This window comes from Streptomyces olivoverticillatus, assembly GCF_014203555.1.
Taxonomy (GTDB): Bacteria; Actinomycetota; Actinomycetes; order Streptomycetales; family Streptomycetaceae; genus Streptomyces; species Streptomyces olivoverticillatus.
The window spans coordinates 172377-223773 of the sequence record NZ_JACHJH010000008.1 but is presented as its reverse complement, the minus strand read 5'-3'; the positions used below and the strand labels follow the sequence as shown (position 1 = coordinate 223773).

Annotated in this window: 45 protein-coding genes (1 of these 45 running past the window's edge); 26 read left to right on the top strand and 19 right to left on the bottom strand. The window is 72.9% G+C overall.

Annotated features, from left to right (window positions below; translation table 11 throughout):
- Positions 1-146 precede the first annotated feature (146 nt).
- The 6 genes from FHS39_RS23690 to FHS39_RS23665 all read right to left on the bottom strand — a co-directional run bounded on the left by FHS39_RS23690 (position 147) and on the right by FHS39_RS23665 (position 8601).
- Positions 147-1961, bottom strand: coding sequence for an FG-GAP-like repeat-containing protein (locus FHS39_RS23690; protein ID WP_184351460.1), 1815 nt, complete (start codon positions 1959-1961; stop codon positions 147-149).
- 30 nt (positions 1962-1991) lie between these two features.
- On the bottom strand, positions 1992-3188 hold the full coding sequence (locus FHS39_RS23685) for an XdhC family protein (RefSeq protein WP_184351459.1): 1197 nt from the start codon (positions 3186-3188) through the stop codon (positions 1992-1994).
- A gap of 11 nt (positions 3189-3199) precedes the next feature.
- The gene (locus tag FHS39_RS23680) at positions 3200-4660 is read right to left on the bottom strand and encodes an NCS2 family permease (protein ID WP_184351458.1); all 1461 of its coding nucleotides are present in this window, start codon (positions 4658-4660) and stop codon (positions 3200-3202) included.
- Positions 4661-4791: 131 nt separating this feature from the next.
- Complete coding sequence (pucD, locus tag FHS39_RS23675; protein ID WP_184351457.1) at positions 4792-7173, bottom strand: xanthine dehydrogenase subunit D; 2382 nt, start codon at positions 7171-7173, stop codon at positions 4792-4794.
- Between the two features lie 4 nt (positions 7174-7177).
- On the bottom strand, positions 7178-7720 hold the full coding sequence (locus FHS39_RS23670) for a 2Fe-2S iron-sulfur cluster-binding protein (RefSeq protein ID WP_184351456.1): 543 nt from the start codon (positions 7718-7720) through the stop codon (positions 7178-7180).
- Entirely contained in the window at positions 7711-8601 is an 891-nt protein-coding gene (locus tag FHS39_RS23665; protein WP_184351455.1) for an FAD binding domain-containing protein, read from the bottom strand. Before FHS39_RS23665 ends, FHS39_RS23670 begins: the two co-directional genes overlap by 10 nt.
- A 244-nt stretch (positions 8602-8845) precedes the next feature.
- Here FHS39_RS23665 and FHS39_RS23660 point away from each other — a divergent pair, with 244 nt between their 5' ends.
- The 3 genes from FHS39_RS23660 to FHS39_RS23650 all read left to right on the top strand — a co-directional run bounded on the left by FHS39_RS23660 (position 8846) and on the right by FHS39_RS23650 (position 13159).
- A complete protein-coding gene (locus tag FHS39_RS23660; RefSeq protein ID WP_184351454.1) occupies positions 8846-10525 on the top strand; it encodes a PucR family transcriptional regulator in 1680 nt (559 codons plus the stop codon).
- A gap of 59 nt (positions 10526-10584) precedes the next feature.
- On the top strand, positions 10585-12153 hold the full coding sequence (locus tag FHS39_RS23655; protein ID WP_184351453.1) for a serine/threonine-protein kinase: 1569 nt from the start codon (positions 10585-10587) through the stop codon (positions 12151-12153).
- A gap of 301 nt (positions 12154-12454) precedes the next feature.
- Positions 12455-13159 carry a hypothetical protein gene (locus FHS39_RS23650; protein WP_184351452.1) on the top strand — a complete coding sequence of 235 codons (705 nt, stop codon included), beginning with the start codon at positions 12455-12457 and terminating at the stop codon, positions 13157-13159.
- Between the two features lie 31 nt (positions 13160-13190).
- On the opposite strand, the gene FHS39_RS23645 is transcribed toward FHS39_RS23650, so the two are convergent.
- Positions 13191-13922 carry a GntR family transcriptional regulator gene (locus tag FHS39_RS23645; RefSeq protein WP_184351451.1) on the bottom strand — a complete coding sequence of 244 codons (732 nt, stop codon included), beginning with the start codon at positions 13920-13922 and terminating at the stop codon, positions 13191-13193.
- A 115-nt stretch (positions 13923-14037) separates the two neighbouring features.
- On the opposite strand from FHS39_RS23645, the gene FHS39_RS23640 reads away from it, so the two are divergent.
- Both FHS39_RS23640 and FHS39_RS23635 read left to right on the top strand, forming a co-directional pair.
- Positions 14038-14850 (top strand): (2Fe-2S)-binding protein, encoded by an 813-nt coding sequence (locus tag FHS39_RS23640; protein ID WP_184351450.1) that lies wholly within the window; start codon positions 14038-14040, stop codon positions 14848-14850.
- A gap of 196 nt (positions 14851-15046) precedes the next feature.
- Positions 15047-16090, top strand: a complete 1044-nt coding sequence (locus FHS39_RS23635) for a DUF2637 domain-containing protein (RefSeq protein WP_184351449.1) — start codon at positions 15047-15049, stop codon at positions 16088-16090.
- Between the two features lie 33 nt (positions 16091-16123).
- Here FHS39_RS23635 and FHS39_RS23630 read toward each other — a convergent pair whose 3' ends face one another.
- Both FHS39_RS23630 and FHS39_RS23625 read right to left on the bottom strand, forming a co-directional pair.
- Complete coding sequence (locus FHS39_RS23630; RefSeq protein WP_184351448.1) at positions 16124-16663, bottom strand: ATP-binding protein; 540 nt, start codon at positions 16661-16663, stop codon at positions 16124-16126.
- Between the two features lie 164 nt (positions 16664-16827).
- Positions 16828-18666: a protein phosphatase 2C domain-containing protein gene (locus FHS39_RS23625; RefSeq protein WP_184351447.1), complete on the bottom strand. Its 1839-nt coding sequence runs from the start codon at positions 18664-18666 to the stop codon at positions 16828-16830.
- Between the two features lie 275 nt (positions 18667-18941).
- On the opposite strand from FHS39_RS23625, the gene FHS39_RS23620 reads away from it, so the two are divergent.
- On the top strand, positions 18942-19457 hold the full coding sequence (locus FHS39_RS23620) for a helix-turn-helix transcriptional regulator (RefSeq protein ID WP_184351446.1): 516 nt from the start codon (positions 18942-18944) through the stop codon (positions 19455-19457).
- 79 nt (positions 19458-19536) lie between these two features.
- Entirely contained in the window at positions 19537-20019 is a 483-nt protein-coding gene (locus FHS39_RS23615) for a DUF456 domain-containing protein (RefSeq protein WP_184351445.1), read from the top strand.
- Between the two features lie 4 nt (positions 20020-20023).
- Here the strand turns inward: FHS39_RS23615 and FHS39_RS23610 are convergent, their stop codons facing one another.
- The 4 genes from FHS39_RS23610 to FHS39_RS23595 all read right to left on the bottom strand — a co-directional run bounded on the left by FHS39_RS23610 (position 20024) and on the right by FHS39_RS23595 (position 24534).
- Positions 20024-20521: a methylated-DNA--[protein]-cysteine S-methyltransferase gene (locus FHS39_RS23610; protein ID WP_184351444.1), complete on the bottom strand. Its 498-nt coding sequence runs from the start codon at positions 20519-20521 to the stop codon at positions 20024-20026.
- 2 nt (positions 20522-20523) lie between these two features.
- Positions 20524-22005 carry an AlkA N-terminal domain-containing protein gene (locus tag FHS39_RS23605; RefSeq protein ID WP_281396900.1) on the bottom strand — a complete coding sequence of 494 codons (1482 nt, stop codon included), beginning with the start codon at positions 22003-22005 and terminating at the stop codon, positions 20524-20526.
- A 90-nt stretch (positions 22006-22095) separates the two neighbouring features.
- Positions 22096-23196, bottom strand: a complete 1101-nt coding sequence (gene rsgA, locus FHS39_RS23600; protein ID WP_221463139.1) for a ribosome small subunit-dependent GTPase A — start codon at positions 23194-23196, stop codon at positions 22096-22098.
- 150 nt (positions 23197-23346) lie between these two features.
- Positions 23347-24534: a YhjD/YihY/BrkB family envelope integrity protein gene (locus FHS39_RS23595; RefSeq protein ID WP_184351443.1), complete on the bottom strand. Its 1188-nt coding sequence runs from the start codon at positions 24532-24534 to the stop codon at positions 23347-23349.
- A 223-nt stretch (positions 24535-24757) separates the two neighbouring features.
- Between FHS39_RS23595 and FHS39_RS23590 the strand changes: the two genes are divergently transcribed.
- The 13 genes from FHS39_RS23590 (at position 24758) to FHS39_RS23535 (ending at position 36213) form a co-directional block, all read left to right on the top strand.
- A complete protein-coding gene (locus tag FHS39_RS23590; RefSeq protein WP_184351442.1) occupies positions 24758-26011 on the top strand; it encodes a GAF domain-containing protein in 1254 nt (417 codons plus the stop codon).
- A 26-nt stretch (positions 26012-26037) separates the two neighbouring features.
- Positions 26038-26664, top strand: a complete 627-nt coding sequence (locus FHS39_RS23585; RefSeq protein ID WP_184351441.1) for a GNAT family N-acetyltransferase — start codon at positions 26038-26040, stop codon at positions 26662-26664.
- Positions 26665-26785: 121 nt separating this feature from the next.
- Positions 26786-26869, top strand: coding sequence for a putative leader peptide (locus FHS39_RS25905; protein WP_343069715.1), 84 nt, complete (start codon positions 26786-26788; stop codon positions 26867-26869).
- Positions 26870-27055: 186 nt separating this feature from the next.
- Entirely contained in the window at positions 27056-28753 is a 1698-nt protein-coding gene (locus tag FHS39_RS23580) for a nitrite/sulfite reductase (protein WP_184351440.1), read from the top strand.
- The gene (locus FHS39_RS23575; RefSeq protein ID WP_045932767.1) at positions 28750-28929 is read left to right on the top strand and encodes a hypothetical protein; all 180 of its coding nucleotides are present in this window, start codon (positions 28750-28752) and stop codon (positions 28927-28929) included. Before FHS39_RS23580 ends, FHS39_RS23575 begins: the two co-directional genes overlap by 4 nt.
- Positions 28913-29599, top strand: coding sequence for a phosphoadenylyl-sulfate reductase (locus tag FHS39_RS23570; protein ID WP_184351439.1), 687 nt, complete (start codon positions 28913-28915; stop codon positions 29597-29599). The genes FHS39_RS23575 and FHS39_RS23570 overlap by 17 nt, the downstream gene beginning before the upstream one ends.
- A gap of 26 nt (positions 29600-29625) precedes the next feature.
- Complete coding sequence (cysC, locus tag FHS39_RS23565; protein WP_246470431.1) at positions 29626-30159, top strand: adenylyl-sulfate kinase; 534 nt, start codon at positions 29626-29628, stop codon at positions 30157-30159.
- Positions 30156-31079 (top strand): sulfate adenylyltransferase subunit CysD, encoded by a 924-nt coding sequence (gene cysD, locus FHS39_RS23560; RefSeq protein ID WP_184351437.1) that lies wholly within the window; start codon positions 30156-30158, stop codon positions 31077-31079. The genes cysC and cysD overlap by 4 nt, the downstream gene beginning before the upstream one ends.
- Before the next feature lie 2 nt (positions 31080-31081).
- On the top strand, positions 31082-32404 hold the full coding sequence (locus FHS39_RS23555) for a sulfate adenylyltransferase subunit 1 (RefSeq protein ID WP_184351436.1): 1323 nt from the start codon (positions 31082-31084) through the stop codon (positions 32402-32404).
- A 195-nt stretch (positions 32405-32599) separates the two neighbouring features.
- Positions 32600-33715, top strand: a complete 1116-nt coding sequence (locus FHS39_RS23550; protein WP_184351435.1) for an aliphatic sulfonate ABC transporter substrate-binding protein — start codon at positions 32600-32602, stop codon at positions 33713-33715.
- A 56-nt stretch (positions 33716-33771) separates the two neighbouring features.
- Positions 33772-34584, top strand: coding sequence for an ABC transporter ATP-binding protein (locus FHS39_RS23545; RefSeq protein ID WP_184351434.1), 813 nt, complete (start codon positions 33772-33774; stop codon positions 34582-34584).
- Positions 34571-35467, top strand: coding sequence for an ABC transporter permease (locus FHS39_RS23540; protein ID WP_184351433.1), 897 nt, complete (start codon positions 34571-34573; stop codon positions 35465-35467). Before FHS39_RS23545 ends, FHS39_RS23540 begins: the two co-directional genes overlap by 14 nt.
- On the top strand, positions 35464-36213 hold the full coding sequence (locus FHS39_RS23535) for a sirohydrochlorin chelatase (protein ID WP_184351432.1): 750 nt from the start codon (positions 35464-35466) through the stop codon (positions 36211-36213). Before FHS39_RS23540 ends, FHS39_RS23535 begins: the two co-directional genes overlap by 4 nt.
- 37 nt (positions 36214-36250) lie before the next feature.
- On the opposite strand, the gene FHS39_RS23530 is transcribed toward FHS39_RS23535, so the two are convergent.
- A complete protein-coding gene (locus FHS39_RS23530; protein WP_343069711.1) occupies positions 36251-36730 on the bottom strand; it encodes a MarR family winged helix-turn-helix transcriptional regulator in 480 nt (159 codons plus the stop codon).
- A gap of 126 nt (positions 36731-36856) precedes the next feature.
- Here FHS39_RS23530 and FHS39_RS23525 point away from each other — a divergent pair, with 126 nt between their 5' ends.
- Both FHS39_RS23525 and FHS39_RS23520 read left to right on the top strand, forming a co-directional pair.
- Entirely contained in the window at positions 36857-37702 is an 846-nt protein-coding gene (locus FHS39_RS23525) for an NAD(P)H-binding protein (RefSeq protein ID WP_184351430.1), read from the top strand.
- Between the two features lie 194 nt (positions 37703-37896).
- Positions 37897-40731, top strand: a complete 2835-nt coding sequence (locus FHS39_RS23520) for an NACHT domain-containing protein (RefSeq protein ID WP_184351429.1) — start codon at positions 37897-37899, stop codon at positions 40729-40731.
- 76 nt (positions 40732-40807) lie between these two features.
- Here the strand turns inward: FHS39_RS23520 and FHS39_RS23515 are convergent, their stop codons facing one another.
- Both FHS39_RS23515 and mgt read right to left on the bottom strand, forming a co-directional pair.
- Complete coding sequence (locus tag FHS39_RS23515) at positions 40808-42034, bottom strand: S8 family peptidase (RefSeq protein WP_184351428.1); 1227 nt, start codon at positions 42032-42034, stop codon at positions 40808-40810.
- A 297-nt stretch (positions 42035-42331) separates the two neighbouring features.
- Positions 42332-43537: a macrolide-inactivating glycosyltransferase gene (gene mgt / locus FHS39_RS23510; RefSeq protein ID WP_184351427.1), complete on the bottom strand. Its 1206-nt coding sequence runs from the start codon at positions 43535-43537 to the stop codon at positions 42332-42334.
- Between the two features lie 139 nt (positions 43538-43676).
- On the opposite strand from mgt, the gene FHS39_RS23505 reads away from it, so the two are divergent.
- Positions 43677-44552 carry a phosphotransferase gene (locus FHS39_RS23505; RefSeq protein ID WP_184351426.1) on the top strand — a complete coding sequence of 292 codons (876 nt, stop codon included), beginning with the start codon at positions 43677-43679 and terminating at the stop codon, positions 44550-44552.
- On the opposite strand, the gene FHS39_RS23500 is transcribed toward FHS39_RS23505, so the two are convergent.
- Complete coding sequence (locus FHS39_RS23500) at positions 44553-45428, bottom strand: zinc metalloprotease (protein WP_184351425.1); 876 nt, start codon at positions 45426-45428, stop codon at positions 44553-44555. It abuts the gene before it with no gap.
- Between the two features lie 250 nt (positions 45429-45678).
- Between FHS39_RS23500 and FHS39_RS23495 the strand changes: the two genes are divergently transcribed.
- The gene (locus FHS39_RS23495; protein ID WP_184351424.1) at positions 45679-45993 is read left to right on the top strand and encodes a hypothetical protein; all 315 of its coding nucleotides are present in this window, start codon (positions 45679-45681) and stop codon (positions 45991-45993) included.
- A gap of 20 nt (positions 45994-46013) precedes the next feature.
- Here FHS39_RS23495 and FHS39_RS23490 read toward each other — a convergent pair whose 3' ends face one another.
- Both FHS39_RS23490 and FHS39_RS23485 read right to left on the bottom strand, forming a co-directional pair.
- Positions 46014-46715, bottom strand: coding sequence for a 3'-5' exonuclease (locus tag FHS39_RS23490; RefSeq protein ID WP_184351423.1), 702 nt, complete (start codon positions 46713-46715; stop codon positions 46014-46016).
- Between the two features lie 107 nt (positions 46716-46822).
- The gene (locus FHS39_RS23485; protein ID WP_184351422.1) at positions 46823-48076 is read right to left on the bottom strand and encodes an SAV2148 family HEPN domain-containing protein; all 1254 of its coding nucleotides are present in this window, start codon (positions 48074-48076) and stop codon (positions 46823-46825) included.
- A gap of 261 nt (positions 48077-48337) precedes the next feature.
- On the opposite strand from FHS39_RS23485, the gene glgX reads away from it, so the two are divergent.
- Positions 48338-50461 carry a glycogen debranching protein GlgX gene (gene glgX / locus FHS39_RS23480; RefSeq protein WP_184351421.1) on the top strand — a complete coding sequence of 708 codons (2124 nt, stop codon included), beginning with the start codon at positions 48338-48340 and terminating at the stop codon, positions 50459-50461.
- Between the two features lie 56 nt (positions 50462-50517).
- A protein-coding gene (gene treY / locus FHS39_RS23475) for a malto-oligosyltrehalose synthase (protein WP_184351420.1) crosses the window boundary here: on the top strand, positions 50518-51397 show its 5' end (the start). Its footprint extends 1496 nt past the window's final position; the window shows 880 of its 2376 coding nt (coding positions 1-880); its start codon is at positions 50518-50520; the stop codon falls past the right edge of the window.

Below are 51397 nucleotides of genomic sequence, written 5' to 3'. Positions count from 1 at the left end.
CCTCCCCACCCCCCTCGCCGTGCTCACTCCCTCTTTCTCGGGGCGGCGGGGGGCGGGGCCCCCCCCCGGGGCGGGGGGGGGCCGGGGGGGGGGGGGGGCGCCGCCCCGGCCCCCCCCCCGCCCCTAAAGCGTGTGACGTGCCCGGGTCAGGGCTGGACGAGCGGCGTCCAGGTGCCGAGCGCGCCCTGCGCCGTGCCGTCGTAGAGCGAGGTCTCGCCGTTGGACCAGCGCACGACCAGGTCGTCGCGGCGGCCGCTGGAGGAGAAGTCGCCGGCGGTCATCACGGTCTGCGTCCACGAGGCGTTGGGTGCCTGCAGACGGGTGCCCGACAGCCCGCTGCCGGAGAGGGCGAAGCTGCCCAGGGAGCCGTCGGACCAGCGCACCACCACATTGGAGCGGTCCTGTCCGGACGGCTGGAGGGCGGTGAGCGAGGCGGAGTTGCGCCAGAAGGACCCGGAGTCGGCCAGCTTGCGCTCGGTGCCCAGGCCCGAGGCGCTCACGCCGCTTTCGAGGGTGACCTTGCCGTCGGCCCAGCGGACGATCAAGTCGTTCGCCTTCTGCGCCGAGTTGAAGCGGCCCGCCGTGATCTGCACGGCGCCCTTCCACGCGGAGCCGGCGCTCGCGAGCGTGTACTCCTTGGCGAACCCGGCGGCGGTCACGTCCTCGTAGTAGCTGACCTTGCCGGTGTCCCAGCGGACCAGCACATCCGGCAGGCCGGAGCCGCTGAAGTCCCCGGAGGTCACCGCGCGGGCGCGCGTCCAGTAGCTCTTGGGCTTGGCCAGCTGCTTCTCGCCCGAGAAGCCGCCCGCGCCGTCGCCGGCGTACAGGCTGACCTCGCCGTCGCTCCAGACGGTCATCAGGTCCTCGCGCCCGTCGCCGGTGAAGTCGCCGGGGACGGTGTAGGAGGCGTGGCTCCAGGTCGAGGCGGCGCCGGGCAGCCGGCCCGCGTCCGAGGGCTGCTGGTAGGCGGCGGCGCGCACGGGAGTGCGGTCGGCGACGGCGTCCTGGTACAGGTCCTGGATCTCGTGGTCGTAGACCGGCGAGTAGCTCACCCAGTCGTCGTTGGCGGCGTCGCCGCCGCCGTACCAGCCGCCGACGTTGCCGACGACGTCGCCCGTGCCGGACTTGGCGTCGTAGTTGGTGATCCACGGGCTGCCGGAGACACCGCCGTAGTAGCCGCCGCACTTCATCTGCATCTGGCGGTAGCCGGGCAGCCGGGTGGTCGGCACGGTGCAGCCTATGGCGCGCTGGTCGGGGTTGTGCGAGCCGGGGTAGCCGAGGACGTTGACGGTGCTGGTCCAGCGGGGCGTGCTGGTCAGCCGGAGCCCGCCGGTCCTGTCCTCGACCTTGGCGCCCTGGGCGTTGACGCCGACGCGGGCGAAGGCGAAGTCGAGGTTGGAGTCGGGGCCCGTGCTGTTCTTGGTGTAGCGCGGGTCGACGAAGACCTTGTCCACGGGGAAGACGCCGTACGGCTGGTTTGCCGCGTCCTTGCCCTTGCGGTACTGCGGTACGAAGATGCGCTGTCCGCCGTCGGCCATCGACTTGGCGCAGTGCCCGGCGGTCAGCACCAGGTTGCGTCCGGCGCTCTGCACGACGCTGGCGGTGCAGTAGGTGGCGCCGGCCGGCCCGGCGCTGCTGAAGAAGGTGCCGACCATGGGTATGCCGTCGCCGTAAACGCCCTGGGGCGTGCCGGCCGGCGCGGCTATCCGGGAGCGGGGGGACTGCACGAGGCCGGAGGCGGGCTTGCCGGCGGGCTTCGCCGTGGGGCCGGCCTCGACGGGCTTGGCCGCGGCCATGCGCTCGGCGGTCCAGTAGTCCTCAGCGGCGCGGGCGAGGCTCTTGGGCGAGGGCGAGGGGGCGGCGACGGCCACGGTGGCAGTGGCGGTCGTACCGCAGGCGGCCATGGCGAGGGCGATGGCCAGGGTGCGGGTCCGGGGCCACCCGGGTCTGAAAGGTGACAAAGCGGCTCTCTGGGTCGGAGGATCAACGTGTCATGCGCTGTGCATGCTTGCACAGGGCGTCAGCGCGTGATCTTCCGGCCTCCGCGACGGCTGACAGGGCACCAGGGCGTGGTGGATGGGCCGGTGTCCGCCGGTCAGCGGGGTTCCGGAGCCGCCGCGCCGCAGCGCGACGATCTCGGCGGCGATCGACAGGGCCGTCTCCTGCGGGGTGCGCGCGCCGAGGTCGAGGCCTATCGGCGAGCGCAGCCGGGCCAGTTCCCGCTCCCCCAGCCCCGTCGCCCGCAGCCGGGCCAGCCGGTCGGCGTGCGTCCGACGGCTGCCCATCGCTCCGACGTAGGCAACGGGCAGCCGGAGCGCGCGCTCCAGCAGCGGCACGTCGAACTTCGCGTCGTGGGTCAGTACGCACAGCACCGTACGGCCGTCGAGGCGGCCGGCCGCAGCCTGCGCGTCGAGGTAGCGGTGCGGCCAGTCGGTCACCACCTCATCGGCGCCGGGGAAGCGGCCGGGCGTGGCGAAGACCGGGCGGGCGTCGCAGACGGTGACGTGATAGCCGAGGAACTTGCCCGCGCCGACGAGCGCCGCCGCGAAGTCGACGGCCCCGAAGACGATCATGCGGGGCGGGGGCACGCTGGTCTCCACGAGCAGGACCACCGGCTCTCCGCAGCGCGCGCCCTCCGTCCCCGTCCGCACCGTGCCGGTGCGCCCGGCCTCCAGCAGGGCGGTGGCCTCCCGGGCCGCCGCGGCGTCCAGCTCCGGCGGCCCGCCCAGCGTGCCCGTCCAGCTGCCGCCGGGGCGGACGGCGAGGGCGCGGCCGGCCGTTCCGGGCGGGCCGCTGACCACGCGGGCGAGGGCCACCGCCTCGCCGCGCGCGGCAGCGGACAGCGCTTCGGCCAGCACGGGCCGTACGCGCTCTGCGGCCCGTACCGGTGCGACGAGGACGTCGAGCACGCCGCCGCAGGTCAGGCCTACGGCGAAGGCGTCCTCGTCGGAGAAGCCGAAGCGTTCGACCACCGGCTCCCCGCTCTCCAGGGCCTGGGCGCACAGTTCGTAGACCGCGCCCTCCACGCAGCCGCCGGAGACGGAGCCGATCGCCGTGCCGTCCTTGTCGACGGCCAGCGCGGCGCCCGGCTGCCGGGGGGCGCTGCCGGTGACCGCGACGACCGTGGCGACGGCGAAGTCGCGGCCTTCGGCGCACCACCGGCCGAGTTCCTCGGCGATGTCCAGCACGACGCTCTCCTTTACTTCACGCCCAGCCACTGCTCGATCGGGTGCAGGGCGAAGTAGCCGGCGAAGACCAGGCTCAACGCCCACATGAAGGCGCCGGGTTCGCGCCATTTGCCCTGCCCGGCCCTGATGGCCGTGTAGGCGATGACGCCGCCGCCGACGCCCACGGTGATGGAGTACGTGAACGGCATCAGCACCACGGTCAGGAAGACGGGGATGGCCACCGCCCGGTCCGTCCAGTCGACGTGGCGGGCGTGGCTCATCATCATGGCGCCGATGACGACCAGCGCCGCCGCGGCGATCTCGCCGGGCACGATCCGGGTGAGCGGGGTGAAGAACAGGCAGGCCGCGAAGATCAGGCCGGTCACCACGGAGGACAGGCCGGTGCGGGCGCCCTCGCCGACGCCGGTCGCCGACTCGATGAAGACGGTCTGGCCCGAGGCGCCCGCCGCGCCGCCGATCGCCCCGCCCGCGCCGTCGACGAGCAGCGCCCGGCTCAGGCCGGGCATCCGGCCGCGCTCGTCGGCCAGGCCCGCCTCGGTGCCCACGCCGATGATGGTGGCCATGGCGTCGAAGAAGCCTGCCAGCACCAGGGTGAAGACGATCATTGTCACGGTCGCGCCGCCGACCTGGGACCAGCCGCCGAACTCGACGTGGCCGAAGAGCGAGAAGTCGGGCATGGAGACCGCGCTGCCGTCGAGTTCGGGTGCGCCGTTCTGCCAGGTGCGGGGGCCGAGGTCGCCGGTCGCGTTGACGACGACGGCGAGGACGGTGCCGACGACGATGCCGATGAGGATGGCGCCGGGCACCTCGCGGGCCTGGAGCATGAAGATCAGCAGCAGGGTGACGCAGAACAGCAGCACGGGCCAGCCGGACAGTTCGCCCGCCGGGCCCAGGGTGACCGGCCCACCCGCCTTCGCCGCGTGCACGAACCCGGCCTTCACCAGCCCGATCAGGGCGATGAACATCCCGATGCCCATGGTGATCGCGTGCTTGAGCGCCAGCGGAATGGCGTTCATGACGCGCTCGCGCAGTCCGGTGAGCACCAGCAGCATGATGACCACGCCGTAGATCACGCACATGCCCATCGCCTGCGGCCAGGTCATGTGCGGGGCGACCTGGGTGGAGAGCACGCCGGAGACGCCGAGTCCGGCCGCGAGCGCCAGCGGCACCTTGCCGATCAGGCCCATCAGCAGGGTGGACACCGCCGCGGCGAAGGCGGTGGCGGTGATCAGGGCGCCGCGGGCGAGGGTGTGCCGGCCGGCGTCCGGGCCGGACAGGATCAGGGGGTTGAGCAGCAGGATGTAGCTCATCGCCATGAACGTCGTGATGCCGCCGCGCACTTCGCGGGCGAGCGTGGAGCCCCGTTCGGAGATGTGGAAGCAGCGGTCGAGCCAGGACCGTCCGGCGGGCGGGCGCGAGCCCGCGCCCGCGTCCTCGGCCGTGGTCTCCGGCTGCACGGAAGCATGGGTCATGGTGCCTACTCCAGGAATCACAGGTGGCTGCACTGACCCGGGGGACGGCCCGAGACGGTCGGGGGGCGCGGGTGCACCGGCTGCCGGGGGGGGCGCGCGGCCGGTGCTCGCGCCTGCCGCGCGGGCCCGGTTCAGGTGCCCGTCAGGTGCTCGGGCCGGACCGGTACGCGGCGCAGGGGCAGGCCGGTGGCCTGCCTGATGGCCGCGACGACGGCCGGGGTGGAGGAGAGGGTGGGCGCCTCGCCGATGCCGCGCAGCCCGTAGGGGGCGTGCTCGTCGGCGAGTTCGAGGATGTCGACGGGGATGGCGGGGGTGTCGAGGATGGTGGGGATGAGGTAGTCGGTGAAGGAGGGGTTGCGGACCTTGGCGGTCGCCGGGTCGACGACGATCTCTTCCATGACCGCGAGGCCGAGGCCCTGGGTGGTGCCGCCCTGGATCTGGCCGGTCACCGAGAGCGGGTTGAGCGCCTTGCCGACGTCCTGGGCGCAGGCCAGCTCGACGACCTTGACCAGGCCGAGTTCGGTGTCGACCTCGACGACGGCCCGGTGGGCGGCGAAGGAGTACTGCACGTGGCCAAAGCCCTGCCCGGTGCGCAGGTCGAAGGGTTCCGTGGGGCGGTGGCGCCACTCCAGCTCGGCCTCGACGCTCTCGCCGTCGAGGACGTCGGCGAGGGAGGCGAGCACCTCGCCGCCGTCGGTGGTGACCTTGCCGCCCTCCAGCAGCAGTTCGGCCGTCGCCCAGGCCGGGTGGTGGCTGCCGAACCGCTCCCGGCCCAGCCCGAACACCTTCTCCCGCACCGCCTCGCAGGCGTGTTTGACGGCGCCGCCGGTGACGTAGGTCTGCCGGGAGGCGGAGGTGGAGCCCGCCGAGCCGACGCGGGTGTCGGCCGGCTGGATGGTCACCCGGGCGACGCCGAGCTCGGTGCGGGCGATCTGGGCGTGTACGGTCACCCCGCCCTGGCCCACCTCGGCCATCGCGGTGTGCACGGTGGCGACCGGCTCGCCCGCGACGGTCTCCAGCCGGACCCGGGCGGTGGAGTAGTCGTCGAACCCTTCGGAGAAGCCGACGTTCTTGATGCCGACCGCGTAGCCGACGCCCCGGACGACGCCCTCGCCGTGGGTGGTGTTCGACAGTCCGCCGGGCAGCGCCCGGACGTCCGGGGAACCGCCCGCCGTCTCCCACTGCCGCTCCGGGGGCAGCGGCATCGCCTTGACGCAGCGCAGCAGTTCGGCGACGGGGGCCGGCGAGTCGACGACTTGGCCGGTGGGCATGACCGCGCCCTGCGACATGGCGTTGCGGCGGCGGAACTCCACCGGGTCCAGGTCCAGTTCGGCCGCCAGCTTGTCCATTTGCGCCTCATAGGCGAAGCAGGCCTGCACCGCGCCGAAGCCGCGCATGGCGCCGCAGGGCGGGTTGTTGGTGTAGAGGGCGACGGCCTCGATGTCGACGTCGTCGACGACGTACGGGCCGACGGACAGCGAGGCGGCGTTGCCGACGACGGCCGGGGAGGAGGAGGCGTAGGCGCCGCCGTCGAGCACGATGCGCGCCTTGACGTAGCTGAGCTTGCCGTCGCGGGTGGCGCCGTGCTCGTAGCGGAGCTTGGCGGGGTGGCGGTGGACGTGCCCGAAGAAGGACTCGAAGCGGTTGTAGACGATCTTCACGGGCTTGCCGGTGTGCAGGGCGAGCAGGCAGGCGTGGGCCTGCATGGACAGGTCCTCGCGGCCGCCGAAGGCGCCGCCGACGCCGGAGAGCGTCATGCGCACCTTCTCCTCGGGCAGGCCGAGGACGGGGGCGATCTGGCGCAGGTCGGCGTGCAGCCACTGGGTGGCGATGTAGAGGTCGACGCCGCCGTCGTCGGCGGGGACGGCGAGGCCGGATTCCGGGCCGAGGAAGGCCTGGTCCTGCATGCCCATCTCGTACTCGCCGGTGACGATCACGTCCGTGCGGGCCTTCGCGGCCGCCGCGTCGCCGCGCACGATGGGCTGGCGGTGGACGATGTTGGGGTGCGGGACGTGGCCCGCATGATGGTCGGACCGGCCGGGGTGGAGAACGGGCGCGCCGGGGGCCGTGGCGCTCTCCTCGTCGGTGACGACCGGCAGTTGCTCGTAGTCGACCAGGATCTTCGCGGCGGCGCGGCGAGCGGTCTCGGGGTGGTCGGCGGCGACGAGGGCGACGGGCTCGCCGTGGTGGCGCACGACGCCGTCGGCGAGGACGGGGGTGTCCTGGATCTCGAGCCCGTAGCGGGTGGCGGCCGGGAGGTCGTCATGGGTCATGACGGCGTGCACGCCGGGCGTGGCCAGCGCCTGGGAGACGTCGACGGAGCGGATGCGGGCGTGGGCGTGCGGGCTGCGCAGGGTGAAGCCCCACAGCATGTCCTCGTGCCACAGGTCGGAGGCGTAGGCGAACTCTCCGGTGACCTTCAGAGTGCCGTCGGGGCGGAGGGTGGACTCGCCGATGCCGCCCTTGGTGCGGCTGCCCTGGGTGAGGCCGGCGGGGGTGCGGGTGATGCGCATGGCTTTAGTCCCCTTCCGCCGCGCGGGCCGCCGCCAGGCGGACGGCGTCGAGGATCTTCTCGTAGCCGGTACATCGGCACAGGTTGCCCGAGAGGGCCTCGCGGATGTCGGCGTCGGAGGGGTCGGGGTTGTGCTCCAGGAGTTCGTCGGCGGCGACGAGCAGGCCCGGTGTGCAGAAGCCGCACTGGACGGCTCCCGCGTCGATGAAGGCCCGCTGGACGGGGGCCAGTTCCACGGTGTCCGCCGGATCGGGCCGCCACTGCCGGGCCCGGTCCGCGCTCGTACCGCCCGCGCGGCGCGCGGCGTGATCGGCGAGGCCCTCGACGGTGCCGACCTCGCGGCCCTCGGCCTGCCCCGCCGCCACCAGGCAGGCGCACACCGGGACGCCGTCGAGGCGGACGGTGCACGAGCCGCACTCGCCCTGTTCGCAGGCGTTCTTGGAGCCCGGCAGACCCAGGCGCTCGCGCAGGACGTACAGCAGGCTCTCGCCCTCCCAGACGTCGTCGGCCTCCTGCGGGCGGCCGTTGACGGTGAATGTCACGCGCACAGCGTTCCCCTCCCTTGCGTCCCCCGGTATTCCTCCCAGACCCAGCCGAGCGTGCGGCGCGCCATGACGGCGACCGCGCGCCGCCGGTAGGCGGCGCTGCCCCGGACGTCGTCGATGGGGTTGCAGGCGCCGGAGGCCAGCTCGGCGAACTCCCGGGCGACGGACGGCGGTACGGGAGCGCCCGAGTCCCAGCAGCCGGCCTCGGCCAGGGCGGCCGCGAGGAACTCCTCGGCCACCCCGGCCCGTACGGGCGTGGGCGCGGCCGAGCCGATGCCGGTCCTGACCGTGCGGCTTTCGGGGTGCAGGGCGATGCCGAAGGCGCAGACGGCGATGACCATGGCGTTGCGCGTGCCGACCTTGGAGAACTGCTGCGGGCCGGTGGCCTTGCGGATGTGCACGGCCCGGATCAGCTCGTCCGGGGCGAGGGCGTTGCGCTTGACGCCGGTGTAGAACTCCTCCACCGGGATCAGGCGGGTGCCGCGCACCGACTGGGCCTCGACCTCGGCGCCCGCCGCGAGCAGCGCGGGGTGGCTGTCCCCGGCGGGGGAGGCGGCGCCCAGGTTGCCGCCGACGCTGCCGCGGTTGCGGATCTGGGGCGAGCCGACGGTGTGCGCGGCCAGGGCGAGGCCGGGCAGCTCGGTGTGCAGGTGGTCGATGATGCGGGCGTAGGGGACGGCGGCGCCGAGGCGGACGTCCGGGCCGTCCGCGTCCCACTCGTGGAGCTCGCCGATGCGGCTCAGGTCCAGCAGGTGCTCGGGACGGCGGTGGTCGAAGTTGATCTCGACCATGACGTCCGTGCCGCCTGCGATGGGCACGGCCGAGGGATGCTCGGCCTTGGCGGCGAGAGCCTCCTCCCAGTCGGCGGGGCGCAGGAAGTCCATGAATGATCTCTTCTCGAGGGGGGCTGCGGTGGGGCCGTTCATGGGGTGTTCATGGCTGTATCCGGCGGGTGTCGTGCCGCGTGCAGCCCAGTACAGCGAGGGGCGCGGGCGCCGGTGCAGTCACTGAAACCATGAAGCGGTTGGCTGGCCAGGGCCCATGTCTTGTAGATTCGAACGAAAGGCGGGGTTCAGAAACCTCACTGCATTCCACTGGTTACAAGAAGACAGATCGGCGGCGACCACGATGCGGCTGCGCGCACTGCTGGAGACCGATGCGCTGGGCCTCCGGCTGCTCGGCGGCGAGGACGAGCTGGACCGCACCGTGCGCGGCGTGATGACCACCGACCTGCGCGACCCCAGCCGCTACCTCTCCGGCGGCGAGCTGGTGCTCACCGGGCTGGCGTGGCGCCGGGAGCCGGCGGACTCCGAGCGGTTCGTGCGCATCCTGGCGGGCGCCGGGGTGGCGGGGCTGGCCGCGGGCGAGGCGGAGATGGCCTCGATCCCCGACGACCTGGTGGTGGCCTGCGCCAAGCACCGGCTGCCGCTGTTCTCGGTCGACGAGGACGTGTCCTTCGCCTCCATCACCGAGCACGTCGTGCGGCAGGTGTCCGGCGAGCGGGCCGGGGACCTGGCGGCGGTCGTGGACCGGCACCGCAGGCTGATGACGGGCGGCCCGGCGGGCGGCGGCCCCGACGTCGTCCTGGACCTGCTCGGCTCCGACCTGGACCTGAGGGCCTGGGTGCTCTCCCCCACCGGCCGCCGGATCGCCGGATCCTCGCTGGCCGGCGCCGGTCCGGACCTGCCGCCGCAGGTCGGCGCTGCCCTCGCGGGCGAGCACCTGGCCGCCTCCCGTACGGGCCGCCGTGGCCCGCACCGGGTGGCGGCGGGCGGCAGCACATACTCGCTGTTCCCCGTCCGCAGCAGCGGCCGGGGCGCCTCCGCGCGAGACGTGCGCGAGACCGTGCTCTCGGACTGGCTGCTGGCCGTCGAGGCCGACGCGGGCGACTGGCCCGAGGAGCGGCTGGACCTGCTGCAGGGCGTCACCCAGCTGATCGCCGTCGAGCGCGACCGCCGCGACGCGGCCCGCACGGTGCGGCGGCGGCTGGCCCAGGAGGTGCTGGAGCTGGTCCAGGCGGGCGCCGCGCCCGCGGAGATCGCCGCCCGGCTGCGGGTGGCCGCGCCCGTGCTGCTGCCCGGCCTGGGCACGGCGCCGCACTGGCAGGTCGTGGTGGCCCGCGTCGAGTGGGAGGACGGCGACATCCCCGGCGGCCCGGTGGCACAGGCGCTGCTGGAGGAGGTGCTGGTCGACCCGGAGGCATCCGGTCCCGAGCCGTCCGACCGCATCGCCGTCGCCCACACCGGCGACGAGGCCGTCGCCCTGGTGCCGCTGCCGGCCGTCGTCACCGGAACGGACGAACCGGCCGCGCCCGGTCTGCACGCGGACAGCCTGCTGGCCGCCGTCCGCGAACCGCTCGCGCGCGGCCTCGCCGACGACGGCCGCCTCACCTTCGGCGTGAGCGCCGCCGTGCACTCGGCGGAGGGCCTGCGCGGCGCCCTGGAGGAGGCCCGGCACGCCCGCCGCGTCGCCGCCGCCCGCCCCGGCCGCGTCTGCGCCGCGGGCCACCAGGAGCTGGCGTCGCACGTCCTGCTCCTCCCCTTCGTCCCGGACGACGTCCGCCGCGCCTTCACGGCCCGCCTCCTGGACCCGCTGCGCGACTACGACCGCCGCCACCGGGCGGAGCTGATCCCGACGCTGGAGGCCTTCCTGGACTGCGACGGGTCGTGGACCCGGTGCGCCACGCGGCTGCATCTGCACGTCAACACGCTGCGCTACCGGGTGGGGCGGATCGAGCAGTTGACGGGGCGTGACCTGTCGCGACTGGAGGACAAACTGGACTTCTTCCTCGCGCTGCGCATGAGTTGAGAGCCGTCCCTCTGCACGGTCAGTAAGATCCTCCGCGTTCAGGGGGAGGACGTTTCGGTATGCGGATGCTGGGGGTGGACGGCCCGACGCACGTGGGGCCGTTCCGGACGGTCGGGGTGCTCGGGCAGGGCGGCATGGGGCAGGTGCTGCTCGGTGTCGCACCGGACGGGCGGCTCGTGGCCGTCAAGCGGGTGCATGCCGATCTGGCGGAGGATCCCGGATTCCGTTCCCGCTTCCGGCGGGAGGTGGACGCGTCACGACGGGTGTCCGGGGCCTACACCGCACCGGTCGTCGATGCCGACCCGAACGCGCCGACGCCGTGGCTGGCCTCGCTCTACCTGCCGGGGCCCACGCTGAGCGAGGCGCTGGACGCGGGCGGGGCACTGCCCGAGGAAACGGTCCTGCTGCTCGCCGCCGGGCTCGCCCAGGCCCTGGACGACATCCACCGGGCAGGGCTCGTGCACCGGGACCTCAAGCCGTCGAACGTGCTCCTGACGGAGGAGGGCGCCCGGGTCATCGACTTCGGCATCGCACGGGCGGCGGAGACCGGGGACGCCACCGAACTCACCGGCACCGGCTGGGTGATCGGCTCGCCGCCGTTCATGTCGCCCGAGCAGGCGCAGAGCCGGGAACTGACCGGGGCGAGCGACGTGTTCTCGCTCGGTTCGGTACTCGTCATGGCGGCGACGGGCCGCAGCCCGTTCTCCGGCCCTTCCGCCCTCCAGACGCTCTACAACGTCGTCCACGCCGAACCCGACCTGAACGGGGTGCCCCAGTCCCTGTACGGGATCGTCGCCCGCTGCCTGGCCAAGAATCCGGCCGACCGGCCCACGCCGGCCGAACTGCTCGCCCTCCTCGGCCCGGTGGCCCCGGCGGCCCGGCCGTGGCCGGCCGCCGTGCACCGGATGGTCGACGAGCAGCGGGCCCGCGTCGACGGCCTGCTCGACGGCGACCCCGAGCGCACGGCACTCCTGCGGGACGCCGCCCCCGCTGCCCCGCGGACGGCCGTGCTCACCACGTACGACGCCGCCGCCGCGCCGCCGCGCCACCGGCGCCCCATGACGTGGGTGACGGTGGGGGCGGTGCTCGCGGCAGCGATCGGCGTGGGCACGTACCTGCTGCTGCGCGACGGCGACGGCAGCGGCGGGCCGCCGGACAAGTACGTGACGATGCCGGTGTGTCCGGAGGCCGTGCCCAAGCTTCCGCTGCGGGAGGAGCGGAGGAAGGACAAGGACATCTCCAGAGAGAATACGGACGACGCCACGACCGAGTGCTCCTGGTTCGGCAAGGACCAGCCTCAGCCGGACGGCTGGAACTTCTACGCCAGTGCGGACGTCACGTGGGAACTGCGCCGCTCGGGCCCCCAAACGAACGGCACGGAAAAGCAGCGGAAGGAATTCGCCGGCAGTGCGAAAGGCGAGCGCCGCGCAGCCGGCCTCGGCTTCGGCGACGAGGCGTACTGGTCGACCCCGGCGTCGGCCTCCGCGACCGGCCGGAAGATCTGCCAGCTCAACGTCCGCGACGGCAACCTCGTCATACGGGTCTACCTGGATGGCACCGTGCACCCCAACTGTGAGGCGGAGGCCCTGGACATCACCAAGGCCGCGCTGGCGGCCATGCCGCGGTGATCTCTTCGGTAACCTGCCGCTACGGTAAGGAGACTCGGGCGCCGCTGCGCCACCACGCCGGTCGGTCGCGACCATCCCGCGGTTTGTGAATCAGTTCACACCTGACCCTTGGCCGCGCCCGGGTCTTCGTGCTGAGATCGAGGCAGGCTTCCAGCTCGACGGCGCGCTTGGGGAGGGCACTGTGGCGGACACCGCCATGCGGAATTCTGGGTTGTCGGAGCCACACGAACCACCGAAGTCACACCAGCCACCGGGGCCACACGGCCCGGACCCACACGGGGACGATCCGCTCGAACGAGCCGTGTGGCGGCTGCGCTCGCGGGCCTGCTGGGAGGACGCGGCCGCGCTCCTCGCGCCCCGGGCAGCCACCGAGCCGGGCACGGCGCTGCGGCGGACGGCGGTGCTCACCGAGCGGTGCGTGTTCACAGCCGAGGGCTGGGAGGCGGCCGAGGACTCGCTGCGGTCGGCGGAAGCATTGGCCACGGACGACGAGGAGCGCGGGGCGGCGGCCTGCGAACGCGGTCATCTCGCTTACGCGTCCACTCTTTTGGGGGTACGGGACCGGGCCGACGAGGCGCGTTCCGCGCTGGGCCGGGCGGCAGCGCTGCTGGGTCCCGGCTCGCCGACGCGTCCGCTGTTGGACTTCCGGCGGGGGCTGATCGCCCAGCACCTCTCCGACAATCCGTCCGACGCGACCGCCGCCTTCCAGCGGGCCCACGCGGGGGCGACGGCGCAGGGGCACCGGCTGCTGCTCTCCTTCACCTGGCGGCACGTGGCGGCGATGGCCGAGCACGACGGCAAGCTCGCCGAGGCCCGGCACGGCTTCGCGGAATCGCTGCGGATCCGCGAGGAGTTGGGCTATCTGGTCGGCATCGCGCCCGCGCTGGCCTCGCTGGCGGCGGTGCTGCCGGACGCGGCGGAGGCGGCGCGACTGCGGGACGAGGCGGGGCGGCTGGTCCGGCTGCTGGGCGGGGTCCCGTCGTGGCTGGCGCGGCGGCTGGCGTAACGCGTGCGGCTGCGCCGGGCGGGGCGCAGGGTCAGGAGCAGATTCCGCAGTGCCGGTTGCCCAGCGCCTCCACGGCCGTCACGTCCCTGGCGGCCAGCGCGTCCAGGAGTGCGGTGTGCTCGGCGGCGCCGTCGGTCTGCTGCGGTCCTGGCCACTGGGCCCGCCGGTGCAGTTCGTCGGCGACGCCCACCAGCTGCCGGTTCCCGGTCAGGCCGAGGACGGCCCGGCAGAAGGCCCGGTCCGCCTCGGCGTAGGCGGCGCGGTCACCACCGGCCGCCGCCGCGACCGCGGCCTCCGCAAGCGGCCGCAGTTCGAGCCAGCGCTCGCTCGGCACGGTCCGGGCCAGCCGCAGCAGGGCGGGCACTTCGAGCAGCGCCCGCACCTCGGCCAGCTCTGCCAGATCCCGGGGCGTGCGGCTGGCGACCCGGAAGCCGCGGTTGGGGACGACCTCGACGGCGCCTTCGAGCACCAGCTGCTGCATCGCCTCGCGCACGGGCGTGGCCGACACCCCGAAGCGCTCGCCGAGCGCGGGCCCCGAGTAGACCTCGCCGGGCACCAGCTCCCCGCTGACGAGCGCCTTGCGCAGGGCGTCGAGCACCTGCCCGCGCACGGAGTGGCGCTGCGGCATCCTGCGGGCCCGGTGCGGCCCGTAGGCGTACTCCCCCTCGTCATGTACGTGCTCGCCCCGCGCGGACGGCGTGGCCTGCGCGGGCACACCGGTTTCCGGCCGCGCCGCAGCGGTGCCGTGTCTGCCCTGCTCCATCGTGCCCTCCTGGTGTCCAACGGAACGATAGGCGGCAGATCGGACAGTTCAAACCCCGGTCGTCCTGGGTAAGGTAAGGCTTACCTGTCAACGATCGCGATGCGGTGGTCACCCCATGCCCCCTGCCCAGGCTCCCCTGGCCCCGGCCTACGCCCGGCTGGCCGAGGCCGTCCCCGGCCTGTCGGTGCTCTGCGAGCCCCCGCGCGAGGGCGACGGCTGGTTCACGGCGGCCGGGCTCGCGGCGGGCGGCGAGGCGCTCGACGCCTTCCTGGACTGGGACGACGCGCAGATCCGGCGCGACTACGGGCAGCAGGCCCGCCCCGATGTGATCGCGGGCTTCGGCCTGCACCGCTACGCCTGGCGGTTCTGTCTGCTGATCACCGTCCCCTGGTTCCTGCACCGCCGAGTGCCCCACCTGCCGGTGGACGCCGTCTCCGTGCACCGGACCTCGGGGCGGATGACGGCCGAGGTGACGGAGTTCGCCTGTCTGCCCGGCGATCCGGCCGCCGCCCTGCCGCAGGCCCGGACCGTACGGGACGAGGAGGCGCTGCGCACCGAGGTGCGGTCGGCGGTGGCCGCCCACCTGGCGCCGGTACTGGACGGCTTCCGGCCGCGGATGCGGCGCGGGCCGCGGGCCCTGTGGGGCATGGTGACCGACGAGGTCACCGAGGGACTGTGGCACCTGGGCGGGATGCTGGGCGAGGAGCGGCGCGCCAGGAGCGAGCTGGAGCTGCTGCTGCCGGGCGGGGCGGCCCCGTACGCCGGCGGCGCGGCCTTCCGGGAGCTGGCCGGGCCGCGCGGCGAGGCGCTGGCCACCCGGGACCGGGTGAGCTGCTGCTTCTTTTACACCCTGCGCCCCGCGGAGGCCTGTCTGACCTGCCCGCGCACCGCCGATGCGGACCGCGTCGAGCGGCTGTCAGCACAGTAATTGACCTAAGCCACTCGATCGAGCGAAGAGAATAGAACTCAAATTCCTTTTCGCTGGGGGGAGTTCGAATAAGTCCGTTGCTCTCCGTATATCCCTACCGTCCATTCGCGGTGAGTTGCCGCGAAACCCCTTGGCTTCCGGAGCGATTCCGACAGGATGGCGCGCGAAATGCCGTACTGCATGCAAGGGACGCAAGATGAGAGTGACCGACATACCGCTGAATTGGGCGCTCCCGACCGCTGTGGCGCTCATCGGGGCAGTGGTGACGGTGACGCTGTACGCGCGCGGCCGGCACAACGGCCCGGAGGACGCGGCGCCCGGCACGGATTCCTGGGAGCGCAACGAGGAACGCAGACGCCGAAAGGAAGCCATCTACGGCAGCGCCTCCTACGTACTTCTCTTCTGCTGCGCCGCCGTGGCCGCGGCTCTCTCCTTCCATGGCCTGGTCGGGTTCGGGGTGCAGAACCTCGGGCTCACCGGGGGCTGGGAGTACCTGGTGCCCTTCGGCCTCGACGGGGCCGCCATGTTCTGCTCGGTGCTGGCGGTGCGCGAGGCGAGCCACGGAGACGCGGCGCTCGGCTCCCGGCTGCTGGTGTGGACCTTCGCGGGCGCGGCGGCCTGGTTCAACTGGGTGCACGCGCCGCGCGGCATGGACCACGCCGGGGCACCGCAGTTCTTCGCCGGAATGTCGCTGTCGGCGGCGGTGCTCTTCGACCGCGCGCTCAAGCAGACCCGCCGGGCGGCGCTGCGCGAGCAGGGCCTGGTGCCCCGCCCGCTGCCGCAGATCCGGATAGTGCGCTGGCTGCGGGCACCGCGCGAGACCTTCGGCGCCTGGTCGCTGATGCTGCTGGAGGGCGTGCGCACGCTGGACGAGGCCGTCGAGGAGGTCCGCGAGGACAAACGCCAGCGCGAACAGCACCGGATGCGCCGCCGCGAGGCGGGCAAGCTGGAGCGGGCCCGCCTCAAGGCGTACAACCGGCAGCACCGGGTGTGGGGCCGCGTGCGCGGCGGCAGACAAGTGGAGGTGGGACCGGCCGTGCCGCCACAGGCGCAGCCGGCGCAGATCGGCTCGGAGCCCTCCATAGTCGAGCAGGGGCAGCTCCCCGTACACTCCCGCCAGCTCCAGGCGGTGGGCAGGGCCGACCCCATCGACCTCACCGCCGAGGACGACACCCAGGCCATCCCGCGGCTCGACTCGCTGGAGGCCAAACTTGCACAGATCGAGCGGCAGTTCGGCTGACGCCCACGAGCCCTGAGCCGGGTGCGAACCGGCTCAGGGCTCCTGCGCGTCCAGCTCGAACCACACCGCCTTCCCCACCCCGTGGCTGGTGACGCCCCAGGCGTCCGCCAGGGAGTGGACGAGCAGCAACCCCCGCCCCGACGTGGCGGCCCCCTCCGCGCCCTCCGGCTCTCCCCAGGCGCAGACCGCGGCCGGGCGCAGCACGGGGTGCCGGGAGACGAAATCCCGCACCTCCACCCGTAGTCGCCCCTTGACCGACGCGCCCGGGCCGCCGTCGAGCCGGGCCGTGACCACCGCGCCGCCGTCGGTGTGCACCAAGGCGTTGGTCACCAGCTCGCTCGCCAGGAGCTCGGCGGTCTCCGCCCGGCCGGGCGCCCCCCACTGGCGAAGGAGCCGGCGCAGCGCGGCGCGGACCTCCGCGACGGCCGATACGTCCTTGTGCCGCAGCCGTCTCTCCCAGTACGGCGCCGGATCATCCCGCGCCCCCGGCACCGAAGGTGCCGGGCCGTCCGCGGACCCTCCCCCGCCCTCGCGGCCCTCCGCTTCCGCCCACTGTGCTGTCCGCCGCTTCATCCCTCGCCGCCCCGACCCCTCCCCGGCGCCCCCGGCATCGAACAGGCTCACGGCACATGCATGCCCCGCACCCACCGGGACAACGCCTGTTGACGCGTCAACATGGTTATCCGAACGAAAGAGTGACGGGCCGAATGTGCGACAGCGCCACGGGTTCCGAGCGGCTAGGCCTCCCAGACGGCGCAGGCGGTGCGGTCGTCGGCGTAACCCTTGACCCGCAGCTGGGCGTCGGCGAGGAAGACGGCCAGCCCCGGCGGCTCGGGCTGCGACCAGCGCTCGGCGAGCCGGACCCCCAGCTCCGGCTCCCCGCGCAGGGGTTCGGCCAGGCCCGCGCTGCACAGCAGCAGCGTGTCGCCGGGCCGGGCGATCGACGCCCGGAAGCGGAAGGGCTCGCCGGGCACCTCCTCCGGGTCGACGACGGGCGCGGTGCCGGGGGTGGGGATGCCGAGGTCCACGGTGAACCGGTCGCCCGAGCCGTAGCCGACCACGGGCTCGCCCGCGGGTTCCGCTTCGTGCCGCTCGGGGTCCAGGTCCTGCCAGGCCCCGTCGCGCAACCGGAACAGGCCGCCGCCTCCCACGCCGAAGAAGACGCGCGTGCGGCAGCGGTCGTCCGCGGGCAGCAGCAGGCAGCGCAAGGCGGCGGTGTGCTCGGACGGTTGGCGGCCGAGCTTCGCGGCGCGGGCCCGCAGCCGTCCATAGGCGCGGTCGGTGAGCCGGTGCAGGCCGGACTTGAGCTCGTCCCGCCGCCCGCTGCGCAGGTCTTCGGCGAGCCGGGCGTGGCTGCGCCCGACCGCGCCGCCGATCCATTCGCACACGTCTCGGGCGGCGCGGTGGGAGCCCTCCGCCGCTCGTGCGCCGCTGGCCATGGCGACGAGCAGCAGGGCGTCGTCGCCGTCGCCGAAGCGCGCGGTGAGCAGGGCGTCGCGCCGCGGCTCGCCGCGGTAGCGCGCGGAGTCGCCGCGAAGGGAGACGGCCCGCAGCGTCATGGCGCCGTAGCGGGCGCCGTCGAGCACGGTGTCGGGCACGAGGCCGTCCAGGCCCGAGGGTTCGGCGGGCGGCCACAAGGTGGGCTCCGCCTCGTATGTGGGCGGGCGCCTGCCGACGAACTCGGCGGCGCGCGCCCGGTCTCCGCCGCGGCGCGCGGGCGCGGGCAGCGGGGCGGCGGGGGGAGTCTCGGAGACGTCGGTGGTGTCGTGGGTGCTCTGGGCGGCGGGGCTGCCGGGCGCTTCGTAGACGTCGGGGAGGGCGGGCGGCGGCCCGGTCAGATCGCGGGTGTCGCGGTCGAGGGCGCCGGTGGTGCGCCGGGGCTCCGCCCGAGCCGGGGTGCCGGGGGCCTGCGGCGCCCCGGACTTCTCGGCGGTCACGGCCGGCGGGCGGGGTGCGGGGGGCTTGGAGGCTTCGGACTTGGAGGCTTCGGACTTGGGGGCCCCGGTCTCGGACGGCACAGACTCAGGTGGCACGGACTCGGACGTCACGGGCTCGGGCGTCTCGGGCTCGGATTCCCCCGTCTCGGGCGCCCCGGTCTCGGGGGGCGGCGAGACCCTGGTCCGCGGGTCGGGGGGCGGCGGCGCGGCCTGGCGCGGGGCGGAATCGCGCTCCGGCCCGGTGGGCGTGGGCGGTTCGGGCGCCTGCTCGATCTCGGGCGGCGGGGGCGGCGGTGCGGGCGCGGGCGGCTGGGCCGGGGCGGGCAGCCCGCCGTCGGCCGCGCTCCAGCGCGCCTGCCGCGGCACGCCACGCGAACGGGCGGGCGAGAGCGAGGCGGAGGATCCGGGAGATGCGGCCGGGCGGCCGGGCGGCGGCGCCGGTCGCGCATCCACTCTGGGTCGCCTCGGCTCGCCTCTCGGCCGCTTCGGCTCCGGCCCGACCACCGCGGAGGCGGAGGAGAATCGCTCGTCGAGGCTGTCGCCCGCGGCGACGGCCTCCGTGTCGGGTTCACTCCGGCCGTACAACTCGCCCCACCAGGCGTCTTCTTGTCCGGAGCGCTGGTCCCCGTGCTGACTCATGCCCTTATTGTCCACACAGTGGGGCATACGGGAAGAGTGCATGGCGAACACCACCCCAGGGATGATGTTCGAAGGCGCAACGCGGTTGCGGGGACGGGGAGGGGTGTCGCGTGCTCGGTGCCATGGGACTGGATGCCGTCCGGGGGCCGGCGAGCCACGAACGGAAAGCTGAGCGGCTCGCGGGCCGTCATTCGGTGGAAGTGGTGACGGGCGCGGACGCCGTCGTGGAACGGCTGAACCGGCTGCGGTCGGACGCGGCGCGAGAGGTGTGCACGATGTTGACGGGTAGAGCGATGTTGACGGCGGGATCCGAGGGCGGGCCGGGCGGCCGGTCCGCCGTGTCCCACCGCACCGTCGTCGAACGCCCTTCGGGTCCGCGCCGGCGGGGCGGCGGCCATGTGCGCGTGGTGGAGCGCATACCCGCCGAGCTGGTCATCGCGGACCGGGCGGTCGCCCTGCTGCCGCTGGCCTCCGGCACCGAGGAGTCCGCCGCCCTGGTGGTGCACGCCGGTGCGCTGCTGGACTCGCTGGTCGACCTCTTCGAGGACATCTGGCACGAGGGCCGCCCCCTGCCCGCGGAGCCGTACTCGGCCGAGCCCGATGCGACCGACCTGGAGATCCTCTCGCTGCTGCTGGCCGGTCTGACCGACGCCAGCGTCGCCAAACAGCTGGGCCTGGGCCTGCGCACGGTGCAGCGCCGGGTGCGGGGGATGATGGAACTGGCCGGGGTGACCACCCGTCTCCAGCTCGGCTGGCACGCGGCCGAGCACGGCTGGACGGCGCAAGGCTGACGCCCCCACCCCTTGCAACCGGCCACGTGGCTGCAAATGTGCGGAAGCGCCTGCGCGCCCGTTCCGGCAACCTTGGGGCATGGGGACGTGGCAGCTGATCCTCGTCGGCCTTGTGATGCTGCTCGGTCTGCTCGGCGTCGTGACCCCGGGCGTGCCCGGGCCGCTGATCGTCTGGGCGGGGACACTGTGGTGGTCGATGACCGACCGCACCGCCCTGGCCTGGGCCGTGCTGGCGGGGGCGACCGGGATCCTGCTGCTCGACCAGGCCGTCGTCTGGCTGCTGCCGCCGCGCAGGCCGAGCGGGACCGGCATCCGGCGCCGCGCCTTCCTGGTGGCGGGCGCGACGGGGATTGCGGGCTTCTTCCTGATACCGCTGGTCGGTGCCGTGCCCGGCTTTCTGGCCGGGATCTACGGGGCGGAGCGGCGGCGGCTGGGCGGGCACGGCGAGGCATGGGCGTCCACGCGGGCGGTGATGCGGGCACTGGGCACCAGCGTGCTGGTGGAGCTGTTCGCGTGCCTGCTGGTGGTGGGCGCCTGGGTCGGCGCCGTCGTGGCCGGGTAGCGGCTCAGCCGACGGCGCCTTCCAGGGCGAGCAGCAGTCGCTTGCGCTCCAGCCCGCCCGCGTAGCCGGTCAACGAGCCGTCGGCACCGATCACCCGGTGGCAGGGCCGCAGCACCAGCAGCGGGTTGGCGCCCACGGCCCCGCCGACCGCGCGCACCGCGGCGCGCGACGCGCCGATGCGGGCGGCCAGTTCGCCGTAGCTGGTGGTGGCGCCATAGGGCACGTCGTCCAGCGCGTCCCATACGGCGCGACGGAACTCGGTGCCCTGGACGGCGAATTCGAGGGCGAACTCCTTGGCCTGCCCGGTGAAGTAGGCGGTGAGCTGCCGCTCGGTCTCGGCGAAGGCCGCCGGGTCGCGCTGCCATCCGTCCGCCACGACCACGGCGTTCTTCTGCCCGGGCACGGACAGCGAGGCCACGGCGGTGCCGCCAGGGGCGGTGGCGGAGGGCAGGCCGGTCAGGAGCAGCTGCCCCAGAGGGCTGTCGATCTCGGTGTACAGCATGGTCAGGAGTCCTTCGGGGTGGAGGCGAGGGTGTTCCAGAGGTGGTGCAGGGCGTACGAGCGCCACGGCCGCCAGGCCTGTGCGTCGTGCGGTGCGGCGCCGAGCGCGGTCAGGCCGTGCCGTACGCCCACGTCGCCCGGCAGGAAGACGTCGGGGTCGCCCAGGGCCCGCATCCGGATGTAGCCCGTGGTCCACGGGCCGATGCCGGGCAGGGCGAGCAGGGCCTCCTCCGCGTCGTTGCGGTCGACGCCGGGGTCGAGGCGGACGGCGCCGTCCGCGAGGGCGGCCGCGACGGTGCGCAGGGTCCGCTTGCGGGCGGCCGGCATGCCCAGTTCCGCGAGGGAGGCGTCGGCCAGGGTGGCGGGCTCCGGGAAGACGTGGGTGAGGCCGCCGTCGGGGGCGCCCAGGGGCTTGCCGTAGGCGGCCACCAGCGTGCCCGCCAGCCGCGCGGCCGCGGCGACGGTCACCTGCTGGCCCAGCACGGCGCGCACCGCGAGCTCTTCCGCGTCCGCCGCGCCCGGCGAGCGCAGCCCGGGGCGCGCCGCGACGAGCGGGCCCAGCCGGGGGTCGGCGCCGAGCCGTTCGGCCACGGCGTACGGGTCGGCGTCCAGGTCGAAGAGGCGGCGTACGCGCTGGACGGCGGTCGACAGGTCGCGTGGGTCGGTGAGGTTCAGGCGGCAGTCGAGCCAGCTGCCGCCTTCGCGCGGCTCGTGGATCTCGGCGACGCCGGTGCCGTACGGCAGCCGCAGGGTGCGGCGGTAGACCCGGGCGCCCGGGGTGCCGAGGACCTCTTCGATGCCGGGCACGGCGCGCCGCTGGAGGAAGTCGAGGATCTCGCGGGCGGCGTACGGGCCGCGATGGGCGAGCCGTAGCGGAATGCCACCGCTCGGACGGCTCGCGCGCCGTTGCGCGGGGCGTGCACGTAGTGCGCTGGGGGTCTGGTCGTACACGGCCCGGATCGTGTCGTTGAACTGTCGTACGCTCGCGAACCCCGCCGCGAACGCGATCTCCGTGACGGGCAGATCGGTGGTCTGCAGCAGGACCCGGGCGGTGTGGGCGCGCTGGGCCCGTGCGAGGGCCACGGGCCCGGCGCCGAGCTCTTCGGTGAGCTGTCGGTGCACCTGCCGGGAGCTGTAGCCGAGCCGGTCGGCGAGGCCGGCGACGCCCTCCCGGTCGACGACGCCGTCGCCGATCAGCCGCATCGCGCGGCCGACCAGGTCGGCGCGGACGTTCCATTCCGCCGAGCCAGGAGCCGCGTCCGGCCGGCAGCGGCGGCAGGCCCGGAAGCCGCCGCGCTGCGCGGCGGCCGCCGAGGGGTAGAAGCGCACGTTGGCACGCTTGGGCGTGACCGCAGGGCAACTGGGGCGGCAGTAGATCCCGGTGGTCGACACGGCGAAGAAGAATTCGCCGTCGAAGCGGGCGTCACGGCTGCTGACCGCTTGGTAGCGGGAGTCGTCGCCGGGCTGTGTCGCGGGGGCCATCATGTGTCCAGTCTGCGGGACGGAGGGGGCAGGCACTGGCGGAAATCGGACATGGGCCTTGCCCGGCCGCGGCCGGGCAAGGCTCCCAAGGGTTTAGCGTCCGCCGCCCCGCTTGCGGGCGGCCGCCTCGCGGCCCACCGTCTGCTTCTGCTTCCAGTCACGCCGCATCTCCGACCGCAGCCGCGCGTCGGTGCGCGCCGCGAGGTAGGCGTTCTCCCGCAGCAGCTTGCGGTAGCTGTCGAGGCGGCGGTGCGCGAGCTCGCCGTCGTCGACCGCCGCGAGCACGGCGCAGCCCGGTTCGCTGTCGTGGCCGCAGTCGTGGAAGCGGCACCGTGCCGCGAGGGCCTCGATCTCGGAGAAGGTCCGGGAGACGCCGCTCTCCGCATCCCACAGGCCGACGCCCCGCAGCCCCGGGGTGTCGATGAGGACGCCGCCGCCGGACAGCGCCAGCAGATTGCGGGTGGTCGTGGTGTGCCGGCCCTTGCCGTCGCGGTCGCGCGCGGCTTGGACCTCCTGGAGGGGTGCCCCGGCCAGCACGTTGGCGAGGGTGGACTTGCCTGCGCCGGACTGTCCGAGGAGGACGGACGTGCCGCCGGCGAGCACGGCGGCCAGGACGTCGATGTCCTCGCCCGTCTCGGCGCTGACGGCCAGCACCTGCACGCCGGGGGCGGCGGCCCGGGTGTCGGCGAGGAGGTGGGCGAGCACGTCGGGGCCGTCGGCCAGGTCGGCCTTGGTGAGCACGACGAGCGGCTCGGCGCCGCTCTCCCAGGCCAGGGCGAGGAAGCGTTCGATCCGGCCGAGGTCGAGCTCGACGGCGAGGGAGACGGCGACGACGGCGAGGTCCACGTTGGCGGCGAGGATCTGTCCCTCGGAGCGTTTCGAGGAGGTGGACCGCACGAAGGCGGTGCGGCGCGGCAGGAGCGCCTGCACATAGCCCGTGGCCAGGTCGACGGCCGCCCAGTCGCCCGTGCACATGATGTTCAGCGGGTCGCCGGTGGTGACGAGGGCGGTGTCGGCCGCGACGGTTCGTACACCGCCGTCGGGGTCCTCGACGACGAGGTCGCAGCGGCCCCGGTCGACGCGGACGATGCGGCCCGGAGCAAGGCCCCGGGCGGCGTGGGGAGCGAAGCTGTCAGCGAACCCGGAGTCCCAGCCGTAGGGGGTGAGGGGGTGCGCAGCACTGAGCTCGGACAAGACTGTGATCCTTCAGGAGAGAGGTGGGATGAAGCGTCTGCTGAGTACGGACGGCGACAGTCATCGCGTTCTCACCTCCTGAGTGGTCTTCCGGTGTGTGCGGGCCGATCGTAGGCGCCCGGCCCGCGGCGGCGCGAAGGGTTTTCCGCGTCAGTCCCGCCGGTGCGGTTTGGCGTGTTTAGGGCCTTGTTGTTCGGGCTTGTGCAGCCGGGAGCGGACATCCTCCGGCGGGAGGAACTGGGCCCAGCGTTCGGGGAACTCCGAGGGCGGCTCCCGGTCCTGGCCGCTGACGCCGTCGTCCTCGGGCAGCTCGTACGGGTCGTCGTCCAGCTCGTGCACGAGCGCCAGCGCGGCCCGTTCGGCCGCGGCCTGCGCCGCGGCCGCCTCGCGCTGCCGGTCGACCTCGGCGCGGGCGGCGGCCGTGGTGACGGAGGGCCAGACGCGGTCCATCGCGGCGTTCACGGCGGCGCCGACGAGCACTGCGAAGGCGGAGACGCCGATCCACAGCAGCACGGCGACGGGCGCGGCGAGGGAGCTGTAGATGGTGACGCCCTCAACGGTGTGGACCAGGTAGATGCGCAGCAGGAAGCTGCCCAGCACCCACATGGTCAGGGCGACGAAGGCCCCCGGGATGTCCTCGGCCCAGGGTGAACGCACCGGTACGGACACGTGGTAGAGCGTGGTGAGGAAGGCGACGGAGAGCACCAGCACCACCGGCCAGTACAGGAAGCGCACCACGTCGCCGCTCCACGGCAGGACTTCGACCACCGTCTCCGGCCCGGCCACCATCAGCGGCAGGGCCACGGCCCCGACGACGAGGGCGGCGATGTAGAGGAGGAAGGCCAGCAGGCGGGTGCGGACGATGCCGCGCTTGCCCTCCAGCCCGTACATGATGGTGATGGATTCGACGAAGACGTTGACGGCCCGGGAGCCGGACCACAGGGCGATGGCGAAGCCGATCGAGATGATGTCCGGGCGGTCGAGCCTGAGGACGTCCTTGACGAGCGGCTCGGCGATCTCCTTGGTGCCCTTGTCCGACAGGACGGCCGCGGAGACGGTGTTGATGCCGTGCTGGATGCTGCCGATCGTGTCCGTGCCGGTCCAGCCGTCGAGGTAGCGCAGCAGTCCGAGCAGGCCCATCAGCAGGGGCGGCAGCGACAAGAGGGTGAAGAACGCGGCCTCCGCGGCGAGCCCCGTGACGCGGTACTCGATGCAGGAGTTGACCGTGTCCTTCAGGAGCAGCCATGCCATCCTGCGTTTGGAGACATTGCGGTACAGGGCGCGGGCCCTGTGGAGCCGGCCGGTCCGCCGGCCCGAATGTTCTTTTGCTGCCTGCACGTACTAACCGTATCCGCCGCGAGCGGGTCGGTTCATCCTGCAGATCCTGCGGGTCCGGCCCCGAGGAGGCCCGGCGGAGGGTGGTGCTGCGCCGACTCGGCACCACCCTCCGACCGCTCACCGTCACCTTCCGCCCGGGGCGGGGGCGTTCGCAAAGGTTGCATCGCGTTGCAATATTCCGGATGCCCCGGCGCGGGGCGGCCCCCGCGGGCACCATTGCAGCGTGAACCGCATACCAATCGAGGCGGGGCTGCTGCCTGCCGTGCACGAGGCGGCCCTGTCCGGCTCGCGGCCCCCCGTGCAGCCCCGCCCGGTGATCGGGGAGTCGTGGCACCGGGCGCGGCGCAACGGGGTGGATCCGGACGGCGGCGGCGCCGTGCCGCTGATGTCGGCGGAGGAGCTGGAGCACCGCAGGCACACCTCTCCGCTGGGGGCGGTGCTGCCGCAGCTGCGGGAGCAGCTGGGCACGGTGGCCGACGCGGTGCGGCATCTGATCGTGGTGACGGACGCGGAGGGCCGGCTGCTGTGGCGCGAGGGCAGCCCGGGGGTGCGCAAGAGCGCGGACCGGCTGGGGTTCGAGGTGGGCGCCTCCTGGACGGAGGACCTGGTGGGGACGAACGGCATCGGGCTGGCGCTGGTGGAGCGGCGCCCGGTGCAGGTGCACTCCGCCGAGCACTTCGTGCGCACCCATCACGCGTGGACGTGTGCGGCGGCCCCGCTGCACGATCCGCGCGACGGGCGGCTGCTGGGGGTGCTCAACGTCAGCGGCCCCGCGCCCGCCTTCAACCCGGCGACGCTGGCCCTGGTGACGGCCGTCTCCAAGGTGGCCGAGGGGGAGCTGCGCGCGCGGCACTGGGAGTCGGTGGACCGGCTGCGCTCGGTGGCGGCACCGATGCTGGCGCGGATCGGCGGCCGGGCGCTGGCGGTGGACCGCGACGGCTGGACGGCGGCGGTGACGGGCATGGCCCCGGTGGGCCGGGTGGTGCTGCCCCGGGCGGTGCAGCCGGGCCGGGCGTGGCTGCCGTCGCTGGGGCCGTGCTCGCTGGAGCCGCTGCCGGACGGCTGGCTCGTACGGATCGAGGACGGCGGCGAACAGGCCCCGCCGGGCCGCCTGGTGCTGGACCTGAGCCGCCCGCGGGAGTGGACGGTGACGGTCTTCGGCGAGGCGGGCCAGTGGTCGCACGAGCTCAGTCCGCGCCACGCCGAGCTGCTGTACGTGCTGGCCCGGCATCCGGCGGGGCGGACGGCCGCGGAGCTGGCGGCGGATCTCTTCGGCGATGCTTCGCGCACGGTGACGGTGCGGGCTGAAATGTCCAGGATGCGGCGGATATTGGCGGGGGTGCTCGGTCATCGCCCGTACCGGTTCGCCGACGGGCTGGAGGTGCATCTGCTGGCGCCGCGGCGGATCGAGGACCTGCTGCACGGCTCGACGGCCCCGGCGGTGCTGGCCGCGCGCAGGGGGCAGGCGGGGTTGTAGCCGGCGGCCCGTGGTTGGGTGTCGGCATGGATGACAGGCACGACAGGCACGACCATGCGAAGCCGGCGGCCACGACGGCGGTGACCACCTGGTCGCTGGAGCAGACCTCCCCGGCGGATCTCCGCCCTGCCCACGAGCCGGACGCCTTGTCCGGCATCCGGATCGAGCGGGCCGAGGTGCCCTGCCCCGAGTTCAGCCGCTTCCTCTACACGGCCGTGGGCGGCGATCTGTCGTGGACGGACCGGCTGCCGTGGCCGTACGCGCAGTGGCAGGCGTTTCTCGGCCGGCCGGGCGTCGAGACCTGGGTGGCATACGAGCAGGGCACGCCGGCCGGGTACATCGAGCTGGACCCGCAGCCCGAAGGGGCGGTCGAAATCGCCTACTTCGGGCTGCTGGAGGCCTTCCGGGGCCGCCGCATCGGCGGCTTCCTGCTGTCGTTCGGCACCGCCCGGGCCTGGGACCTGGCCGAGCGGTGGCCGGAGCGGGAGCAGACGAAGCGGGTATGGGTGCACACCTGCAGCAAGGACGGGCCGCACGCGCTCGGCAACTACGAGCGGCGGGGTTTCAAGATCTTCGACGTCAAGACCGAGGAGGAGCCGGACACCCCGGCGCAGGGCCCCTGGCCCGGCGCCCGTCCGGGCGCCGGAGCCTAGGGCGCATCCGACAGGCGAAGCGCCCGCCGCACACACCCCTCCGTCCCGCTCTGCGAGACGGAGGGGTCCGCCATTCGGACAATGGTGGACTGGCCGGAGACCGCCGTGCCACGCTTCCGTCATGTCTCGAGCTGGAACCCTCTTGGTGAGTCGGCGTCACGTCGATCTCTGCCGCATGTCCAGCGCCATCTGTCCCGCGGGCTGACCGTCCCGGCACGGACCGTCCAGCACGACCGCTCTTCGCGTTTCCCCTCGCCGTCCCCGCCGCCGCGGACGGGCGAGCCTCTTCACGCCACCCGCTCCCCGGCACTCCCGGCCGCGCCACTTCTGTCCGCGCAGCCGTCCCTCCGGCGTACGCGCAGGTCACCGCCCCCAGAAGGACACCACAGCCATGGCTGCCACCCCACCGACCCCAGCCACCGATGCCCCTCGGCGCAAAACCGGCCGCCACCGCGGCGAGGGCCAGTGGGCGGTCGGCCACTTCACCCCGCTGAACGCCAACGAACAGGCCAAGAAGGACGACGACGGTCTCAATGTGCGGACACGCATTGAGACGATCTACTCCAAGGCCGGTTTCGACTCCATCGACCCCGGCGATCTGCGGGGGCGGATGCGCTGGTGGGGCCTGTACACCCAGCGCAAGCCCGGCATCGATGGCGGCAGGACCGCGGTCCTGGCCCCGGAGGAGCTGGACGACGAGTTCTTCATGCTGCGGGTGCGCATCGACGGCGGCCGGCTGACCACGTGCCAGCTGCGCGTCATCGGGGAGGTGTCCGAGGAGTTCGCGCGCGGCACCGCGGACATCACCGACCGGCAGAACATCCAGTTCCACTGGATACGGATCGAGGACGTGCCGGAGATCTGGCGCCGGCTGGAGGCGGTGGGCCTGTCCACCACCGAGGCCTGCGGCGACACGCCCCGGGTGATCCTGGGCTCGCCGGTCGCCGGGATCGCCGAGGACGAGATCATCGACGGCACCCCGGCCATCGAGGAGATCCACCGCCGCTTCATCGGCGACCGGGACTTCTCCAACCTCCCCCGCAAGTTCAAGTCGGCCGTCTCCGGATCACCCCTGCTGGACGTGGCGCACGAGATCAACGACGTCGCCTTCGTGGGCGTCGAACACCCCGAGCACGGCCCCGGGTTCGACCTGTGGGTGGGCGGCGGGCTGTCCACCAATCCGAAGCTCGGCGTGCGGCTGGGCGCCTGGGTGCCGCTGGAGGAGGTCGCCGACGTCTTCGGCGGCGTCATCGGCATCTTCCGCGACTACGGCTACCGGCGGCTGCGCAACCGCGCCCGGCTGAAGTTCCTCGTGGCCGACTGGGGCGCCCGCGAGTTCCGCCGGGTGCTGGAGGAGGAGTACCTGGGGCGCGCCCTCGTCGACGGCCCGGCCCCCGAGCAGCCCGTCGCGCAGTGGCGCGACCACGTGGGCGTGCACCGGCAGAAGGACGGCCGTTTCTACGTGGGCTTCGCCCCGCGCGTCGGCCGGGTCGACGGCGCCACCCTGACGAAGATCGCCGCGTTGGCGGAGGAGCACGGCTCGGGCCGCGTCCGCACCACCGCCGAGCAGAAGATGATCGTGCTGGACGTGCCCGAGGCGCAGGTGCAGTCGCTGGTGGCGGGGCTGGAGGCGCTGGACCTGCGGGTCGCGCCCTCCCCCTTCCGGCGCGGCACGATGGCCTGCACGGGCATCGAGTTCTGCAAGCTGGCGATCGTCGAGACCAAGGCGCGCGGCGCGGCGCTCATCGACGAACTGGAGCGCAGACTGCCGGACTTCGACGAGCCGCTCACCATCAACGTCAACGGCTGCCCCAACGCCTGCGCCCGCATCCAGGTGGCGGACATCGGTCTCAAGGGCCAGCTGGTCCTGGACGACGAGGGCCGCCAGGTCGAGGGCTTCCAGGTGCACTTGGGCGGCGCGCTGGGCCTGGAGGCCGGTTTCGGCCGCAAGGTGCGCGGCCTGAAGGTCACTTCCGAGGAACTGCCCGACTACGTGGAGCGGGTGCTGCGCCGCTTCGCCAAGGAACGCAACGACGGCGAGCGCTTCGCGCAGTGGGTGGCGCGCGCCAGTGAGGACGACCTCTCATGAGCGAGCGAGCGGCTCCGTTCCACTGCCCGTACTGCGGCGACGAAGACCTGCGGCCCGGCGAGCAGGGGCACGGCGTCTGGGAGTGCGGCGCCTGCAACCGGGCTTTCCGGCTGTCGTTCCTCGGGCTGCTGACCCGGGGCCTGGTGAAGGGAGCGGCCGATGACGGACGGGCTTGAGCAACTCGCCGAACGGGCCGGGCGCGAGCTGGAGGAGGCACCGGCACAGGAGATCCTGCGCTGGGCCGCCGAGACCTTCGGCCCGCGCTGGTGCGTCACCTCCTCGATGGAGGACGCCGTCGTCGCCCACCTCGCCTCGCGCGTGGCCCCCGGCGTCGACGTCGTCTTCCTCGACACCGGCTACCACTTCCCCGAGACCATCGGCACCCGGGACGCGGTCGCCGCCGTGATGGACGTCAACGTCATCACCCTGACACCCCGCCAGACGGTCGCCGAGCAGGATGCCGAGTACGGGCCCGCGCTGCACGGCCGCGACCCCGACCTGTGCTGCGCCCTGCGCAAGGCAGCGCCGCTGGAGGAGGGGCTGCGCGGCTACGACGCCTGGGCGACCGGCCTGCGGCGCGACGAGTCGCCGACCCGGGCGCACACGCCGGTCGTCGGCTGGGACGCCAAGCGGCGCAAGGTCAAGGTGGCGCCGATCGCCCGCTGGACCCAGGACGACGTGGACGCCTACGTCACCGAGCACGGCGTGCTCACCAACCCGCTGCTGACGGACGGCTACGCCTCCGTCGGCTGCGCGCCCTGCACCAGGAGGGTCCTGGCGGGCGAGGACGCGCGCGCCGGCCGCTGGGCGGGCCGGGCCAAGACCGAGTGCGGGCTGCACGGATGACGGACCGGAAGGACGGGGAGACGGGGATGAGCGGTGCCACGGTGTGGCTCACCGGACTGCCGAGCGCGGGGAAGACGACGATCGCCCGGACGCTCGCCGGCCGCCTGCGCGGCGAGGGGCACCGGGTGGAGGTGCTGGACGGCGACGAGATCCGCGAGTTCCTCTCCGCCGGGCTCGGCTTCTCCCGCGAGGACCGGCACACCAACGTGCAGCGGATCGGCTTCGTCGCCCGGCTGCTGGCCTCCCACGGGGTGACCGTGCTGGTGCCGGTCATCGCCCCGTACGAGAAGTCCCGTGCGACGGTGCGCGAGCTCCACCGGGCCCACGGCACCGGCTATCTGGAGGTGCACGTGGCGACGCCGGTGGAGGTGTGCTCCGTACGCGACGTGAAGGGCCTGTACGCCAGACAGGCCGCGGGCGAGCTGACGGGACTGACGGGCGTGGATGACCCGTACGAGACCCCGGCCGCCCCGGACCTGAGGATCGCGGCGCACGAGCAGGGCGTCGAGGAGTCGGCCGGTGCGCTGTACGCGCTGCTGGGCGAGAGGGGATTGATATGAGTACGACGTCCGCCGGCGACAGCCCCTACGCGCTGTCGCACCTGGACGCGCTGGAGTCCGAGGCCGTGCACGTCTTCCGCGAGGTGGCGGGCGAGTTCGAGCGGCCGGTGATCCTCTTCTCCGGCGGCAAGGACTCCATCGTCATGCTGCACCTGGCGCTGAAGGCCTTCGCCCCGGCCGCCGTCCCCTTCTCGCTGCTGCACGTGGACACCGGGCACAACTTCCCCGAGGTGATCGACTACCGCGACCGCACGGTCACCGAGCTGGACCTGCGCCTGCACGTGGCGTCCGTACAGGAGTTCATCGACGACGGACGGCTGCGCGAGCGCCCGGACGGCACCCGCAATCCGCTGCAGACGGTGCCGCTGCTGGATGCGATCGAGCGCTCCCGCTTCGATGCGGTCTTCGGCGGCGGGCGCCGCGACGAGGAGAAGGCGCGGGCCAAGGAGCGCGTGTTCTCGCTGCGCGACGAGTTCGGCGGCTGGGACCCGCGCCGCCAGCGCCCGGAGCTGTGGCAGCTCTACAACGGCCGCCACTCCCCCGGCGAACACGTCCGCGTCTTCCCGCTGTCCAACTGGACGGAGCTGGACGTGTGGCAGTACATCGCCCGCGAGAAGATCGAGCTGCCCTCCATCTACTTCGCGCACGAACGCGAGGTCTTCGCGCGCGACGGCATGTGGCTGGCGCCGGGCGGCTGGGGCGGCCCGCGCGAGGGCGAGAGCCTCGTCAGACGCATGGTGCGCTACCGCACGGTCGGCGACATGTCCTGCACCGGAGCCGTGGACTCCGACGCGGTGACCATCGAGGCCGTCATCGCCGAGATCGCCGCCTCCCGCCTCACGGAGCGCGGCGCGACCCGGGCCGACGACAAGCTGTCCGAGGCCGCCATGGAAGACCGCAAGCGCGAGGGGTACTTCTAGCCATGACCACTGTGACGGACGCACCGGCCACCTCGCTGCTGCGCTTCGCGACCGCCGGTTCGGTGGACGACGGCAAGTCCACGCTGGTGGGGCGGCTGCTTCACGACTCCAAGTCGGTGCTGGCCGACCAGCTGGAGGCCGTCGCCCACGCCTCCCGCAGCCGCGGCCACGAGGCGCCCGACCTCGCGCTGCTGACCGACGGCCTGCGGGCCGAGCGGGAGCAGGGCATCACCATCGACGTCGCCTACCGCTACTTCGCGACGTCGCGCAGGCGCTTCATCCTCGCCGACACCCCCGGGCACGTGCAGTACACCCGCAACATGGTCACCGGCGCCTCCACCGCGGAGCTCGCGGTGGTGCTCGTCGACGCCCGCAAGGGCGTGGTGGAGCAGACCCGGCGGCATGCGGCCGTGGCCGCGCTGCTGCGCGTCCCGCACGTGGTGCTGGCCGTCAACAAGATGGACCTCGCCGACTACGCCGAGCCCGTCTTCGCGGCGATCGCCGAGGAGTTCACCGGCTACGCGGCCTCCCTCGGCGTGCCCGAGGTCACCGCCATCCCCATCTCCGCGCTCGCGGGCGACAACGTGGTGACGCCCTCGGCCCACATGGACTGGTACGGCGGCCCGACCGTGCTGGAACACCTGGAGAACGTCCCCGTGGTCGCCGACCCCACCGCCGACCCGGCCCGCTTCCCCGTCCAGTACGTCATCCGCCCGCAGACGGCACGCCACCGCGACTACCGCGGCTACGCGGGCCAGATCGCCTCCGGCGTGCTGCGCGTGGGAGAGGCGGTGACCGTGCTGCCGTCGGGGCGTACGAGCACGATCGCCGCGATCGACCTGCTGGGGCAGGCGGTGGACGTGGCCTGGGCCCCGCAGTCGGTGACCGTACGGCTCGCGGACGACCTCGACGTCTCGCGCGGCGACCTGATCGCGCCGAGCGCGGGCGCGCCGGAGCCGACGCGGGACGTGGAGGCGACCGTCTGCCACGTCGCCGACCGGCCGCTGCGGGTGGGCGACCGGGTGCTGCTCAAGCACACCACGCGCACGGTCAAGGCGCTGGTCAAGGCCTTGCCCTCGCGGCTGTCGCTCGCCGACCTCGCGCAGCATCCGGACCCCGGCGAGCTGGCGGCCAACGACATCGGGCGCGTGGTCCTGCGCACCGCGGAGCCGCTCGCGCTCGACTCCTACGACCGCTCGCGGCGCACCGGTTCCTTCCTGCTCATCGACCCGGCCGACGGGACCACGCTGACGGCGGGCATGGCCGGGGCCGCCTTCGCGGCGGCACATGATGCAGCCGCCGGCGACGCGGGCTGGGACTTCTGAGATGCCCAGGGACTTCTTCTCGACCTTCGACAAGGAGGGCGGCCGCGTCGGCAGCGGCGCCCTCGGCAGCGGCCAGGGCGGCGTCGGGCGATGTGCGTGCTGACCCCGTACCGCAGCTCCCCGTTCCCTTAGCCCCGTAGAGCCGCCGGGCGTGCCCACCGTACGCGCCGGCCCACCGAGAGGACCCCCCCCCTCGTGTCTGCCGCCGCCCGCACCGCCCGCCGCGCCCTACCGGCCGTGGCCGCCGTCCCCTTGCTGGCCCTCGCCCTCGGCGCCTGTGGCTACGGGTCCGAGAAGAGCACCACGAGCGCCGCCTCCGCAGGCACCGCGGCGGCCGGCAAGAAGCTCTCCGCCGCCACCGTGAAGATCGGCTACTTCCCCAACCTCACCCACGCCACGCCGCTGGTCGGCGAGCAGGAGGGCATCCTGCAGCGCGAACTGGGGGCCACCCGGCTCAAGTCGGCCACCTTCAACGCCGGGCCGTCCGAGATCGAGGCGCTCAACGCCGGTTCGATCGACATCGGGTGGATCGGCCCGTCCCCGGCCGTCAACGGCTATGTGAAGTCCAAGGGCAAGAACCTGCGGATCATCTCGGGTTCGGCGTCAGGCGGCGTGAAGCTCGTCGTCGACCCGAAGAAGATCGGCTCACTGGACGAGGTCAAGGGCAAGAAGATCGCCACGCCGCAGAAGGGCAACACCCAGGACGTGGCATTCCTCGACTGGATCGCCGAGCGCGGCTGGAAGGTCGACCCGCAGAGTGGCAAGGGCGACGTCTCCGTCGTCCGTACGGACAACAAGGTCACGCCCGACGCCTTCAAGTCCGGCTCGGTGGACGGCGCCTGGGTGCCCGAGCCGACCGCCTCGAAGCTGGTGTCGGAGGGCGGCAAGGTGCTGCTGGACGAGAGCACGCTCTGGCCGGACGGCAAGTTCGTGATCACCAATGTGATCGTGTCGCAGAAGTTCCTCGCGCAGCACCCCGACGTCGTCGAGGCGGTGCTGCGCGGTTCGGTGAAGACCAACGCGTGGATCGCCGCCAACCCGCAGCAGGCCAGGACGGCCGCGAACGCGGCGCTGAAGAAGCTCTCCGGCAAGGAGCTGCCCGCCGACGTGCTGGATCCGGCGTGGCAGTCCCTGCACACGACGGACGATCCGCTGGCCGCGACGCTCGGCACCCAGGCGGACCACGCCGTCAAGGCGAGCCTGCTGGAGCGGCCCGACCTGTCCGGCATCTACGACCTGACCCTGCTCAACAAGGTACTCAAGGCCGAGGGCAAGCCCACGGTCGGCGCCGCGAAGCTCGGGAGGCAGTGACCATGCACGCGGCAGTAGCGGCTCGAATGCCCGCCCGCAATCCAGGAGGTGACGGGATGGCCCCGGCACTGACCACCGGCGGTTCCGCCCGCGGCGCCGTCGAGGACGGCGCCCCCGCGGCCGCCGTCCGGATCGACCACGTCCACAAGAGCTTCGGCCGGCCCGGCGACCGGCGGTCCGTGCCGGTGCTGGACGACATCACGCTCGATGTCCGCCCCGGCGAGTTCGTCTGCCTCCTGGGTGCTTCCGGCTGCGGCAAGTCCACCCTGCTCAACCTCGTCGCGGGGCTCGACCGGCCGACCGCGGGCACCATCGAGGTGCCCGGCGGCCGCCCGGCGCTGATGTTCCAGGAGCACGCGCTCTTCCCGTGGCTGACCGCGGGCCGCAACGTCGAACTGGCCCTGCGGCTGCGCGGGCTGCCCCGCGAGGCGCGGCGGGCCGAGGCCGAGCGGCTGCTGGACCTGGTCCGGCTGGGCGGCGCCCACCGCAAGCGGGTGCACGAGCTGTCCGGCGGGATGCGGCAGCGGGTGGCGCTGGCCAGGGCGCTGGCCCAGAACAGCAGGGTGCTGCTGATGGACGAGCCGTTCGCGGCGCTGGACGCCATCACCCGGGACGTGCTGCACCACGAGCTGACCCGCATCTGGTCGGAGACCTCGCTGTCGGTGCTGTTCGTGACGCACAACGTCCGCGAGGCGGTGCGCCTCGGCCAGCGCGTGGTGCTGCTCTCCTCCCGGCCGGGCCGGGTGGCCCGCGAGTGGACGGTGGGCCTTCCGCAGCCGCGCCGCATCGAGGACGCGGCGGTCGCCGACCTGTCGGTGGAGATAACCGAGGAACTGCGTGGGGAGATCCGCCGCCATGGCAGGCACTGAAACCACTCCGGCCCCCGGCACCGCCGAGGGCGACCTCGCGGGCCTGGAGGCCGGACTCGACGCACTGGACGCGGTCCAGGAGCGGCGGACGCCGTTCGGGCAGGTCCTGCTGCACAAGGTCCTGCCGCCGGTGACCGCGGTCCTGCTCGTCCTCGCCGTCTGGAAGCTGCTGGTCGTGGCGGGCGTGACGGCCGACTACAAGCTGCCCGACCCGTCGGCGGTCTGGCACAGCCTGCGCGGGCTGTGGCTGGACGGCACGCTGCTGGGCATCGTGTGGACCAGCGTCTCGCGCGGCCTGCTCGGCTTCCTCGCCGCCCTCGCCATCGGCACGCCGCTGGGCCTGCTGGTGGCGCGGTCGGCCTTCGTCCGGGCCGCCATCGGGCCGATCCTGTCGGGGCTGCAGTCGCTGCCGTCCGTGGCGTGGGTGCCCGCGGCCGTCATCTGGCTGGGCATCACCGACTCGGCGATGTACGCGGTGATCCTGCTCGGCGCCGTGCCCTCCATCGCCAACGGACTGGTCTCGGGCATCGACCAGGTGCCGCCCCTGTACCTGCGCGCCGGCCGCACGATGGGCGCGACGGGCGCACGGGGAGCCTGGCACGTCCTGCTGCCCGCCGCGCTGCCCGGCTACATCGCCGGGCTCAAGCAGGGCTGGGCCTTCTCCTGGCGCTCGCTGATGGCGGCGGAACTCATCGCCTCCTCCCCCGACCTGGGGCTGGGACTCGGCCAGTACCTGGAGAACGCCCGCACCGACTCCGACATGCCGGGGGTGCTGCTTGGCATCCTCCTGATCCTGTTCGTCGGCATCGCCATCGACCTGATCGTCTTCAGCCCGCTGGAGCGCCGCGTGCTGCGCAGCCGGGGGCTGGCGGCGGCCCGATGACCCTCCTGCTGGTCGCCCACGGCAGCCGCGACCCGCGCCATGCCCGGACGGTGGAGCGGCTGCGGGCCGCGATCGCGGCCCGGCGGCCCGGGCTGCGGGTCGCGGTGGGGTTCCTGGACTTCTGCGCGCCGAGCGTGCCGCGGGTGCTGGAGCGGCTCGCGGCGGAGGGTGCAGGGGAGGTGGTCGCGCTGCCGCTGCTGCTGACCCGGGCCTTCCACGCGAAGACCGACATCCCGGCGGTGCTGCGCGGCTGCGCGGCCCGGCTGCCCGGCCTGACGGTGCGCCAGGCGGCCGTGCTGGGCCCGTCGCCCCTGCTGACGGCGGCCCTGGAGCGGCGGCTGTACGAGGCCGGGGTGCGCCCCGGCGACCGGCGCTCGACCGGGGTCGTCCTGGCCTCGGCGGGCTCTTCCGACCCGGAGGCGATCGCGGTGATCGCAGAAATCGCGCGGGAGTGGCGGCACACCGGCTGGTGCGCCGTGCGGCCCGCGTTCGCCTCCGCCTCCTCCCCGTCCACGCGGGAGGCGGTGGCCGCCCTGCGCGCCGACGGCGTCCGGCAGGTGGCCGTCGCCCCCTACGTGCTGGCCCCCGGCCGCCTGCCCGACCGCATCGCGGCGGGGGCGGCGGGGGCGGACGTGCTCGGGGGCGTCCTGGGGGCGGCCCCCGAGGTGGTCAGGCTGGTGCTGCGGCGCTACGACGAGGCGGCGGCGCAGCGGACGACGGGCGTCGCGCCGGCACTGTCCGCCTGAACGGCAGTCACGGCGGCTCTGTTCGCCTGAGCGGGCGTCAGGAGGCTCGGGCCTGAGCGGTCCGCCCGAGCCGTTCGGCCTGGGCGCGTCCGACGCCCGTCACCCTGCCGAGGTAGTCGCCGATGACGGCGAGCTCCTCGTCCGTGTAGCCCGCGAGGACGTCCCGGAACGCCTGGCCCGGGGCCTCCCACGCGGCGCCCATCCTGGCCATGGCGTCGGGCGCGAGCGCCACCAGGGCACGCCTGCGGTCGGCGGGGTCCGTACGGCGCTCGACGAGCCCGGCCTTCTCCAGCCGGTCCACGAGGCGGGTGGCCGAACCGGGGGTGAGGCCCGTCAGCTTGGCGATGCCCCCCGCGGTCAGCGGCTCCGCGTCCAGGCACAGCAGGTTCAGGCACTGCAGATCGGTGGGGTGCAGCCCCAGGTGATCGGCCAGGGCCTGGTTGAGCACGGTCCACGCGGCATAGTGCCGCCGGCTCTCGTCGGCGATCCGCTTCAGCAACTCCGCCCGCTTCGACACGGGTCCCCGTCCTTCCCAGGCGAAATATTGCTTGCGTGACGCAATATCCGCACGACACAATCCTTGCGTGACGCAATCTCCGCGCCATCTGAGCATGTTACGCATCCGGAAGGAAACCCCTCCGTCATGACCATTCTCGTCACCGGAAGCCGCGGCCGCGTCGGCCGCGCCCTCATCGGCCTGCTGCGCGATGGCGGCCACGACGTGCGCGCCGCCTCGCGCGAGCCCGGCGAGCTCGAACTCCCGGGCGGCACGCCGACCGCGCGCCTCGACCTCGACGATCCGGCCACCTTCCCGGCGGCGCTCGACGGCGTCTCGTCCGTCTTCCTCTACTCGGACCCCACGCACATCGACACGTTCATCGACGAGGCCGCCAAGGCCGGCGTCGGTCACATCGTCCTGCTCTCCTCGGCCGCGACCCTCATCCCGGACGCCGAGTCCAACCCGATCGGCCGCCCCCACTTCCTGACCGAGCGGGCGCTCGCCGCCGGCCCGGTCACGTCGACGTTCCTGCAGCCGGGCGCCTTCGCCACCAACGCGCTGGGCTGGGCCTGGTCGATCAAGTCCACCGGCGCGGTGAACCTCCCCTACCCCGACTCCCACTCCGACGCCATCCACGAGCTCGACCTGGCGGAGTCCGCGCTGGCGGCCCTGACCAACCCGGAGTTCGCGGGCAACGCGTACGCCCTCTCGGGCCCCGAGTCCCTCACCTTCCGGGACCAGCTCGACCACCTCTCCCACGCCACGGGCAAGCCCATCGGCCTGAACGTGGTCAGTGAGGAGGAGTGGAAGCGGGAGGTGTCGGCGTTCCTGCCGGACCACGTCTCGGACACGCTCCTGGCCCTGTGGCGCGAGATGGACGGCAAGCCGCAGCCGGTGACGGGCGCCGCCTCGGTGGAGCAGCTGACGGGCCACCCGGCCCGGACCTTCGCGACGTGGGCGAAGGACCATGCGGGAGACTTCGCGGCTTAGGCGGGTTGCGCGGCAGCGCCGGGGCGCTGCCGCGCTTGACCTCAGTTCATGAAGTTGTGGACTGCCTCCAGGAGGTTGGCGAGGGCGGTCAGGGCGGCGGCGGTGGCGAGGATCATCCGGTTCGCGTTCGGCTTCATGTAAGGGAACTTGGCGCCCATTGCGTTCGCTGCCGTTCGGCGTATGAAGATGAACGCATGGGCGCTTCCGCACGGGATGAACTGGCCGCGCAACTCCGTCGGTTGAGGGCTGCACGCCATCTCTCGATGGTCAAACTGGAACGGCTGTCGGGGCTCGGCCACACGACGGTGAGTCAAGCGCTGAACGGCAGGAAGGTGCCGTCGGAGGAGACCTTGACGTCCCTGGCCAAGGTGCTGCGCGGCGACGTGGACGCGTTGCTGTCGCTGCGGGCCCAAGCGGTGGCCCCACTGGTTCCGACCGGCGAGGACGCCGCCTTCGAGAAGCGCTACCGCAGCTACGTCATCGACCGGCACAGCCGGCTGACGGTCGTGGGGCTGGACCTCGACCGGCCGGACGGCGCGTGCTGGCCGCTCGATGCGGCGTATCTCAGCTTGGAGCTGGCGGCACAGCGCGGCCACCCGGACATCGAGTGGTTCAAGGGTCACGGCCCTTCGCTCACCGTGGAACGGGCCGAGCGGGCTCTGTCGGGGCAGCGGCGCACGATGGTCCGCGGCCTGGCGGGAAGCGGCAAGACGACGTTGCTGCAGTGGCTCGCGGTCACTGCGGCACGGCGGTCTCCGCCGGAAGAGCTCGCCCGCCTCGGCAACCTCATTCCCTTTGTGCTCCCCTTGCGCACCCTCGACCGCCAAGGCCCGCTGCCGGATCCCGGCAAGTTCCTGGAAGCGACGGGAAGCGTGCTCGCCGCGGCGCAACCGCCGGGCTGGGCCGACCGGGTGCTGGGGGCGGGGCGCGGGCTGGTGCTCGTCGACGGCATCGACGAGGTGCCCAAGCAGCGGCGTGAACACACCCGGGAGTGGCTGAGGGAGCTGCTGGCCGCCTATCCGGACGCCCACTACGCCGTGACCACGCGGCCGTCCGCCGTGCCCGAACGGTGGCTCGAAGGGCTGGACTTCACGGAACTGACCGTGCGGCCGATGAACCGGCGGGACGTCACGGTCTTCGTCTCCCGCTGGCACGCCGCGGCCGGCGCCCCGCCGGAGCTGCGGGAGAGCCTCAAGGACGCGGTAAGAGGACAGCGGGACCTCGCCCAGCTGGCGACCACGCCCTTGATGTGTGCGCTGATGTGCGCCCTGCACCGCGACCGACGCGGCCATCTGCCGCACGGACGGCTGGAGTTGTACGAGGCGGCGCTGTCGATGCTGCTGGTGCGCAGGGACGACGAGCGCGACATCGGCACGCCCGAAGGCATCCGCCTCAACCGGCACCAGGCCGTCCAGCTGCTCCAGCGCCTGGCCTACTGGCTCATCCGCAACGGCCAGGCGGAGATGGAGGAGGAGACGGCACTCGCGGTCGTCGAGGAGGCACTGCCCTCCATGCCTGCGGTGTCCTCACAGGGCGACGCCGTGCAGGTGCTCGGACACCTGGTGTCCCGCTGCGGGCTGCTGCGCCGCCCGACGGCGGACACGATCGACTTCGTGCACCGCACCTTTCAGGACTACCTGGGGGCGAAGGCGGCCGTGGAGGTGCGGGACCTGGGGCTCCTGGTGCGGCACGCGCACGACGACCAGTGGGAGGACGTGCTGCGCATGGCGGTGGCCCATGCGCGGCCTGCGGAACGGGCGACGCTGCTGCGGCGGCTTGTGGCGCGGGGGGACAAGGTGGCCAAGCACGGGATGCGGCTGCACTTGCTCGCCATGGCGTGCCTGGAGCAGGCGACGGAGCTGGATCCACAGGTGCGGGAGATGGTGGAGAGCCGGGTGGCGGGGGTGCTGCCGCCGCGCAGTTACGAAGAGGCCTGGAGACTGGCACCGGTCGGTCCGGTGATCCTGGACCTGCTGCCGGCTCCGGACGGGCTCGAGGTGGACGAGGCAACGGCCGTCGTCCAGACCGCCTTGCAGGTCGGCGGAGACGCTGCACTGGCCTTGCTCAAACGGTACCGCGACTGTCCTCACATCGCTGTTGAGAATGCCCTGGTGCACGGATGGAACGCCTTTGACGCCCAGGAGTACGCAGAAGAGATCCTCCGGCACCTTCCGGGAAAGAGCTCCATCACGGTCAGCAGGGGCGCCGAGTTACGGGAGCTGCCGAACCTTCCCCACAAGTCGGGCATGTCATTCACAGGAGACTTCTCCTCGGAAGAGATCATGTCCGTGGCCGACCCGAACCGGCTCCTCTCTCTCGGCATAACGAATAATCGCCGGCTGAGCGACTTCTCCTTCATCAGGAATCTGCCCAAGGTCCGCAGCCTCATCTTGACGGGCAACGGAATACAAGACATCTCATCACTCGGCGGACTGCGCCTGACCGATCTGGTCCTGCGCGTATCCGACCTCTCGGACGTGAGTCCCCTCGCGGACCTACCCGAACTCGTGCGTCTCGACCTCCACGCCCGCCTGCCCTGCCCCGACCTGGCCTCGCTTCCCGCACCCTCACACTTGCGCGAGCTCCGCCTCTGGGAGGAAACATGCCGGTCGACGGTGCTCGACGGCATCTCCCGGTTCACCTGCCTGGAATACCTCAGCCTCGGCGCTCCGGGAGTTTCCGAGACGGCCTGGAGCGAACTCACCTCGATTTCCTGCCTTGCCGGTATGCAATTCGCCGACCAGGACGTGGCTCTCCTGGCCGGGAGGCCGCCACTTCCTCAGGTGACCGATCTGTCGCTCATCGACCCCGTGGACGCTCGCGACTTGACGCCCGTGACGGAGGCCTTCCCCCGCCTCCGGTCACTGCAGATCCTCTGCCGGATGAGCTCGGGGCGCACCGTTGATCTCACCGCCCTGTCGGGTGCACGGAGTGTGCCGGCCATCGTCATCACCGACGCCGAAGAAATCACCGGCCTCGACCTCTTCCCGCCCGGAGCAGTCACCCTCCGCCCCCGCCCCCGCCGGTGACGACGCCCGGCCGCCCGCCGTCCCCCGTGGGGGTGGGGAACGGCGGCCGACCGGTTCGTGCGTCACCGCGCGAGGGTTACTCCACGACCTTCAGGAGCTTGTTCGGCGTGCCCGCGCCCGGGTTCGACACCTTGTCCGGTGTCGCGCCCTTGACCAGGGCCGCCTCGACCTCCTCCGGCTTGGCGCCCTGGTGGGCGCCCAGGTACACCGCGGCCGCGCCCGTGACGTGCGGGGTGGCCATGGACGTGCCGGAGATCGTCTTCGTGCCCGAGTCGCTGTCGTTCCAGGCCGACGTGATGTCCGAGCCCGGAGCGTAGAGGTCGACCACGCTGCCGTAGTTCGAGAAGTCGGACTGCTGGTCGTCCTTGGTCGTGGAGGCGACCGTGATGGCCTCCTTCACCCGCGCCGGGGAGCCGTTGCCCGCGTCCGTCGACTCGTTGCCCGCGGCCACGGCGAAGGTCACGCCGGAGGCGATGGCCTTCTTCACGGCCGCGTCGAGGGCCTCGTCCGCGCCGCCGCCGAGGCTCATGTTCGCCACGGAGGGACCCTTGTGGTTCTTGGTGACCCAGTCGATGCCCGCGACGACCTGCTCCGTGCTGCCGGAGCCGTTCGCGTCGAGCACCCGGACGGCCACGACCTTGGCCTTCTTGGCGACGCCGTACGTCGAGCCGGCGATGGTGGCCGCCACGTGCGTGCCGTGGCCGTTGCCGTCGTCCGCCTTGTCGTTGTTGTCCACGGCGTTGAAGCCGTACGCCGCGCGGCCACCGAAGTCCTTGTGGCTGATGCGCACGCCGGTGTCGATGACGTACGCGGTGACGCCCTCACCCGCGGAGTCCGGGTAGGTGTACTTGCCGTCGCCCTTGGTCTCGGTCTGGTCGATGCGGTCCAGACCCCAGGACGGCGGCGCCTCCTGCGTGGCGTTGATGCTGAACCGGTGGTTCTGCACCACCTTGGCGACGGACGGGTCGGCGGCGAGCCGCTTCGCCTCGGTGCGGTCGAGACCGCTGGCCGAGAAGCCGTGAATGGCCGAGGTGTAGGTGCGGTTCACCTTGCCGCCGTACCGCTGGGCAAGGTCCTTGCTTTCCGTGGAGAGGGCATGCGTGCCCTTGGCACCCGCATCGTCCTTGAGCATGACGATGTAGCTGCCATCGATCGCGCCCTTGGCGTCCGCGCCATAGACGGTGCCTTCGGCGGGCGACGCGCCGGCGGGCAGGGCCAGCAAAGTGGCCCCGGCGGTGACCGCGGCCGCAGTGGATATCGCCAGTACGAGCCGCCGTTTGCCGGCGCGCTTGTGTTCTGCCATTACGAGGTTCCTCCTCGTGCGGTTGTGGGGGGGGATAGCGCGTTGTCTCAACGCACCCGAGGCGAAAGCAAATTCGCCCCGGGTGACTCGAAACCCTTTCAGGTTTGTCGCGCTCAACTCAACTTCCGCACGCAGGTGTGACATACGCAACGCACTTGCGTATTTCCAAACCCCGCTGAACGACGGCAAATTGGACAGCCGGATCGACAACCGTTGTCACGTTTTACATCACGAACACACGTCCAACCCACCTTGCCTACAAGGCTTTACCGCCTGTGAATGTGGCTGCTTTGCATCTTAGAAACGGAGCTCGGCCTCGATAAGGTCCGCCGCGCGCGGAGTGCCGCCCTCCGCGGCGAGCTCGGCCTTGAGGGCCGCCGAACGGACTGCCACCGCCGGGTCGTCGACGAGGGAGAGCACCGCCTCCCTCAGCGCCTCGGCCGTGGCCGTCTCCTTCGGGACGTGCCGACCGACGCCCAGCTGCTCCAGCACCGCGGCGTTCGCGAACTGGTCGACGGCTTGCGGCACCGCGACCATCGGCACGCCGCAGGCCAGACCCTCCTGCGAGCCGCCCATCCCGGCGTGGGTGACGAAGGCGTCGGCCTGCTGCAGGACGGAGAGCTGCGGCACCCACGAACGGACCTCGAAGTTGGCGGGTATGGTGCCGAGTTCCGCCACGTCCACCTGCTTGCCGATCTGCAGGACGACGTGCCAGCCCGGCAGGTCGCCGAAGGCCTCGATGCACTCGCGGTAGAAGCCGGGCTGCTTGGTGAAGGTCGAGCCGAGCGAGATCAGCAGCACCTTCTCCGCGTCCGCCGGGCGCTCCCACACACCCTGGTCGCTGCGGTCGCCCTGGCAGGGCCCGGTGAAGGTGGTGACCGTCTCGTCGACCCGGTCGGCGTTGGGCTGCATGGCGCGCGGGATGAGCGCGAGGCAGCGCTCGGGGCGCCCGGTGAAGTGGTCGGGGTGGAGGGTGATGCCGTTCTCCCCCAGCCAGGCGGTGAAGCGCTCGTAGTAGGCGGCACCCCGCGCGGTCTTCTTGACGGGATCGAAGAGGGGGGCCGCGACCTCCTCCTCGTACCCCTCCCAGGCGACCATGTTGGGGGACAGCTGGACGACCGGCACGTTCCAGCGGTGCGCCAGAACCCGCCCGGGGTAGGCGGTGATGTCGTACAGGACGAGGTCCGGCTCGTCGCCCTCGTACGCCCGGGCCAGCTGGGGCAGGACGTGGATGGCGTCGTTGAGGAAGAGTTCGATGTAATCGATGAGCTCGCTGCCCCACGCGTCGGGGTCGCCGGCGCTCGGCAGGGTGGAGTCGTAGATCACCGGCTCGGCGCCGGTCGCGGCGACGATGTCCGCGAAGGACTCGGGGATGGCGTAGGTGACCCGGTGGCCACGGGCGACGAGTTCGCGGACGACGTCGAGGCTGGGGTTGACGTGACCGTGCGCCGCGATGCTGAACATGGCGATGTGGGCGGGGCGTTGGGTTTCCGGGGTATGCATGGCGGCAGATTAACCGAGACGATACGTCTCGTTCAATCGATTTCTTTCGGCCACTTGAACGGCCACCTGAGACACTGGCCCCCGACCCATCGATCCCTCGACTCGATCCCTCGACGGCGGCACGGAAGGCATCCACGACGTGACGGACGCGGCATTCACGGAACAGCGGGCCCGCGAGCTCCTCGCGGCGGCAGGCGCACCCCTGCCGGCGGCGGACGCCGAGCTCCTCGCGCTCGGCGAGAACGCGGTGTTCGCCGCGGGCGGCCTCGTGGCCAAGGTGGGCAGGGAAGCGAGCCTGCTGGAGCGGGCGCGCCGCGAACTGCGCATCGCCGCCTGGCTCGCCGAGAGCGACATTCCTGCCGTACGCGCCGCCGAGACCGAGGTGCTCCTCGCCGACGGCCACCCCGTGACGCTGTGGCATCGGCTTCCCGCGCCCGAACGCCCGGCGCGCCCCGCCGACCTGGCCGAATTGCTGCGGCTCGTCCACGCCCTGCCCGCGCCCGGGTTCGAGCTGCCCCGGCGCGACCTGCTCGGCGGGGTGGAGCGGTGGCTGCGGCTGGCCGGGGACGCGATCGACCCCGCCGACGCCGACTATCTGCGCGAGCGCCGGGACGGCTTCGCCGCCGCGGCCGCCGCCCTCACCCCGCACCTGTCTCCAGGCCCGATCCACGGCGACGCGCTCCCCCGCAATGTGCACATCGGCCCCGACGGCCCGGTCCTGGTCGACCTGGAGACGTTCGCCGGCGACCTGCGCGAGCACGACCTGGTCGTGACGGCCCTCAGCCTGGACCGGTACGGGCTCGACCCGGAGGAGTACCACGCCTTTGTGCACACCTACGGCTGGGACGTGCGCGAATGGGCGGGCTGCGCCGTGCTGCGCGGCGCCCGGGAGACCGCCAGCTGCGCCTGGGTGGCCCAGCACGCCCCCGGCAACCCGGCGGCACGGGCGGAGTTCGGCCGCCGGGTCGCCTCGTTGCGCGAAGGCGACCCGGCGGTGCGGTGGTACCCCTTCTGATCAGCCTGCGGTGAACGACGAGCGGGGCCCGTCGAGGGTGGCGTCCATGCGCGCCACTTGCCCCTGGGTGAACATGACCATGGCCGCGTCGTCGACGTAGTCCATGAAATTCATGAACATGTCGCCGTCGGGACCGTTGCTGCACGAAAGGCGGGGGAAGACCGGCTTGCCGAAGTTGGGGCCGCCCTGGTTGGGGGTGTCGGCCACGAAGTCGCTGCCGCTGCAGCCGGTGCCGTCGTCACCCCAGATGTGGAAGAGATTGAGCCAGTGGCCCACCTCGTGGGTCGCGGTGCGGCCCAGGTCGAAGGGGGCCGCCGCGGTGCCTCCGGTGCCGAAGGCGGAGTGCAGGATGACCACGCCGTCCGTGGCGGCCGGGCCGCCGGGGAACTGTGCGTACCCCAGCAGCCCGCCGCCCAGCGGGCAGGCCCACATGTTGAGGTAGCGGTCGGCGGGCCACGGGTCGCACCCGCCGTCGGCCGTCGACTTCACGGCGTCGTCGGTGTCGAAGCTCGCGAGCCCGGTGCGGGTACGGGTGATGCCGTTGGTGGGCGCTCCGGCCGGGTCGGTGACGGCGAGGCGGAATTCGATGCGGCTGTCGGCGGCGACGGCCTGCCATGGGGCCGGCACCTGGGCGACGTCCGCGTTGAGCTTGCGGTAGTCGCGGTTGAGGGCGTCGATCTGGGCGGCGACCTGAGCGTCGCCGATGTTCTGGTCGTCCGTCTGGTAGACGACGTGGACGACGACGGGGATGCGGGTCACGCCCGCTCGCGCGGTCCGCTCGTGCCCTTTTTCGTAGGCGAACGCCCTGTTCTCCAGGGCCGTGCGGGCGGCGGCGTATCCGGGGTGCTCGGTGAGCAGCCTCCGATGGACCTCCATCGTCCCGCACAACAGGCTTTCGGGTGGCCTGCCCGCTGCTGTTGACCGCCGGTTTTCGGGCATGCTGCGCCTCCTCGCATCGCCGCGGACCGCGGCATGGGGTGGGGGTAGCGGGCCCGATGACGATTACGGTAAACGCGGAGGGCACGGATGGTGCCGGGCAGCACGGAAACCGCCGACAACTGTGCAGTGCCGTTCCGGATAGCCGTCGTTCATGTGGTGTCAGGCAACGATCGAGGTGGGTGAGGGAATGAACGAACCGCCTTCCGCTCTCTTCCGGCGCTGGGTGCACTCCTTCGAGGAGGACGACGACGGCATCACCGCCTACCGGCCCCACGGCCACCCCTTCCCGCCCGCGCGCGGGCGGCGCGGGATGGAGTTCGCCGCCGACGGCACGTTCACCGATCACCCCATCGGGCGCGGTGACGCCCTGGATTCGGTGCCGGGCCTGTGGCAGACCAAGGACGGCAGCCACCTGGCGGTCTCCTTCCCCGCGGCCGGGCTGCCCGGCCGGGAGCTGGAGATCGTCTCCTGTGACGAGGAGCTGCTCAGGCTAAGGGAGTGACCGGGGCCGGGCCGTGGGCTTCACCGCAGCGGCCACCGCGGGTCCACGACCGCCGTCGCATCCCCCTGCTTCCGCAGCCACTTCTGGAAGCCGGCCGCCCACTCCCCGTACCACCGCACCTGATCGCGGTGCAGCCGCGCCGGATCCGTCTCGGCGACACCGGGGTGGCGCACCGCTATCGCCCGCGCCACCCGGACCGCGGCCAGGGCGTCGGCCTCCGCCTCGTGTGCCCCGTCGAGCACGACGCCGTACTCCTGGCAGACCGCGGCCAGGGTGCGCTTGCCCTTGCGGTAGCGGTCGACCGCCCGGTCGATGGTGTACGGATCGACGACGGGACCCACCTCCTCGCCGCCCAGCCGCTCCCGGAGCGGGGGCAGCCCGTACCGCCGCAGCTCCGCGGAGAGCAGGCTGAGGTCGAAGCAGGCGTTGTAGGCGACGACGGGAACGCCCGCCTCCCAGTGCCCGGCCAGGGTGGCGGCTATCTCCTCCGCCACCTCGCGGGCCGGCCTGCCCAGCGCCGCCGCCCGCTCGTCCGTCACCCCGTGGATGGCGGCGGCCTCGGCGGGGATGGGCACCCCAGGATCGGCCAGCCACCGGCGGCTCGCCACCGGCTCGCCGCCCTTGGTCTCCACGATCGCCGCCGTGACGATCCTCGCCTCGGCCGGGTCTGTGCCGGTGGTCTCCAAGTCGAAGCCGATCAGCGGCTCCTCGTGCCAGGTCATGGCGGTCCCCCCATGGATGGTGCGGTGGTGCCGTGGTGCTCCCCCGTCGGTCCACCCACCTTGCCACGGCCCACTGACAACCGGCCGCCGACCGTCGCCGGCCGCCGTCAGGACACCGGGCGCGAGTCCGCCCACACGCCCTCGAACTCCTCCCGGTACGTCTCGAACAGCCCGCCCACCGAGTCGTCGGCGCCCCGCCCCTCGCGCAGCACCTGCCGGCCGCCGCCGCGCAGCACCAGCACCGGCGCCTCCATGCCGCGGGCCTTGCGCAGGTACGACTGCACCACGGCCAGCCCGTCCGCGCCGTCGCCGTTGACGAGGTAGGCGGTGAAGCGCGGGGTCTCGTCGAATACCCGGATCTCGAAGGCGGCGGGGTCGTGCAGCCGGTCGCGTACCCGCCGCATGTGCATGATGTTCATCTCGACGGACCGGCTCATCTCGCCCTTTTTGATTCCCAGTTCGCGCTCGCGGCGGCGCACCGCGCTGCTGGCCGGGTTGAGGAAGAGCAGCCGGGCCCGGCAGCCGGTTTCGGCCAGCCGGACCAGACGCCGTCCCGAGTAGTTCTGGACGAGGAGGTTCAGGCCTATGCCCACCGCGTCGAGGCGGCGGGCGCTGCCGAAGAGGTCCTCCACGGGCAGCTGGCGCTGCAGGCGCACCCGGTCGGGGTGGACGCCGACGACGTCGGCGTAGCGGTCGCCCACCAGGTCCTCCACGGCGTCGACGGGCAGCCGGTCGGCGGTGGTGCCGGTGGTCGCCGAGCTGCCGCCGAGGATGTCCAGCAGCCGCGCCGAGGCCCGTTCGGCCTGGGCGAGGACGGTCTGGGACAGCGCGCGGTTGCGCGAGACGACGTTGCGGGCCACTTCCAACTCGTCCAGCGCGAGTTCGAGCTCGCGGCGGTCGTCGAGATACGGCTCGAAGCACGGCCAGTGCTGGACGAGCAGCTCGCGCAGCTGCGGGAGGGTGAGGAAGCTGAGGACGTTGTCGTCGGCCGGGTCGAGCAGATAGCCCTTGCGGCGGCTGACCTCCCGTACCGCCACGGCCCGCTGGACCCACTCCTGGCCCGCGGGCCCCGCCGCGGCGACGACCCATTCGTCCTCGCCGTGCACCGGCTCGTAGACCGGGCGCAGCACGGCGGCGACCACGGCCCGCAGCCGCTGTTCGACGAGGTTCAGCCAGATGTAGGCGCGCCCGGCCCGGCGGGCGCGGGTGCGCACCTCGCTCCAGGCCGCGGCGTCCCAGTCCAGCCCCGCCCCGATTTCCCTCGGCTGCGCCAGGGACACCGCGCCCGGCGGCGTGCCGGTCCCGCCCTCTCCCCCGGGGACGCCGTCACCAGGGGGCAGCTCCAGCCCGCCCGAGCTCACCAGTACACCGCCTTCCGCCCCCGTCCAACGATCAAGGCAGACTACTGTGCGGGCGGGAGGCGGTGCACCCGCGTCGCTTCGGCCTCCGGCCAACTCGCGCGCTCGACGTGGCGGTTGTCGGGCGTGGTGGCGGCGGGAGTGAGCTGATTCATAGCCGGACGGGTGGTGGTCACCCGGTTGGGCGAGCCAAAGAGGCCGGTGGGCGCTGTCCTTTTGGGGAAGATCTGCGGAAAGCGCGTCCCCGAGTGGAAGACTCGACACATGCAGGTCTGGCCGGGACAGGCGTACCCCCTCGGCGCCACGTACGACGGCGCCGGCACCAACTTCGCGGTCTTCTCGGAGACCGCCGAGCGGATCGAGTTGTGCCTGCTGCACGAGGACGGCTCGGAGACCGCGGTCGAGCTGCGCGAGAGCGATGCCTTCGTGCGGCACGCGTATCTGCCGGGTGTGATGCCGGGTCAGCGCTACGGCTTCCGCGCCCACGGCCCGTACGAGCCGGAGCGGGGGCACCGCTGCAACTCCGCGAAGCTGCTGCTGGACCCGTACGCGAAGGCGGTGAGCGGCGAGATCGGCTGGGGGGAGGCGGTCTACGGCTATCGCTTCGGGCGGCCGGAGAAGCGCAACGACATGGACTCGGCGCCGCACATGATGACTTCGGTGGTGGTCAACCCGTACTTCGACTGGGGCGACGACCGGCCGCCGCGCACGGACTACCACCGTACGGTCATTTATGAGGCCCATGTGAAGGGCCTGACGATGCTTCACCCGGCGCTGCCGGAGGAGGTGCGCGGCACGTACGCGGGGCTGGCGCATCCGGCGGTCATCGAGCACCTGACGGAGCTGGGGGTGACCGCGATCGAGCTGATGCCGGTCCATCAGTTCGTCAACGACCACCGGCTGGTGGATGCGGGGCTGGCCAACTACTGGGGCTACAACACCATCGGTTTCTTCGCGCCGCACAATGCCTACGCCTCGTGGGGCGACCGGGGGCAGCAGGTGCTGGAGTTCAAGTCGGCGGTGCGGGCGCTGCACGCGGCGGGCATCGAGGTCATTCTCGATGTGGTCTACAACCACACGGCCGAGGGGAACCACCTGGGGCCGACGCTGTCCTTCCGGGGGCTGGACAACGCCTCGTACTACCGGCTGGCCGACGACCCGCGCTACTACATGGACACCACCGGCACCGGCAATTCGCTGCTGATGCGCAGTCCGCACGTGCTGCAGCTCATCATGGACTCGCTGCGGTACTGGGTGACCGAGATGCATGTGGACGGCTTCCGCTTCGACCTGGCGGCGACGCTGGCGCGGCAGTTCCACGAGGTGGACCGGCTGTCGTCGTTCTTCGACCTGGTGCAGCAGGATCCGGTGGTCAGCCAGGTGAAGCTGATCGCGGAGCCGTGGGACGTGGGAGAGGGCGGCTACCAGGTGGGGAACTTCCCCCCGCTGTGGGCCGAATGGAATGGGAAATTCCGCGATACCTCGCGGGATCTGTGGCGCGGGCAGCCCGCCACCCTCGCGGAGTTCGGCTCCCGGCTGACGGGCTCGTCCGACCTCTACCAGGGGGACGGCAGGCGGCCGCTCGCCTCCATCAACTTCGTCACCTGCCACGACGGCTTCACCCTGCACGACCTGGTCGCCTACAACGACAAGCACAACGAGGCCAACGGCGAGCACAACCAGGACGGTGAGGGCCACAACCGGTCGTGGAACTGCGGGGCCGAGGGCGAGAGCGACGATGCGGGCGTGCTCGACCTGCGCGAACGGCAGATGCGCAACTTCATCGCCACCCTGATGGTGTCCCAGGGCGTGCCGATGCTCAGCCACGGCGACGAGTTCGCGCGCACCCAGTACGGCAACAACAACGCCTACTGCCAGGACAGCGAGCTGTCCTGGGTGCGCTGGCCGGACGCCGACGGCGAGTCCTCGGCGCGGGCGCGCCGGATACTGGCGTTCACCCGCTCGCTGGTGTGGCTGCGCCGCGACCATCCCGTCTTCCGGCGCCGCCGCTTCTTCCACGGCCGCCCGGTGCAGGGCACCCATGACGACCTGTCGGACATCGCCTGGTTCACCCCTGAAGGGGATGAGATGCGGGACACCGACTGGCAGGCGGCGCACGCCAGGTCGCTGACGGTCTTCCTCAACGGCGGTGCGATCTCCGAGCCCGGGCCGCGCGGCGAGCCCGTGGTCGACGACTCCTTCCTGCTGATGTTCAACGCGCACGACCAGCCGCTGGACTTCGTGGTGCCCGTCGACCACGGCAGGCAGTGGCAGGTCGTGGTCGAGACCGCCCGCCCCGACGGGGTGACGGCCGGGCCCAAGGTGCAGGCGGGCGACCGGCTGACGGTCAGGGACCGCAGCCTGACGGTGCTCCAGCGCCCGGCGTGAGGGCCCCGCAGGTTCCCCTGCGGCATGACCGGGCGGTTGTGGGTACGTATGTTCTTGTGACATGCGACGGCTCCGGCACGCCTACCGCCACCTACCGGCTCCAGCTCCAGCCCCGCTTCCCCTTCGCGGCGGCCGAAGCGGCCGTGCCCCGCCTGGCCGGGCTCGGGGTCTCGCACCTGCACCTCTCCCCCGTCCTGGAGGCCGTCCCCGGCTCCGCGCACGGCTACGACGTGGTCGACCACACGGCCGTACGGGTGGAGCTGGGCGGCGAGGAGGGGCTGCGCGCGCTGGCCCGCACCGCGCACGCCCACGGGCTGGGGCTGGTCCTCGACATCGTCCCCAACCACATGGCCGTGCCCGCGCCCGAGCACCTCAACGGGCCGCTGTGGCAGGTGCTGCGGGACGGCCCGGCCTCGCCGTACGCCCGCTGGTTCGACATCGACTGGGCCGAACACGGCGGCAAGGTGCTGCTGCCGGTCCTCACGGGCCCCCTGGGCGAGGAGCTCGGCCGGTTCGAGCCGGACGGGGGCGTGCTGCGCTACCGCGGCCACGCCTTCCCGTTGCGGCCCGGCACCGAACGGCTGCCGCTGCCCGAGCTGCTGGACGCCCAGTGGTACCGGCCCGCCTGGTGGCGCGTGGCCCGCACCGAGCTGAACTACCGGCGCTTCTTCACCGTCTCCGAGCTCATCGCCGTCCGCGTCGAGGACCCCGAGGTCTTCGACGCCACCCACGCCAAGGTGCTCCAGCTGCTGCGCGACGGCGTGGTCGACGGGCTGCGCGTCGACCACCCCGACGGGCTCGCCGACCCGCCCGGCTACCTGCGCCGGCTGCACCGGGCCACGGACGGCCGCTGGACGGTGGCCGAAAAGATCCTCAGCGGCGACGAACGGCTGCCCGCCGACTGGCCCGTCGCCGGGACCACGGGCTACGACGCGC

Bases quoted from the DNA above. Each gene is read 5' to 3' on its own strand.
- FHS39_RS23680 (WP_184351458.1), bottom strand. From the start codon at position 4,660: ATGACCCATGCTTCCGTGCAGCCGGAGACCACGGCCGAGGACGCGGGC.
- pucD (WP_184351457.1), bottom strand. From the start codon at position 7,173: ATGCGCATCACCCGCACCCCCGCCGGCCTCACCCAGGGCAGCCGCACC.
- FHS39_RS23665 (WP_184351455.1), bottom strand. From the start codon at position 8,601: ATGGACTTCCTGCGCCCCGCCGACTGGGAGGAGGCTCTCGCCGCCAAG.
- FHS39_RS23660 (WP_184351454.1), top strand. From the start codon at position 8,846: ATGCGGCTGCGCGCACTGCTGGAGACCGATGCGCTGGGCCTCCGGCTG.
- FHS39_RS23655 (WP_184351453.1), top strand. From the start codon at position 10,585: ATGCGGATGCTGGGGGTGGACGGCCCGACGCACGTGGGGCCGTTCCGG.
- FHS39_RS23645 (WP_184351451.1), bottom strand. From the start codon at position 13,922: ATGGAGCAGGGCAGACACGGCACCGCTGCGGCGCGGCCGGAAACCGGT.
- FHS39_RS23640 (WP_184351450.1), top strand. From the start codon at position 14,038: ATGCCCCCTGCCCAGGCTCCCCTGGCCCCGGCCTACGCCCGGCTGGCC.
- FHS39_RS23635 (WP_184351449.1), top strand. From the start codon at position 15,047: ATGAGAGTGACCGACATACCGCTGAATTGGGCGCTCCCGACCGCTGTG.
- FHS39_RS23630 (WP_184351448.1), bottom strand. From the start codon at position 16,663: ATGAAGCGGCGGACAGCACAGTGGGCGGAAGCGGAGGGCCGCGAGGGC.
- FHS39_RS23625 (WP_184351447.1), bottom strand. From the start codon at position 18,666: ATGAGTCAGCACGGGGACCAGCGCTCCGGACAAGAAGACGCCTGGTGG.
- FHS39_RS23620 (WP_184351446.1), top strand. From the start codon at position 18,942: ATGTTGACGGGTAGAGCGATGTTGACGGCGGGATCCGAGGGCGGGCCG.
- FHS39_RS23615 (WP_184351445.1), top strand. From the start codon at position 19,537: ATGGGGACGTGGCAGCTGATCCTCGTCGGCCTTGTGATGCTGCTCGGT.
- FHS39_RS23610 (WP_184351444.1), bottom strand. From the start codon at position 20,521: ATGCTGTACACCGAGATCGACAGCCCTCTGGGGCAGCTGCTCCTGACC.
- FHS39_RS23605 (WP_281396900.1), bottom strand. From the start codon at position 22,005: ATGATGGCCCCCGCGACACAGCCCGGCGACGACTCCCGCTACCAAGCG.
- FHS39_RS23585 (WP_184351441.1), top strand. From the start codon at position 26,038: ATGGATGACAGGCACGACAGGCACGACCATGCGAAGCCGGCGGCCACG.
- FHS39_RS25905 (WP_343069715.1), top strand. From the start codon at position 26,786: ATGTCTCGAGCTGGAACCCTCTTGGTGAGTCGGCGTCACGTCGATCTC.
- FHS39_RS23580 (WP_184351440.1), top strand. From the start codon at position 27,056: ATGGCTGCCACCCCACCGACCCCAGCCACCGATGCCCCTCGGCGCAAA.
- FHS39_RS23575 (WP_045932767.1), top strand. From the start codon at position 28,750: ATGAGCGAGCGAGCGGCTCCGTTCCACTGCCCGTACTGCGGCGACGAA.
- FHS39_RS23570 (WP_184351439.1), top strand. From the start codon at position 28,913: ATGACGGACGGGCTTGAGCAACTCGCCGAACGGGCCGGGCGCGAGCTG.
- cysC (WP_246470431.1), top strand. From the start codon at position 29,626: ATGAGCGGTGCCACGGTGTGGCTCACCGGACTGCCGAGCGCGGGGAAG.
- cysD (WP_184351437.1), top strand. From the start codon at position 30,156: ATGAGTACGACGTCCGCCGGCGACAGCCCCTACGCGCTGTCGCACCTG.
- FHS39_RS23555 (WP_184351436.1), top strand. From the start codon at position 31,082: ATGACCACTGTGACGGACGCACCGGCCACCTCGCTGCTGCGCTTCGCG.
- FHS39_RS23545 (WP_184351434.1), top strand. From the start codon at position 33,772: ATGGCCCCGGCACTGACCACCGGCGGTTCCGCCCGCGGCGCCGTCGAG.
- FHS39_RS23540 (WP_184351433.1), top strand. From the start codon at position 34,571: ATGGCAGGCACTGAAACCACTCCGGCCCCCGGCACCGCCGAGGGCGAC.
- FHS39_RS23535 (WP_184351432.1), top strand. From the start codon at position 35,464: ATGACCCTCCTGCTGGTCGCCCACGGCAGCCGCGACCCGCGCCATGCC.
- FHS39_RS23525 (WP_184351430.1), top strand. From the start codon at position 36,857: ATGACCATTCTCGTCACCGGAAGCCGCGGCCGCGTCGGCCGCGCCCTC.
- FHS39_RS23520 (WP_184351429.1), top strand. From the start codon at position 37,897: ATGGGCGCTTCCGCACGGGATGAACTGGCCGCGCAACTCCGTCGGTTG.
- FHS39_RS23515 (WP_184351428.1), bottom strand. From the start codon at position 42,034: ATGGCAGAACACAAGCGCGCCGGCAAACGGCGGCTCGTACTGGCGATA.
- mgt (WP_184351427.1), bottom strand. From the start codon at position 43,537: ATGCATACCCCGGAAACCCAACGCCCCGCCCACATCGCCATGTTCAGC.
- FHS39_RS23500 (WP_184351425.1), bottom strand. From the start codon at position 45,428: ATGGAGGTCCATCGGAGGCTGCTCACCGAGCACCCCGGATACGCCGCC.
- FHS39_RS23495 (WP_184351424.1), top strand. From the start codon at position 45,679: ATGAACGAACCGCCTTCCGCTCTCTTCCGGCGCTGGGTGCACTCCTTC.
- FHS39_RS23490 (WP_184351423.1), bottom strand. From the start codon at position 46,715: ATGACCTGGCACGAGGAGCCGCTGATCGGCTTCGACTTGGAGACCACC.
- glgX (WP_184351421.1), top strand. From the start codon at position 48,338: ATGCAGGTCTGGCCGGGACAGGCGTACCCCCTCGGCGCCACGTACGAC.